The organism is Actinomycetota bacterium, assembly GCA_035697485.1.
Taxonomy (GTDB): domain Bacteria; phylum Actinomycetota; class UBA4738; order UBA4738; family HRBIN12; genus JAOUEA01.
The window spans coordinates 1-47,387 of sequence record DASSCU010000018.1; the positions used below are offsets into that span (position 1 = coordinate 1).

The 47,387-nt window shown below is 69.1% G+C and carries 48 protein-coding genes and 2 pseudogenes; 41 read left to right on the plus strand and 9 right to left on the minus strand.

Features of this window, described 5'->3' with window-relative positions:
• On the minus strand, nucleotides 1-467 hold a 467-nt coding region (locus tag VFI59_05325), incomplete at its 3' end, for a sigma-70 family RNA polymerase sigma factor (protein HET6713116.1).
• 50 nt (nucleotides 468-517) lie between these two features.
• Here VFI59_05325 and VFI59_05330 point away from each other — a divergent pair.
• Together VFI59_05330 and VFI59_05335 are read left to right on the plus strand one after the other, a co-directional pair.
• Nucleotides 518-754: a glutaredoxin family protein gene (locus VFI59_05330; protein HET6713117.1), complete on the plus strand. Its 237-nt coding sequence runs from the start codon at nucleotides 518-520 to the stop codon at nucleotides 752-754.
• Between the two features lie 44 nt (nucleotides 755-798).
• Entirely contained in the window at nucleotides 799-1,473 is a 675-nt protein-coding gene (locus VFI59_05335) for a redox-sensing transcriptional repressor Rex (GenBank protein HET6713118.1), read from the plus strand.
• A 136-nt stretch (nucleotides 1,474-1,609) separates the two neighbouring features.
• Here the strand turns inward: VFI59_05335 and VFI59_05340 are convergent, their stop codons facing one another.
• The 7 genes from VFI59_05340 to VFI59_05370 form a co-directional block, all read right to left on the minus strand.
• Nucleotides 1,610-2,353 carry a hypothetical protein gene (locus VFI59_05340; GenBank protein ID HET6713119.1) on the minus strand — a complete coding sequence of 248 codons (744 nt, stop codon included), beginning with the start codon at nucleotides 2,351-2,353 and terminating at the stop codon, nucleotides 1,610-1,612.
• Nucleotides 2,353-3,102 carry a cytochrome c gene (locus VFI59_05345; GenBank protein ID HET6713120.1) on the minus strand — a complete coding sequence of 250 codons (750 nt, stop codon included), beginning with the start codon at nucleotides 3,100-3,102 and terminating at the stop codon, nucleotides 2,353-2,355. Before VFI59_05345 ends, VFI59_05340 begins: the two co-directional genes overlap by 1 nt.
• Entirely contained in the window at nucleotides 3,102-3,833 is a 732-nt protein-coding gene (locus VFI59_05350) for a Rieske 2Fe-2S domain-containing protein (GenBank protein HET6713121.1), read from the minus strand. The genes VFI59_05345 and VFI59_05350 overlap by 1 nt, the downstream gene beginning before the upstream one ends.
• Nucleotides 3,830-4,690, minus strand: a complete 861-nt coding sequence (locus VFI59_05355; GenBank protein ID HET6713122.1) for a menaquinol-cytochrome c reductase cytochrome b subunit — start codon at nucleotides 4,688-4,690, stop codon at nucleotides 3,830-3,832. Before VFI59_05355 ends, VFI59_05350 begins: the two co-directional genes overlap by 4 nt.
• Before the next feature lie 18 nt (nucleotides 4,691-4,708).
• Nucleotides 4,709-5,479, minus strand: coding sequence for a cytochrome b N-terminal domain-containing protein (locus VFI59_05360; protein ID HET6713123.1), 771 nt, complete (start codon nucleotides 5,477-5,479; stop codon nucleotides 4,709-4,711).
• A 67-nt stretch (nucleotides 5,480-5,546) separates the two neighbouring features.
• On the minus strand, nucleotides 5,547-5,945 hold the full coding sequence (locus VFI59_05365; GenBank protein HET6713124.1) for a 4Fe-4S binding protein: 399 nt from the start codon (nucleotides 5,943-5,945) through the stop codon (nucleotides 5,547-5,549).
• A 15-nt stretch (nucleotides 5,946-5,960) separates the two neighbouring features.
• A complete protein-coding gene (locus tag VFI59_05370; protein ID HET6713125.1) occupies nucleotides 5,961-6,377 on the minus strand; it encodes a hypothetical protein in 417 nt (138 codons plus the stop codon).
• 173 nt (nucleotides 6,378-6,550) lie between these two features.
• Between VFI59_05370 and VFI59_05375 the strand changes: the two genes are divergently transcribed.
• The 10 genes from VFI59_05375 (at nucleotide 6,551) to VFI59_05420 (ending at nucleotide 16,799) form a co-directional block, all read left to right on the plus strand.
• Nucleotides 6,551-7,288, plus strand: coding sequence for a cytochrome c biogenesis protein CcdA (locus VFI59_05375; protein ID HET6713126.1), 738 nt, complete (start codon nucleotides 6,551-6,553; stop codon nucleotides 7,286-7,288).
• 30 nt (nucleotides 7,289-7,318) lie between these two features.
• A complete protein-coding gene (locus VFI59_05380) occupies nucleotides 7,319-8,923 on the plus strand; it encodes a cytochrome c biogenesis protein ResB (GenBank protein ID HET6713127.1) in 1,605 nt (534 codons plus the stop codon).
• On the plus strand, nucleotides 8,920-9,882 hold the full coding sequence (ccsB, locus tag VFI59_05385) for a c-type cytochrome biogenesis protein CcsB (GenBank protein HET6713128.1): 963 nt from the start codon (nucleotides 8,920-8,922) through the stop codon (nucleotides 9,880-9,882). Before VFI59_05380 ends, ccsB begins: the two co-directional genes overlap by 4 nt.
• 108 nt (nucleotides 9,883-9,990) lie before the next feature.
• A complete protein-coding gene (coxB, locus tag VFI59_05390) occupies nucleotides 9,991-11,079 on the plus strand; it encodes a cytochrome c oxidase subunit II (protein HET6713129.1) in 1,089 nt (362 codons plus the stop codon).
• A 19-nt stretch (nucleotides 11,080-11,098) separates the two neighbouring features.
• Nucleotides 11,099-12,979, plus strand: coding sequence for a cytochrome c oxidase subunit I (ctaD, locus tag VFI59_05395; protein ID HET6713130.1), 1,881 nt, complete (start codon nucleotides 11,099-11,101; stop codon nucleotides 12,977-12,979).
• A gap of 2 nt (nucleotides 12,980-12,981) precedes the next feature.
• On the plus strand, nucleotides 12,982-13,620 hold the full coding sequence (locus VFI59_05400; protein ID HET6713131.1) for a heme-copper oxidase subunit III: 639 nt from the start codon (nucleotides 12,982-12,984) through the stop codon (nucleotides 13,618-13,620).
• 7 nt (nucleotides 13,621-13,627) lie between these two features.
• The gene (locus VFI59_05405) at nucleotides 13,628-13,993 is read left to right on the plus strand and encodes a cytochrome C oxidase subunit IV family protein (GenBank protein ID HET6713132.1); all 366 of its coding nucleotides are present in this window, start codon (nucleotides 13,628-13,630) and stop codon (nucleotides 13,991-13,993) included.
• Nucleotides 13,994-14,000: 7 nt separating this feature from the next.
• On the plus strand, nucleotides 14,001-14,828 hold the full coding sequence (locus VFI59_05410) for a cytochrome c oxidase assembly protein (protein ID HET6713133.1): 828 nt from the start codon (nucleotides 14,001-14,003) through the stop codon (nucleotides 14,826-14,828).
• 49 nt (nucleotides 14,829-14,877) lie between these two features.
• Entirely contained in the window at nucleotides 14,878-16,200 is a 1,323-nt protein-coding gene (locus VFI59_05415; GenBank protein HET6713134.1) for a cupredoxin domain-containing protein, read from the plus strand.
• Nucleotides 16,155-16,799 (plus strand): TlpA disulfide reductase family protein, encoded by a 645-nt coding sequence (locus VFI59_05420; protein ID HET6713135.1) that lies wholly within the window; start codon nucleotides 16,155-16,157, stop codon nucleotides 16,797-16,799. Before VFI59_05415 ends, VFI59_05420 begins: the two co-directional genes overlap by 46 nt.
• On the opposite strand, the gene VFI59_05425 is transcribed toward VFI59_05420, so the two are convergent.
• A complete protein-coding gene (locus tag VFI59_05425; GenBank protein HET6713136.1) occupies nucleotides 16,796-18,613 on the minus strand; it encodes a heme o synthase in 1,818 nt (605 codons plus the stop codon). The genes VFI59_05420 and VFI59_05425 overlap by 4 nt on opposite strands.
• A 93-nt stretch (nucleotides 18,614-18,706) precedes the next feature.
• Here VFI59_05425 and VFI59_05430 point away from each other — a divergent pair, with 93 nt between their 5' ends.
• The 29 genes and pseudogenes from VFI59_05430 (at nucleotide 18,707) to VFI59_05570 (ending at nucleotide 47,066) form a co-directional block, all read left to right on the plus strand.
• Nucleotides 18,707-19,633: a polyprenyl synthetase family protein gene (locus tag VFI59_05430; GenBank protein ID HET6713137.1), complete on the plus strand. Its 927-nt coding sequence runs from the start codon at nucleotides 18,707-18,709 to the stop codon at nucleotides 19,631-19,633.
• On the plus strand, nucleotides 19,630-20,055 hold the full coding sequence (locus VFI59_05435) for a pyridoxamine 5'-phosphate oxidase family protein (protein ID HET6713138.1): 426 nt from the start codon (nucleotides 19,630-19,632) through the stop codon (nucleotides 20,053-20,055). Before VFI59_05430 ends, VFI59_05435 begins: the two co-directional genes overlap by 4 nt.
• A gap of 125 nt (nucleotides 20,056-20,180) precedes the next feature.
• A complete protein-coding gene (locus tag VFI59_05440) occupies nucleotides 20,181-21,431 on the plus strand; it encodes a geranylgeranyl reductase family protein (GenBank protein ID HET6713139.1) in 1,251 nt (416 codons plus the stop codon).
• 16 nt (nucleotides 21,432-21,447) lie between these two features.
• Nucleotides 21,448-21,801 (plus strand): annotated as a pseudogene (gene ndhC / locus VFI59_05445) (NADH-quinone oxidoreductase subunit A).
• Between the two features lie 154 nt (nucleotides 21,802-21,955).
• Nucleotides 21,956-22,399 (plus strand): annotated as a pseudogene (locus VFI59_05450) (NADH-quinone oxidoreductase subunit B family protein).
• A 20-nt stretch (nucleotides 22,400-22,419) separates the two neighbouring features.
• On the plus strand, nucleotides 22,420-22,920 hold the full coding sequence (locus VFI59_05455; GenBank protein HET6713140.1) for an NADH-quinone oxidoreductase subunit C: 501 nt from the start codon (nucleotides 22,420-22,422) through the stop codon (nucleotides 22,918-22,920).
• Between the two features lie 10 nt (nucleotides 22,921-22,930).
• Nucleotides 22,931-24,220, plus strand: coding sequence for an NADH dehydrogenase (quinone) subunit D (nuoD, locus tag VFI59_05460; GenBank protein HET6713141.1), 1,290 nt, complete (start codon nucleotides 22,931-22,933; stop codon nucleotides 24,218-24,220).
• Nucleotides 24,220-24,816, plus strand: coding sequence for an NADH-quinone oxidoreductase subunit NuoE (gene nuoE / locus VFI59_05465; GenBank protein ID HET6713142.1), 597 nt, complete (start codon nucleotides 24,220-24,222; stop codon nucleotides 24,814-24,816). The genes nuoD and nuoE overlap by 1 nt, the downstream gene beginning before the upstream one ends.
• Complete coding sequence (gene nuoF, locus VFI59_05470; GenBank protein HET6713143.1) at nucleotides 24,813-26,174, plus strand: NADH-quinone oxidoreductase subunit NuoF; 1,362 nt, start codon at nucleotides 24,813-24,815, stop codon at nucleotides 26,172-26,174. Before nuoE ends, nuoF begins: the two co-directional genes overlap by 4 nt.
• Complete coding sequence (nuoG, locus tag VFI59_05475) at nucleotides 26,171-28,705, plus strand: NADH-quinone oxidoreductase subunit NuoG (protein HET6713144.1); 2,535 nt, start codon at nucleotides 26,171-26,173, stop codon at nucleotides 28,703-28,705. Before nuoF ends, nuoG begins: the two co-directional genes overlap by 4 nt.
• Nucleotides 28,705-29,835: an NADH-quinone oxidoreductase subunit NuoH gene (gene nuoH / locus VFI59_05480; protein HET6713145.1), complete on the plus strand. Its 1,131-nt coding sequence runs from the start codon at nucleotides 28,705-28,707 to the stop codon at nucleotides 29,833-29,835. The genes nuoG and nuoH overlap by 1 nt, the downstream gene beginning before the upstream one ends.
• Complete coding sequence (gene nuoI / locus VFI59_05485) at nucleotides 29,832-30,410, plus strand: NADH-quinone oxidoreductase subunit NuoI (protein HET6713146.1); 579 nt, start codon at nucleotides 29,832-29,834, stop codon at nucleotides 30,408-30,410. Before nuoH ends, nuoI begins: the two co-directional genes overlap by 4 nt.
• Before the next feature lie 6 nt (nucleotides 30,411-30,416).
• The gene (locus VFI59_05490) at nucleotides 30,417-31,037 is read left to right on the plus strand and encodes an NADH-quinone oxidoreductase subunit J (protein ID HET6713147.1); all 621 of its coding nucleotides are present in this window, start codon (nucleotides 30,417-30,419) and stop codon (nucleotides 31,035-31,037) included.
• A complete protein-coding gene (gene nuoK / locus VFI59_05495; GenBank protein HET6713148.1) occupies nucleotides 31,034-31,339 on the plus strand; it encodes an NADH-quinone oxidoreductase subunit NuoK in 306 nt (101 codons plus the stop codon). The genes VFI59_05490 and nuoK (VFI59_05495) overlap by 4 nt, the downstream gene beginning before the upstream one ends.
• A complete protein-coding gene (gene nuoL / locus VFI59_05500; GenBank protein HET6713149.1) occupies nucleotides 31,336-33,216 on the plus strand; it encodes an NADH-quinone oxidoreductase subunit L in 1,881 nt (626 codons plus the stop codon). Before nuoK (VFI59_05495) ends, nuoL (VFI59_05500) begins: the two co-directional genes overlap by 4 nt.
• Complete coding sequence (locus VFI59_05505; protein HET6713150.1) at nucleotides 33,217-34,761, plus strand: NADH-quinone oxidoreductase subunit M; 1,545 nt, start codon at nucleotides 33,217-33,219, stop codon at nucleotides 34,759-34,761.
• Nucleotides 34,758-36,203, plus strand: coding sequence for an NADH-quinone oxidoreductase subunit N (locus tag VFI59_05510; protein HET6713151.1), 1,446 nt, complete (start codon nucleotides 34,758-34,760; stop codon nucleotides 36,201-36,203). The genes VFI59_05505 and VFI59_05510 overlap by 4 nt, the downstream gene beginning before the upstream one ends.
• 22 nt (nucleotides 36,204-36,225) lie before the next feature.
• Nucleotides 36,226-37,236, plus strand: coding sequence for a polyprenyl synthetase family protein (locus tag VFI59_05515; protein HET6713152.1), 1,011 nt, complete (start codon nucleotides 36,226-36,228; stop codon nucleotides 37,234-37,236).
• 73 nt (nucleotides 37,237-37,309) lie between these two features.
• The gene (locus VFI59_05520; GenBank protein ID HET6713153.1) at nucleotides 37,310-37,675 is read left to right on the plus strand and encodes an NADH-quinone oxidoreductase subunit A; all 366 of its coding nucleotides are present in this window, start codon (nucleotides 37,310-37,312) and stop codon (nucleotides 37,673-37,675) included.
• Nucleotides 37,645-38,175, plus strand: coding sequence for an NADH-quinone oxidoreductase subunit B family protein (locus tag VFI59_05525; protein ID HET6713154.1), 531 nt, complete (start codon nucleotides 37,645-37,647; stop codon nucleotides 38,173-38,175). The genes VFI59_05520 and VFI59_05525 overlap by 31 nt, the downstream gene beginning before the upstream one ends.
• On the plus strand, nucleotides 38,147-38,671 hold the full coding sequence (locus VFI59_05530; GenBank protein HET6713155.1) for an NADH-quinone oxidoreductase subunit C: 525 nt from the start codon (nucleotides 38,147-38,149) through the stop codon (nucleotides 38,669-38,671). Before VFI59_05525 ends, VFI59_05530 begins: the two co-directional genes overlap by 29 nt.
• 95 nt (nucleotides 38,672-38,766) lie before the next feature.
• Nucleotides 38,767-39,687, plus strand: a complete 921-nt coding sequence (locus VFI59_05535; GenBank protein HET6713156.1) for a complex I subunit 1 family protein — start codon at nucleotides 38,767-38,769, stop codon at nucleotides 39,685-39,687.
• 102 nt (nucleotides 39,688-39,789) lie between these two features.
• Nucleotides 39,790-40,257, plus strand: coding sequence for a 4Fe-4S binding protein (locus VFI59_05540; GenBank protein ID HET6713157.1), 468 nt, complete (start codon nucleotides 39,790-39,792; stop codon nucleotides 40,255-40,257).
• On the plus strand, nucleotides 40,254-40,757 hold the full coding sequence (locus tag VFI59_05545; GenBank protein HET6713158.1) for an NADH-quinone oxidoreductase subunit J: 504 nt from the start codon (nucleotides 40,254-40,256) through the stop codon (nucleotides 40,755-40,757). Before VFI59_05540 ends, VFI59_05545 begins: the two co-directional genes overlap by 4 nt.
• A gap of 20 nt (nucleotides 40,758-40,777) precedes the next feature.
• The gene (gene nuoK, locus VFI59_05550) at nucleotides 40,778-41,056 is read left to right on the plus strand and encodes an NADH-quinone oxidoreductase subunit NuoK (GenBank protein ID HET6713159.1); all 279 of its coding nucleotides are present in this window, start codon (nucleotides 40,778-40,780) and stop codon (nucleotides 41,054-41,056) included.
• On the plus strand, nucleotides 41,050-43,050 hold the full coding sequence (nuoL, locus tag VFI59_05555) for an NADH-quinone oxidoreductase subunit L (GenBank protein ID HET6713160.1): 2,001 nt from the start codon (nucleotides 41,050-41,052) through the stop codon (nucleotides 43,048-43,050). Before nuoK (VFI59_05550) ends, nuoL (VFI59_05555) begins: the two co-directional genes overlap by 7 nt.
• Nucleotides 43,051-43,069: 19 nt before the next feature.
• Nucleotides 43,070-44,605 (plus strand): NuoM family protein, encoded by a 1,536-nt coding sequence (locus VFI59_05560; GenBank protein ID HET6713161.1) that lies wholly within the window; start codon nucleotides 43,070-43,072, stop codon nucleotides 44,603-44,605.
• Nucleotides 44,606-44,614: 9 nt separating this feature from the next.
• The gene (locus tag VFI59_05565) at nucleotides 44,615-46,087 is read left to right on the plus strand and encodes an NADH-quinone oxidoreductase subunit N (protein ID HET6713162.1); all 1,473 of its coding nucleotides are present in this window, start codon (nucleotides 44,615-44,617) and stop codon (nucleotides 46,085-46,087) included.
• A gap of 91 nt (nucleotides 46,088-46,178) precedes the next feature.
• Entirely contained in the window at nucleotides 46,179-47,066 is an 888-nt protein-coding gene (locus VFI59_05570) for a zinc metalloprotease HtpX (GenBank protein HET6713163.1), read from the plus strand.
• Nucleotides 47,067-47,387: the final 321 nt, after the last annotated feature.

A 47,387-nucleotide genomic window follows, 5' to 3' on the forward strand; every position in this document is an offset into this window, starting at 1 on the left:
GCCTGCGTCTTGCCGTCGAGATACGCCATCTCGAGCACCTGTTGCTGCGCCGGAGGAAGGGTCGTGAGCGCGGCGCGAACCTCCTTGCGCCGAACGCGCAGGTACGCGTCCTCGACGACGTCCTCCGCAGGGTCTTCGCCGGTCGCGGGCTCGAGGTTCGCCGCCCGCTCGGTCCGTCTGCGCAGGCGTTCCTCGCGCCGGACCGCATCGACGGCGCGATGGTGGACCAGGGAGAGGAAGAACGACCGGAACGCGCCTCGCGTGGGGTCGAACGCCTCGGGCGCTCGCCACAGGGCTAGGAAGGCATCCTGGACGACCTCCTGGGCGATCAGGTCCTGCGAGGTGACGCGCAACGCCACCCCGTAGGCCGAGCGGGCGTACCGGCGGTAGAGCTCGTCGAAGGCCGATCGTTCGCGAGCGGAGACCAGCCGGTGGAGCTCGAGATCGTGCCGGTCGTCCTCTCCCACGGGCTGTTCCTACCACACGGCGACCACCGCTCCCTCGCTAGCATGCGACGGTGCCCGAGGTCCTGATGTACTCGCGACCCCGATGCGGCCTGTGTGACGAGGCCCGCGAGGTGATCATGGCGGAGCGGGCGAGGACGCCGTTCGACTACCGGGAGCTGGACGTCTCCGGGGACGACGAGCTCGAGCTCGAGTACGGGATCCGGATCCCCGTGGTGCTGGTCGACGGGCAGGAGCTGTTCGAGATCCGCGTGGACGCCGATCGCTTCGCGGAGGCGGTGGCGACCTAGTGCATTCGTGAATCGGATTCACGAATGCACTATTATCCCCGGGAGTGATCGAACGTTCGATCCCGGAGGCCACGGTGGGACGGCTGCCCGTGTACCTCCGAGCTCTGGTCGAGCTCGCGGAGTCGGGGACCCCGACGGTGTCCTCGGAGGAGCTCGCGGAGCTGACCGGCGTGAACTCGGCCAAGGTCCGCAAGGATCTGTCGCACCTGGGCTCCTACGGGACGCGAGGCGTCGGCTACGACGTCGCGTACCTCGTCCATCAGATCCGACGCGAGCTGGGGCTCACGCAGCACTGGTCGATCGTGATCGCCGGGATCGGCAACCTCGGGCACGCGCTCGCCAACTACCGTGGGTTCGCGGAGCGCGGGTTCCGGCCGGCGGCGCTCGTCGACAACGACCCGGAGAAGGTGGGGGAAGACGTCGGCGGTCTCCGGATCCGTCCGCTGGAGGACCTGCCGGTCATCGCTCGCGACCACGACGTGTTGATCGGGGTGATCTGCACGCCCGCGCCCGCCGCGCAGTCCGTCGCCGACGCGATGGTGGAAGCCGGCGTTCGTTCGATCCTGAACTTCGCGCCGGTGTCGCTGGTCGTCCCCGAGGGGGTGTCGGTCCGGAAGGTGGATCTGGCCGTCGAGCTCCAGATCCTCACCTACTACGAGCAACGCAAGGCCGCGCTCGCCGAGGTCAAGGGTCGGCGCAGGGCATCCGCGGACGCCTAGCCGGATCCGTGGGACTACTTCGCGATCGTGAACCAGAGCGCGATGAAGATCACGATCACGGTCACGCCGAACAGGATGAACTGGACGGCCCCCTGTTCGATCAACGGCGCGGCTTCCTGCGCGAGCATCGGTCCTCCTAAGCGGGTCCGTACCACGGCGGGGCCGTCCCGCCCGTCAGGATCTCCTTGCGTTTGCGCTCCGCCCGGTCCAGGAACGGGAGGTGGGCGCCGAACAAGAGCGTCGAGCCGATCAGGAACATCCAGGAGTAGCGGTCGACGCTGCCCGAGTCGTGGCGGAGGTAGACCGTGAGGATCGGCCCGCCGTCGGTGAAGAACGCGTGGGCGGCGGCGAGCGAGACCCCGTCCTCGGTCGCGAAGAACTCGATGTTCTGGACGGTGAAGTCCGTCGTCGTGAGCGCCCCGGGCTCGTGCTCGCCCTTGCCGAGCTCCTCGTTCGCCTGCTCCGCGAGGAAGCCCTGCGTCGCCGACGTCACCGACTGGACCGACGCCGTGTCCTCGTCGTTGTCGCCGGGCTCGCGCCATCCGTCGCCGGGGTACGCGGCGAACGCCTCGTAGACCGGCTCGGGATCGGTCCCGGCCGACTCGACCACCCACGCGGGCTCGGTGCCGCGCGGACCGAGGTTCACGGGCGTGTCGAGGCCCTGCGAGAAGAAGCCGAACGTCCACAGCGACGACAGGATGATCATCCAGCCGAAGAACGAGACGGCCAGGACCAGGTACCCCATGCGCCGGCCGAACACCGCCGCGAGCACGAGCAGGATGCTCCCGACGAACAGCACGAACGACATGATCACGGTGAGCCCGCCCTTGATCAGGGTCTCGCACCCGATCTCGAACCCGAGGCAGCCGGCGCCGATCATCAGAGCTGGATATTGGTCGTCGGGTTCGGCTTGTCGGCGAGGTTGCCGTTCAGGAACTCCTCGACCGCGGCGTCGACGGCCTCCGGGTTCGTGCACACGTTGTTCTCGAACGGGACCTGCTCCTCGTCCTGGATGCTCACGAGGTAGTTCACGATGTCGTTGATCTGCTGGTCGCCGAGCGCGCCGGCGTACCGGATGCTCCACGAGGGCATCAGCCCGCGGCCCTGATCGATCGTCGTGTAGATGTCCCTCAGCCCGTAGATGGCCGCGTGGCTGGTGAACGGCCCCCCGCACACCGTGGTGAGGTTCGGCGTCGGGACAACGTCGTTGGGGTCGTCGGGGGTGAGCGTGTTGAGGATGAGCGACCCCTCGAGTGTTGGCCCGTGGCACTGCACGCACCCGACGCCGCCCTGGTTCTCCTCGGTGAACAGCTGGACGGCGGCCGCGCCCCGTGCGATCGCATCGTCGGACAGGTCCTGCTCCTGATCGAGGTTCTGTTCGGGTTCGAGCAGCCAGACGGCCGGCATCCAGATGACGAAGAACAGGACGAGCACCACGCCCCAGCCCTGGAGCTTCTGCAGGAGGGGCGTCTCCAGGTCCGGGTCGGACGGTCCCGGGCGCATCGCGTTGGGGATGTCGGCCTCCTGACGAGCTCGCCCGCGAAGGACGAGGACGGCGCCGGCGATCGCCACGAAGATCGCCCCACCGACCGCCAGGACGATGCCCTGCGCCTGGGAGAGGCCGAGCATCACTGCACCGCCACGCAGAACGGGCCCGACGGCGGGTCCTTGATCGTGTCGGCACCCCGTGGAGGCCCGAGGATCACCTCGGCCGTGTCGACGAGGACGTCGCCGGTCTCGCTCACCGACACCTTGAAGCGGTCCAACCCGTGCGGCGCCGGGCCGAGCTTGTACTCGCCCGCGGTGTTGTACTTCGAGCCGTGGCAGGGGCACTCGAACCACTTCGACGAGCCGCAGTACGGCACCCGGCAGCCGAGGTGCACGCACCGCTGGTACAGGGGCATGATGCCCTCGGCCGTCACGCCTTCGGTCGCGTAGTCGATGTCGCCGGTCGGCGACCCCCTGTACTCGACGACGTAGAAGCGACCCGTGCCGTTGTAGGCCACGCCGGCGTCGTTGATCTCCGCCTTGATGTCGTCGATGTTGCCGGCGTCCACCAAGGATCCGAACCCGCCCTTCAGGTTCGGCCAGAGGAAGGCGATCGTCGCGCCGCCGAACTGTGCGCCGAAGATCACGAGCGAGGTCAACAGCGAGCGACGGAAGAAGTCACGGCGGGACAGCGACTTGACCGGCTTGCCGGCCACCTCGATCTGGCCGTCGGCCGTCTCGCGGGCGGCCCGGTTCGCCCGCACGAACGAGAGGCCGAAGACGATCGCGAAGATGTCGAGCACCACGAACGCCAGGATCGCGGCAACCAACGGCGTGGAGATGCCCAACAGACCGGGGAACAGCGTGCTCACAGTTCGAAGAACACCCCCTGCGCCCAGGGCCACACCCAGTTGTAGCCGGGACCGCGGAAGAACGAGCCGATGATCGTGAGCACGCCGCCGAACATGAAGAGGATCGTGAACATCGTGATCGCGATCTTGCGGTCGCCGGGCTTGTTGCTCGGGTTGCGGTCGACGTAAGGGATCGCCGCGAGCCCGACCAGGATGAACGTCGGGATCGTGATGCCTGCGACCATCGGGTGGAAGTAGCGCAGCAGCTCCTGCAGGCCGAGGAAGTACCACGGCGCCTTCGACGGGTTCGGCGTGAGGTTCGGGTTCGCGAGCTCGCGCAGCGGCGCGTTGATGAAGGTGGAGAACAGCGTCAGGCCGGCGAGCAGGATGAACATCGCCACGAACTCTTCGATCAACAGGTGCGGCCAGACGTTCACGCGATCGCCCTGTTCGCGCTCCACGCGCTGGATGCCCTCGGGGGGCACGAGCGCGAGCAGCCGGTGCTTGTCCTCGGCGCCCTTCTTCGGCGTGGGGACGTTGCCGGTCGGCAGCGGCGCCTCGCGCGTCGGGGTCGTGACGGCGGCGGCTGCGACGGCGACGGGGGCTCCCGCAGGAGCGGCGGCGGCCGGGGCGGCAGCTGCAGGGGCTGCGGCAGCTGCAGGGGTCGTGCCGCCCCCGCCGGCAGCGGCGGCAGCGGCGGGCTTGGCACCCGCGGCCTCGTGCTTCGCGGCTTCCTCAGGGTTGGCGGCGCGGTAGGCGCGCACCGCGGCCGAACGGGCCCGGCCTTCGGCCACGCGCCGGTCGGTGCCCTTGGCGAGCTCGGCCTCGAGCGCGGAGTCGAAGACTGCTTGGTCGAGCGGGGTGTCTTCCTTGGCCATGTCGTCCCCTGGTTCCCTCTAGAGCGGTCCCGAGATGCCGCCGTCCTTGCGGATACGCCAGAAGTGCACCGCGAGGAAGATCACCAACACGAACGGCAACCCGATCACGTGCAGCGTGTACCAGCGGAGCAAGGTCTCGGGGCCGACCACGACACCGCCGAGCAGCAGGAAGTTCGCCTGCTTCGCGATGAAGGGTGAGTACCCCGCGAGCGACGTGCCCACCGTGACCGCCCAGATCGCGAGCTGGTCCCACGGCAGCAGGTAGCCCGTGAACGACAGGCCGAGCGTGAGGAAGAGCAGGATCACGCCGACGACCCAGTTGAACTCGCGCGGCGGCTTGTACGCCCCGGTGTAGAAGACCCGCGCCATGTGCAGCGTCACGCTGAAGACCATGAGGTGCGCGCCCCACCGGTGCAGGTTGCGCACCAGGTCGCCGAAGAACACCGATGTCCGGATGTTCTGCATGTCGGCGAACGCCTGCGCGCCGCCGATGTCGGCCGTGGGGCGGTAGAAGAACATCAGGAAGATGCCGGTGATCGTCAGCAGGATGAACAGGAAGAACGAGAGTCCGCCCAAGCAGAACGTGTAGGTGAGCTTCAGCCCGTGCCGCTTCACCTTCACCGGGTGCAGGTGGTACAGGACGTTGTTCATCGTCGCGAGCGCGCGGTCGCGCGACGTGTCCTTGTAGCCCTTCCGGAAGATCGAGCCCGGCCGGAAGATCGACTTCCAGACCTCGGTCTCCCTGATCCGATCACCCAGATCGCCGGGTGACGGCGGCTTCAGCTTCACGTTCTCTCCCTTCGCGCTACCGCCTTCGGCTGCATGAGCGCGAGAACCGTCGGGACGCCGCGGGCGCTCATACGCCTTCTGCCTGCGACGCGGGGACCTCGGCCATCGTGCGCTGTCCGCCCTTGGAACCCTCGGGCAGTCGCGCATAGTACAGGGTGTCGGTGGGGCAGCGGTCGACGCACACGGAGCAGCGCGTGCACGCGTTGTCGTCGACCACGAAGACCGCCGTGGCGTTGTCCACCTCGTCGCCAACGGCGTGCTCGGCGGCGCCGGTGACGATGCCGGGCGACATCATGTAGATGCAGTTCCACGGGCAGACGTCCTCGCATGCCCGACAGAGGATGCAGTTGTCGGGGTCGAGCATCAGGTGCTTCGGTGACTTGACCCCCTGGGCGAGCCACGCCGGATCGACGGCCTCCACGGTGTAGTCCTCGTGGATGTCGACCTCGGTCTTGGTGTAGGGCATCGGAGGGCTCCGCTCCTACCGGTATCCGCCGGCCGGCCGGCTGTCGGACGCGCCGCGGAGCTTGCGACGCCAGTTCTGCAAGATCGCCGCCACCACCAGTACGAGGATGATCGGCACCGTGGACAGACCCATCGCGATCGCGTCGCGCACCTGCAGCAGCAGCTCTTGGTACTCCCCGGGATCACCCCCCGGGAGCAAGGTGGGGATCTCTTGGAGTGCGGCCTCGATGTCGGTCGGGCCCTGCCAGCCGAGCGTCTGCTCGGAGAAGTACAGCCAGAACGACGGGAGCACCGACGTCGAGATCAACAGGAAGAAGACGAGTCCCAATGAGAAGACGACGGCCGTGGTCCACGACCACTCGAACACCTTCAGGAACGCCTCGACGCGTTCTCTCCGGGTCTGGGTGGGCGTCGTGCTCTCGACCTGGCTCATACGCTCCTGGGTTCCTAGCGTCTCCGTGGGCGAGTCTCCCTGAGGCGGGGCGATTATAGACATGTGTCGCGCGCGCCCGACGACCGCCCGACCCTCGTGAATCGTTTCACAAGCGTCGCGACTACTATCGCTGCAGGTCCACGGTCCACGCAAGACAATCGCCCGGAGCTACCGTGATCGCCGACATCGTGCAGACCGGCCTCTCCTCGTGGTGGGCGCCCGCCTTGGCGTTCGCCGCGGGCCTCGTCTCCTGTCTCAGCCCGTGCGTGTGGCCGTTGTTGCCCGGCTACCTCTCGTTCATCACGGGCGAGCAGATCGTCGGCGAGGAGTCGGGCGTCGATCGCACGCCGCTGGCGCCGATGCTGCTGTTCATCCTGGGGTTCACGATCGTGTTCGTGTTGCTCGGGGCGTTCGCTTCGACGTTCGTGCGGGTGTTCAAGGGGACGACCGGGCAGCGGGTGGGCGGCGCGATCGTGATCACGTTCGGGGTGCTGATGATCGGGTACGCGCTGCGGCGCGGCTCGATGGCGCTGTACGCCGAGCGCCGCCCGTTCCTCGCCCGCGTGCGCCCGGGCGTCGGCGCGGTGCCGCTCGGCATGGCGTTCGCCGCGGGCTGGACCCCCTGCATCGGGCCCGTGCTCGGGTCGATCCTCGCGATCGCCGCGAGTGGGAGCACGGCGAGGGCGGTGGTGCTGCTTGTCTGTTACTCGGCAGGGCTCGGCCTGCCGTTCCTGCTCGTCGGTCTCGGGGTGACGAGGTTCATGGGCGCCTTCGACTGGGTGAAGCGCCGGTACACGCCGATCGGGATCGTCTCGGGGTCGCTCATGATCGCGGTCGGCGTGCTGCTGTTCACCGGGGAGTTCACGCGCATCGTCGCGCCACTCGCCGAGCGCTTCACCCTGGGCATCTGATGGCGCGCAGCTAGGATGGCCCCCGGTCCCATGTCCTCGTCCCAGCGCCTCACGCTGCGTCAGTCGGTCGCCCTCGTCTGGCGGACCCTGCGTTCGATGCGCACGGCGCTGATCCTGCTGCTGATGATCGCGCTGGCCTCGGTCGCGGGGTCGCTGCTGCCCCAATGGCCGAACACCCCCGACCGCGTGCTGGGCTACCGGGCCGACCACCCGTTCTGGGGAACGTTTTTCGACCGGGCCGGGCTGTTCGACGTCTTCGGGTCGTGGTGGTTCGTCCTGCTCGTGACGCTGCTGTTCGTCTCGCTCGTCGCGTGCCTCGTGCCGAGGACGAGGGCGCTCTGGCGGGCCGTGCGAACCCCGCCGATGCAGGCCCGCGAGATCGACGCCTTCCCGCACTACGCGGACGTGTCGGTCGCCGAGCCCCCCGACCGGGCGATCGAGGCGGCCCGCCGCACGCTGCGCCGGCGGAGGTTCCGCGTCGCGCGGGATCCTGATCGCGAGGCGCTCGCGGCGGACAAGGGCATCGCCCGCGAGGTCGGGAGCCTCGCCTTCCATTGGGCGTTCATCCTGCTGCTGGCCGGCGTGGTCTACGGCAAGGGCACCGGGTTCAGCGGGCTGATCGCCGTCGTCGAGGGACAGACGTGGGTCGACGCCGAGGCGAACTACGACGGCACGATCCGCGCCGGCCGTTTCTTCGACGACTTCACCGGCATCGGGCTGCGCCTGAACGACTTCCGGAGCGACTTCGCGAACACGGGCCAGCCGATGGACTTCGTCTCCGACGTCGACCTGCTCGCGCCCGACGGCTCGCCGGTGCGGGAGGAGGCCATCAGGGTGAACCACCCGGCCAAGATCGAAGGCCTCTGGATCTACCAGTCGAGCTTCGGGTGGGCGCCGGTGATCGAAGTCACCGACGACGGGGACGTGGCGTTCTCGGGGCCGGTGGTGACCGACCGCGATCCGGCTCCCGAGGGGGTCGTAGAGTTCGCGATGCCGTGGCGCGGCGTGGTCAAGCTTCCCGGTGCGGGCGCCGACGGCCTCGACCGCGCGATCGAGCTCGAGCTGTGGCCCGACAGCCGGGCGCTCACCGAGCTCGTGCGGGGCGGCGAACCGCGGGCGATGCTCGTCGCGTTCGACCCGATCATCCGGTTCACCGTCTGGGAGGGCGCGCTCGCCGACCTCGCGACGAACCGCCTCGACACGAGGGCGCTCGACGAGGTGTCGTCGGGCATCGTGGGGGCCGAGCGCACCGCCGACCTCGCCGACGGCGCCGCCCTGCCCGAGGGCGAGGACGGATCGGGTTCCACCATCTCGTTCCCAGAGCTCCGCCAGTACTCGGTCTTTCAGGTGGCGCGCGACCGCGGGGTGCCCCTGGTGCTGGCCGCCGCTATCCTCATCCTCGTGGGACTGCTGCCCGCGTTGTACGGCTCCCGTCGCAAGGTGTGGGTGCGCGCCGATCCCGACGGCGATGGAGCGGTCGTGCGGGTCGGCGGTTTCGCGCTGCAGCGCAAGCCGCAGTTCGAAGAGGAGTTCGCCCGCCTGGTCGACGCGCTCTCCTCGGCGGCCGGCGGCATCTCGGCGCCACGTCCCGAGCCGGACGATCGCGAGGATCGAGAGAAGGTGCAGACGCCGTGACCGACCTGCAGTGGGCCCGCATCTCGAACGACGCGTTCAACGTGGCCTTGTTCGCCTACCTCGCGGCGATGGTCGGATACTTCGTGTTCCTCGCGTTCAAGCGTGATGCGATCTGGCAGGTCGCTCGCGCTGTGGTGGTCGTCGGCATCGCGGCCAACCTCGTGTCGATCGTCGCGAGGGGCCTCGCGGCCGACCGGGTGCCGTGGGGCAACATGTACGAGTACTCCTCGCTGCTCGCCCTGCTCGTCGTCGTGGGCGCCCTCGTCGTCGTCGAAGGCGTGTACCACGTGCGGTCGCTGACCGGGTTCGCCCTGATGTTCAGCGTGCTGACGATGGCGGTGGCGGTGTCGTTCCTCTACGTGGGTCCCGGCCCGCTCGTGCCGGCGCTCGACTCGTACTGGATCAAGATCCACGTGCAGGCCGCGATCTGGGGCTCGTCGTTGTTCGCGCTCGGCGGAATCGCGACGATCGCCTACCTCGTGGTCGACCGCGTCGAGCGCCGGCGTCTCGAGGCGATGAGTGCGCAGGGCCCGCCGCCGATCATGGGTGGCGCGATCGATCTCGACGCCGACCCCGACGTGCCGGCCGATCTCGTGCCCGACTCGGCCGAGGACGCCGAGACCCGGCCCGCGAGGCGACGGCTGGTGCCGTCGGCCGCGGGGCTCGACCGTCTCGCCTACCGCATCATCGCGGTCGCGTTCCCGATCTGGACGTTCGCGGTGATCGCCGGAGCGATCTGGGCCCAGGAAGCGTGGGGCCGCTACTGGGGCTGGGACCCCAAGGAGACGTGGTCGTTCATCACCTGGGTGATCTTCGCCGGGTACCTGCACGCGAGGGCTACGAGCGGCTGGAAGGGACGCCGAGCGGCCGTGATCGCGCTCGTCGGCTTCGTCTCGTTGTTGATCACGTACTACGCCGTGAACCTCTGGATCGTCGGCCTCCACAGCTATGCGAAGTGATGCACCGACGGCGTCTGGTTGCGTAGACGTGGGTGATACAGTTCGCGCGTCCCGGTCGGGGGTGGGCCGGCACCCGGCCGCGGCGGCGTGCAAGGAGCGAGACTGATCGTGCGGAAGAAGGCGCTGTGGACCCTCGGCCTCGTCGCTGCGGGACTGCTGCTCTCGGCGTGCGCGCCCGACGCGAGCCAGGACACCCTGCAGCCCGTCGGTGACGTCGCCAAGGAGCAGAAGGCGCTGTTCGTGCCGGTGTTCTGGGTCGCCGTCGGCGTCTTCGTGATCGTGCAGGGCGGCATCCTCTACATCGCGATCCGCTATCGCCATCGCAAGGGCCACGACCGCATACCTCGGCAGACCCACGGCAACACCCGGCTCGAGATCGGCTGGACGATCGCGCCCGCCGTGGTGCTCGCCGTGGTCATGGTGCCGACGGTCTCGTTGATCTGGGAGCTCGCCCGCCCGGCGGAGGAAGGCGCGCTCAACATCACCGTCGAGGGCTACCAGTGGTGGTGGGGGTTCTCCTACCCCGACGAGGACATGGTCACCGACTGGGATCGCCCGATCACGATCGCCGACACGATGGTGATCCCGACCGGCCGCGACATCTACCTCTCGCTCGAGTCGCTGGGCGGGGGTGCCAAGGACAGCAACGGCGACCCGGACTTCCAGGTGATCCACTCGTTCTGGGTCCCGCAGCTCTTCGGCAAGCAGGACGTCGTCCCGAACCGGACGAACCACATCCAGTTCAGCGTCGACGAGGCCGGCACCTACACGGGGCAGTGCGCGGAGTTCTGCGGGCTGCAGCACGGCCGCATGAAGCTCGAGGTCGTGGCGCTCGATCCGGCGGACTGGGATGCCTGGGTGGAGAACCAGCAGACCCTGGCGCCGAGCCCGACCGACCCGCTCGCCCAGCAGGGCGAGGAGCTGTTCCTCAACCCCTTGAGCGACGGGCGGGGGGCCTGCACCGCGTGTCACGCCGTGGGCGACGCCGGCGGCGCCGCGGCGCCGAACCTGAGCCACTTCGCCGACCCGACGCACACGTGCTTCGCGGGCTGCAACTGGTCGACCGAGGACCGTGAGGCCCTCGCCGCCTGGCTCGCGAACCCCGGCGCGGAGAAGCTGGGGGCGAAGATGCCCGACTATCAGCTCACCGACGAGGAGATCGACGCCCTCGTCGCCTACCTGTACAGCCTGACGTGATGGAGGCGATCACCCACCCATGGCGAGCGTGACCGTTCCTGCGACCGGGGGTCGAGGGCTGCTGCGGCGGCCCACGGCGGTCACCGGCTTCTGGAGCTGGCTCACCACGGTGGACCACAAGAAGATCGGCATCATGTACGGGGTCGCCGCGTTCGTGTTCTTCATCATCGGTGGTCTCGAGGCCCTGCTGATCCGTGCGCAGCTCGCCCAGCCCGACGGCACCCTCGTGAACGCCGACCAGTACAACCAGATCTTCACGATGCACGGCATCACGATGATCTTCCTGTTCGTGATGCCGATGTCGTCTGCGCTGTTCAACTACCTGATCCCGCTGATGATCGGCGCCCGCGACGTCGCGTTCCCTCGCATCAACGCCTACAGCTTCTGGGCCTTCCTGTTCGGTGGCCTCTTCCTGTATTCCAGCTTCTTCCTCGGGGGCGCGCCGAACGGCGGCTGGTTCGGGTACGCGCCGAATTCCACGACCGACCCTTCGATCGGCATGACGTTCTACGCGCTCGGCCTGCTGATCACCGGCATCGCCTCGACCGCCGGAGCCGTGAACCTTGCCGTCACGGTGATCAACATGCGCGCGCCGGGCATGACCCTGTTCCGCATGCCCGTCTTCGTCTGGATGGGGCTGGTCGTGCAGTTCTTGCTGGTCTTCTCCCTGCCGATCATCACCGTGGCCCTCTTCCAACTGCTCTTCGACCGGCGGTGGGACACGGCGTTCTTCGACCCGACCCGAGGCGGCGACCCGATCCTGTGGCAGCACCTGTTCTGGCTGTTCGGGCACCCAGAGGTCTACATCTTGATCCTGCCTGCGTTCGGTGTCTTCAGCGAGGTGTTGCCCGTCTTCAGCCGCAAGCCGCTGTTCGGTTATCAGTTCGTGGTGTTCTCTGGCATCGCGATCGGGTTCATCGGGTTCGGCGTGTGGGCCCACCACATGTTCGCCGCCGGCCTCGGTCCGGTCGCGAACACGGCGTTCGGCATCTCGACGGCGATCATCGCGATCCCCACCGGCGTGAAGATCTTCAACTGGATGGGCACGATGTACGGGGGCGACATCCGCTTCACGTCGGCGATGCTGTTTTCCGTCGGCGGCGTGGCGATGTTCGTGATCGGCGGACTCTCGGGAGTGACGCACGCGATCGTGCCGAGCGACTACCAGCAGACCGACACGTACTACATCGTCGCCCACTTCCACTACGTGCTGTTCGGCGGGGCGATCTTCGGCATCTTCTCGGCCTTCTACTACTGGTGGCCGAAGGCCTTCGGGCGTCGCCTCGGAGAGGCCATGGGCAAGGTGCAGTTCTGGATCCTGATCGTGGGCTTCAACCTGGCGTTCGGCCCGATGCACATCCTCGGGCTGCAGGGCATGATCCGTCGTGAGTACACGTACCCCGAGTCCCTCGGCCTTACCCTCTGGAACCAGGTGTCCACCGTCGGCGCCTTCCTGATCGCGTTCGCCGTGGTGATGTTCATGGTGAACGTCGCCCGCACCCACCTGAAGCCCCGCGGCGAGGCGGTGGAGGATCCCTGGGACGCTCGCACGCTCGAGTGGATGACGACGAGCCCGCCGCCCGTACACAACTTCGACGAGATCCCCACCGTGCACGCGCTCGACGAATACTGGCACCGCAAGTACGTCGAGGACGAGCGTACGGGCACCCTGGTGCCGGCGCAGGCCGGGGCCTCAGACGACCACGACGCGGCGCACGCCGACGGTCACGGATCGATCCACCTGCCGAGCCCGTCGTTCTGGCCGCTCGTCGCGAGCATCGGCCTGCCGATCATGGGGTACGGGGTGCTCTACTCGTGGTGGCTGGTGGGACTCGGCGCGCTGGTGGCGCTGGTCGGCTTCTATGGGTGGGCCCTCGAGCCTTCGGTGGCGGAGGGATAGGCATGGCCGACCTCGCCATCACGCCCGGGCACGGCGCCGTCGAGGCGCACGACGAGCACGCGACCACCACGGGGCTGCCCAACACGAAGATCGCGATGTGGCTGTTCCTGGCCTCGGAGTGCCTGCTCTTCGGCGCTCTCATCACGACCTACGTGCTCTACCGGGGGGCGAGCGGGACCGGCCCCTATCCGGCCGACGTCTTCGACATCCCCTACACGTCGGTGTCATCGTTCGTGCTGCTGGCCTCATCGCTCACGATGGTGCTGGCCCTCGCGTCGGCGCAGAAGCGAGACGTGGCGCGCATGCGGCTGTGGCTGCTCGCGACCGCGATGCTGGGACTGACCTTCGTGGGCGGCCAGGTGTACGAGTTCACGACGTTCTACGACGAGGGGCTCGCGATCTCGACGAACCTGTTCGGGACCACCTTCTACGTGCTCACCGGGTTCCACGGGGTGCACGTCACGGTCGGCATCCTGATGCTGCTGTCGCTCGTCGGGTTCTCAACTGCCGACCGCCTTCCCGACGACGCGGCGTTCCCGGTCGAGATGGTGGGGCTGTACTGGCACTTCGTCGACATCGTGTGGATCATCATCTTCACCGTCGTGTACCTGATCCCGACCCCGGCGCCGGCGCCGGTCTGAGGAGGCGATGACGGTGTCCGAGACCGAGACCAAGTTCCAGGAGGAACTCGGCACGCGCGACATGCCCGACCCCCGCGAGGCCGCGGCGCCCCACCACGAGCACCCCAGCGCCAAGGAGTACATCCGCATCGGCATCATCTTGGGGGTGCTGACCGCGCTCGAGGTCGCGACCTACTACATCGACGTCGGCGGCGTGCTCGTGCCCACCCTGATCGGGCTCGCGATCGTCAAGTTCGCCCTCGTGGTGATGTGGTTCATGCACCTCAAGTTCGACAGCCCCACGTACGCGAGGTTCTTCCTGCTGGGGCTCGCGGGCGCGGCGACCCTGTACCTGATCGTGTTGATCTCGTTCGGCATCTTCCTCGTGGAGTGAGGCGACGGTGCTTCCCACCTGGCACGTGCATCCCGACGTCTGGTTGCTGTTCGGTTCGATCGTCGCGGCCTACCTGATCGCCGCTCGTCGCCACCTCGACGTGACCGGCGAGCACACCCCGCGCCGCACGAGGGTGCTGTTCCTCAGCGGCATGGGTGTGCTGTGGCTCGGTGCCGACTGGCCCGTGCACGATCTGGCCGAGGGCTACCTCTACCTGATGCACATGACGCAGCACCTGCTGTTCACGCTGGTCGCGGCGCCGCTGCTGATCGCCGGCATGCCAGCATGGATGCTCAGGGCCCTGCTCGCGCCCCCGCCGGTGCGACGGGTGTTCCGCTTCTTCACCAGGCCGCTGGTGGCCCTGATCGTCTTCAACGGCGTGCTGCTGTTCACGCACTGGCCCGAGGTGGTCGAGGCCTCGGTCGGCTCGGAGCCGGTCCACCTCGTGCTGCACGTGCTGATCGTGGCCTCGGCGCTCGTGATGTGGTGGCCGGTGATGTCGCCGCTGCCCGAGATGCCGGCGCTCGCCCCGCCCGGACAGATGGTCTACCTGTTCCTGCAGTCACTTGCCCCCACGATCCCGGCCTCGTTCCTGACGTTCGGGCACACGCCCCTGTACCCGGTCTACGCGGAGTTCCCGCGCATCTGGGGCATCTCGGCGCTCACCGATCAGCTGATCGCCGGCCTGATCATGAAGCTGGTCGGCGGGCTCCTGCTGTGGGGCGTGATCGCGGTCGTCTTCTTCCGCTGGTTCGATCAGGAGCAGCGCGACGGTCTCGATCGGTCCGCCCACCAGAACCTGCATCGAGAGATCGGCGCGGAGCTCGGCCGATGAGCGCCCGGCGACGATCCCGATCGAGGCACCGACGAGGAGCGACGCGAGCATGAGTGAAGGCAAGAACCGGCAGAGCCTGTTGCTGCCGATCCTGATGCCGATCGGGGCCCTGGTCGTGATCGGGCTCGTGCTGGTCGGCTTCTCGCGGGTGCTGCTGGCGATCTCGCACAGCGCCGCCACCGCGGTGGCGCTCGTGGCCGCCGCCAGCATCGTCGCGGTCGGCGCCTGGGTCGCCTCGAGGAAGCGTGTGACCGGGGCGACCTTGTTCTCGATGGTCGCGGCCGTCACCGGCATCGCGATGGTGGCGGGTGGGCTCGCCGTGGTCGCCGCGCCGCTGGAGCACGAAGGTGAGGGCGGGGGACCGGGCGGCGAGGTCGTCGTGGCCCTCACCGCCCCCGAGGGGGCGGCAACCACCGGCTTCTCGACCGACGCGCTGTCGGCGCCGAGCGACGTGCCGTTCACGCTCGCGTTCGAGAACGCGGACCCGGCCGTGCCGCACAACGTGGTGATCTACGACGGTCCCGACGCCGAGGCGCCGCAGCTGTTCCGCGGGGAACTGGTCACGGGTCCCGCGACCGTCGACTACGCCGTCGAGCCGCTCGCCGAGGGCGAGTTCTTCTTCAACTGCGAGGTGCACCCGACCACGATGACGGGCACGATGACAGCGGCGCCCGGCGGGGGAGAGGGTGGGGGCGGCGGCGGTGAGGGGATCACGGTCGTGGCCGCCGACATCGCGTTCGACACCGACACGATCGAACTGCCTGCCGACGCGCCCACCAAGATCACGCTGGACAACCAGGACGCGGGCACCCCTCACAACCTCGCGATCTACACCGACGACACGCTCGACGAGTCGCTGTTCGTCGGTGAGATCGCGACCGGGCCGGTGAGCGTGGTGTACGACATCCCACCGATCCCCGAGGGCGAGTACTACTTCCATTGCGACGTGCACCCGAACATGAGCGGGACCGTCGTGGTGGCCGGGGAAGGTGGGGCCGGAGGCGGTGGCTCGGGCGGAGGTGGCGGCTCGGGCGGGGGCGGCGGCGGTGAGGAACCGCCCGACGAAGGCGGCGGTAGGTCCGAGGGCACGGCGGCGGCATCGGTCGTCGCCGAAGGCACCGCGTTCGACCCGACGGCGCTCTCCTGGCCCGCCGACACCGAGGTGGCGCTCACGTTCGACAACCGAGATCCGGTCGACGTCGCGGGCCCGCACAACGTCTCGGTCTACGACGGCGATACCGCGCTCTTCCAGGGGGAGCTCATCGACGGGCCTGCGACGGTCGACTACTCCATCCCGCCGATGCCGGCAGGGACCTACGAGTTCCGATGCGACGTGCACCCGACGATGATCGGCTCCGTCGAGGTCACCTGACGACCCCCGTCGAGCCACCGGCGACCGCCCCGCGGGATGCGGACGAGGCGCCCGCGAGGCGTCGCCTGGGACGTGTCGCGGTCGTCGTCGCGGTGATCGTCGTCGTCGCCGGCCTCGTTGCGTTCGCCCTGCGACCCACGACCGATCCCCGCGAGGAGGGGGGCGTCGCCGAGCTCGACGAACCGTTCCCCGGTCTCGAGGGGGAGGCGGTCGTCGGGCCGCCGATCGACACGGGGTCGATGGAGTGGTCGGTGCTCGTCGTGAACGTCTGGGCGACGTGGTGCGAGCCGTGCCGACGTGAGCAGCCCGCCCTGCAGCAGGTGCAGGCCGACTACGAGGGGCTGGCCGTCGGGTTCGTCGGCATCGACTACCGCGACGACCGAGCCGCCGCCCAGCGGTGGATCGAGGACTTCGGTGTCACCTACCAGAGCCTGTTCGACCCCGAAGGGCGAACGGCCTCGACGCTGGGGTTCCCGTTCCTGCCCGACACGTACGTGGTCGATGCTTCGGGCACGATGCGGTACGCGGTGTACGGGGAGACGAGCGCCGCGGAGCTCTCCGGGCTGATCGACGAGGTGCTCGCCGAAGGCGGTGCCTAGACGACCGCGTCGAGCGCGACCGCCCCGAACAGCGCGGCGAGGTAGACGATCGAGTAGCTGAACAGGCGCCACGAACGGTCGGCGCTGGCCGAACGCCAGAGCGCGAGCGCGCGGTAGACGAACACGCCACCGAGCACCACGGCCGTGGCGAGGTAGATCGGCCCGAGGCCCGCGGCGGGCGCGAGCAGCAGCGTCGTGCCGAACAGCACGAGCGAGTACAGGAAGATCTGTCGCCGGGTCTCGTCGTCGCCCTTGACCACGGGCAGCATCGGCACGCCCGCCGCCGCGTAGTCGCCGCTGAACCGCAGGGCGAGCGCCCAGAAGTGCGGTGGGGTCCAGACGAACACGATCGCGAAGAGGATCCACGCCGGCAGGGCGAGCGAGCCGGTCACGGCGGCCCAGCCGATCAGGGCCGGGGCCGCCCCGGCCGCCCCGCCGATCACGATGTTCTGGGTCGTCGAGCGTTTGAGCCACATCGTGTAGACGACGACGTAGAAGGCGATCGCCGCGAGCGAGAGGGTGGCCGCGAGCACGTTCACGGTCACGCCCAGGAACAGGAACGAGAACGCCCCGAGCCAGAACCCGAACGCGAGGGCCCGCTCGGCCGGCACCTGGTGCGCGGGCAGGGGGCGGCTGCGCGTCCGCCGCATCACCTCGTCGATGTCGCGGTCCAGATACATGTTGATCGCGTTCGCCGCCCCGGCGGCGAGCGAGCCTCCCACGAGCGTCGCGAGCACGAGCCACGGCGAGGGGAACCCCCTCTCGGCGAGCACCATCGCAGGCACGGTCGTGATCAGCAGCAGCACGATGATGCGCGGCTTCGTGAGCCGGACGTAGGCCGTGACCGTGTCGCCGAGCGAGGCGGGCTCGGTGACCTCCGGCGCCCCGAGCTCGTCGGCGCCGACGAGCTCGGCCTTGACCGGTTCCCGACGAGCGACGACCGCGATCGCGACCACGGTGGCCCATATCGCCGCCGACATCGCCACGTGCAGGGCGCGGGACCAGGTCGAGAGCTCGGTCAGCACGTTGATGCCGCCGACCGCGATCTGGCCGACGAAGAGCAGGCCGGCAAGCGTGGAGAGCCGGACCAGGCGGTCGGAGCGCTCACGCATCGTGCGCGCGCGCACGGTCAGCCAGAGCACGAGGGCCGCCACGAGGATCGCGAGCACCCGATGGGCGAACATCTCCGCGGCGCCGCGGGTCCCGAACGGTGGCACCAGCCGCCCGTCCATCAGCGGCCAGTCCCGGAACGCGAGCCCGGCGCCCTCGGCGCGAACGTAGGTGCCGACGAGCAGCAGGGCGAACGTCGCCGTCGCGGCGACCACGGCGACCCGGGCGTACCCGCGGTCGCCGGCACGTTCGTCGCCCTCGAACGCCAGCGTGGTGGCCGCCACCAGCACCCCCAGCACGATCATCGCGAGCCCGAAGTGCAGCGTGACCACCGCCGGATCGAGCGCGCTGTTCACGACCGCCCCGCCGAGGGCCCCCTGCACGCCGAAGAGTGGCACGAGCGCGACCGCCATCCAGACCGCCCCGCGCGGGGCCGAGCTCGGTCGCCCGCGACGGGCGCGGACGAGCTCGACGACGCCGACGACGGCGAGGGCGACGGCGAGCAGCCCCGAGACCACCCCGAGCAACCGGTGCACGTACTCGATCAGCGTGTGGTACTCCCACCGCGGCACCCAGCTTCCGAAGCACGTCGGCCAGTCGGGACATCCGTCGCCGGATCCGGTCGTTCGCACCACGCCGCCCCACACGATCAGCGTGAGCGTCGTGACCGTCGTGGCGATTGCGAGCTTCTGGAACCGGGTCATCGAGTCCTCTGGGACGGGATCGGCGCGCGGCCGCGTGCGACGCCGACCATGATAGTGGCGGGCCGCCAGCCCCGGCTGCGAGATACTCGGCGGATGGCAGCCACCCCGGTCGTCGGCGACGAGGCGCTCGGCTCGGTCCGAGCCGCCGTCGACGAGGTGCTCGCGGCGTACCTGCGCGAGTGTGCGACCGATCTCGGCCGCATCGACGCGGCCGCGCCGATGCTCGTCGACGAGATCGCCCGGCTCGTGCTGGCCGGTGGGAAGCGGCTCCGTCCCGCGTTCTGCGTCTGGGGCTACCGGGCCGCGCCGGGTGCTCACGGGGCTTCCGCTCCCGGGCGGGCGGCGGCGGATGGGCCGTCGGCCGGGGAACCGATCGTGCGAGCGGCGTCGGCGTTGGAGCTGCTCCACACGATGGCGCTGATCCACGACGACCTGATGGACGGGGCGACCGAGCGCCGCGGGGTCGCGAGCTCGGCGCCCTTCCTGGCGTCGCAGGCGAGGGAACGGGGGATGCCTGGCGACCCCGAACGGTTCGGCCGCGCGGCCGCGCTGCTCGCGGGCGACCTCGCCGCGGTGCTCGCCGATCGGCTGCTGCTCACGAGCGGGTTCGACCCGGTCGCGCTCGCCCGGGCGCTCGCCGCGTACCACGAGATGCGGCTCGACATGGCCGCCGGTCAACTGCTCGACGTCGCGGGCCTGGCGTCCGATCCCGAGTCGGCCCTGCGTGCCGCCCGCCTCAAGGGCGGCAGCTACACGGTTGAGGGGCCGCTCGTCGTGGGCGCCGAGCTCGCGGGCGCCGGACGGGGGACCATCGACGGACTCCGTGCCTACGGGGTCCCGCTGGGGGTGGCGTTCCAGCTGCGCGACGACCTGCACGACCGCGAGGGGGCGCACGGCGCCACGTCGGCGACGGTCAACGAGCTCGTGCGGACGGCCCGGCGGGCGCTGCCCGACCCCCGGATCGATCCGGGGGCCGCGGCGGTGCTCGACTCGCTCGCGCAGGCGATGGCGATGCCATGAGCGACGACCTCGACGGTCTGCGGCGGGCCTTCGGCGACCTGCCGACGTGCCGGGTGGGCACGGTGCGGACCGACGGTGGCCCCCACGTGGCCGCGCGCTGGTTCGTCTGGCGCGACGACGGCCTGTGGGTGTCCACCCGGGTCGGCGACACGACGTGGGAGCACGCGGTGCGCGACCCCCGCCTGTCGGTGCTGATCGATCGTGGCCGCGACTGGCCCGAGCTCGCCGGCGTGCGCGTCGAGGGGGTCGCCGAGGCCTATCCGGCGGAGCACCCGGACCTGCGTGCCCCGATGTCCCAGTGGCACGAGAAGTACCGCCAGATGTTCGCCCGTGACGGCTTCGAGGCGTTCACGCGCGACGTGCCCGCCCTCGGGTTCCTGCGCGTCGTCCCCTCGCGGATCGATTCGTGGGACCACCGCTGACGCCGCGTTGCCCGCCTTCGAGGGGTCGGGGTAGCGTGGGTCGTGCGCGTTCGGACGCGCTGCGGTAGCCTGAGCTTTGTGAAGTTTTTCACAAGCTGCGCCCCAACCGCGCAGGGGGGAGCGACGTGATCGCACGACCAGTCGAGACCGACGTGCTCGTGGTCGGAGGCGGTCCGGGAGGCGCCGCGGCCGCGTACTACCTCGCCCGGCAGGGCCTCGACGTCACCGTCGTCGATCGGTCCTCGTTCCCTCGGGAGAAGGTCTGCGGAGACGGCCTGACACCGCGCAGCGTGGCCGCCCTGGAGCGGATGGGCATCGACACCGACGACCCGCGGTTCGAGCGGGTGAAGGGCCTTCGGGTGTATTCGCGCGGTGCGACGATCGAGCTGCCGTGGCCCGAGCTCTCGAGCTGGCCCACCTACGGCCTGGTGATGCCGCGCGCCGAGTTCGACCACCTGCTGATCCAGCGGGCGCAGAAGGCCGGCGCCCGCGTCCACGAGCGCACCGAGGCCGTGACGCCGACGTTCGAGACCGGGTGGGTCACCGGCGCCCGCGTGCGGCCCTCCGAGGACCGCGACGCCGAGCCGACCGAGATCCGCGCCCGGTTCACGATCGCGGCCGACGGCGCGGCGAGCCGGTTCGCGAAGCCCGCGGGGGTGCGCCGCGACGATTCCCGGCCGCTGGGCATCGCCGCCCGCCGCTACTACCGCACGCCGTACCACCCCGGGCCCTGGTTCGAGTCCTGGCTCGACCTGTGGGAGGGCGACCTGCTGCTGCCCGGCTACGGGTGGCTGTTTCCGGTCGCGGGAGGCCGGGTCAACCTGGGGGCAGGCCTGCTGAACACGTTCAAGGACTTCAAGCAGATCTCCGCCCAGCGGCTGTTCGACGCGTTCTCGACGATGCTGCCCGCCGCGTGGGAGATCTCGGAGGAGACGGCCGAGGGACGGGTGCTGTCGGGTCCGCTGCCGATGAGCCTGAACCGCGTGCCCCAGGTGGTGCCGGGCATGCTCCTGATCGGCGACGCGGCGGGCGCGGTCAACCCGTTCAACGGCGAGGGCATCGCCTACGCGATGGAGACGGGCGAGGTCGCCGCCGACCTGGTGCATGAGGCGCTCGTGAAGGACCGCCCGGGTATCGCGATGATGTATCCGACCGTGCTGCGTGAGCGCTACGGCGACTACTTCACGATCGGGCGGGGCTTCGCCAAGATCATCGGGCGCCCCGCGATCATGAGCCGTGCCACGCGGTACCTGCTGCCCAACCAGCGCGTGATGGGCTTCGCGATGCGGGTGATGGCCAATCTCACCGACGGCCCCGACGGCGACCGGCAGGACCGCCTCTTCCACCTGTTGCAGCGGCTCGCGAGGGCGGCATGACCGATAGGATTCGCCCGTGCTGACCGAGTACCTGCCGATCGTGGCGATGGCTGTGCTCGCGATCGTCTTCGGGGTCGCGTCGCTCGTGGTCTCACGCGCGTTCCGACCCCATCGACCGAACCCCGTGAAGCTCTCCGCCTACGAGTGCGGCAACGATCCCGTGCGGCTGCCTCGTGGGGAGAAGTTCAGCGTGAAGTTCTACGTGGTCGCGATGCTGTTCATCATCTTCGACATCGAGATCATCTTCCTGTTCCCGTGGGCGGTGCGGTTCCGCCAACTCGGGCTGTTCGGCCTCGTTGAGATGGCCTTCTTCATCGGTTTGGTGTTCGTCGCCTACGTCTACATCTGGCGCACCGGCGGGTTCGACTGGGCCGAGGACGTCGAGACCCCCGCCGAGACCGAGATGCCGGGCGACGTCATGGCCGGGGCCGAGGCCGATCTCGAGGCGTCGATGCGCGACCCGGAGGTCGCCGGTGCCCGTTGAGCGCCTGGAAGGTGTGCACCTCGGGAAGACCCCCGAGGAGATCGAGGAAGAGGTCCGCCGCGGCGTGCTGCTGACCTCCCTCGACCGCGCGGTCGGGTGGGCTCGGAAGCAGTCGATGTGGCCGGCCACGTTCGGCTTGGCGTGCTGCGCGATCGAGATGATGTCAACCGGCGCCGGCAAGTACGACCTGTCCCGCTGGGGGATGGAGCTGTTCCGCGCGTCCCCCCGCCAGGCCGACCTGATGATCGTCGCCGGACGGGTCTCGCAGAAGATGGCACCGGTGCTGCGGCGCATCTACGACCAGATGCCCGAGCCGCGGTGGGTGATCTCGATGGGCGTGTGCGCGAGCGCCGGCGGCATGTTCACGAACTACGCGATCGTGCAGGGGGTCGACACGATCGTGCCGGTCGACGTGTACGTGCCCGGGTGCCCGCCCAAGCCGGAGATGCTGATGTACGGCATCCTCAAGCTGCAGGAGAAGGTCCGCACGACGGAGCCGTTCAAGTGACGCCTGCCGAGATCGCCGAGCGTGTGCGGGCTCGATGCCCCGATACCGTCGTGGCGCGCGGTGAGGTGACCGTGATCGTCGACCGCGAGGACCTGCTCGAGACCCTCGTCTGGCTGCGCGAGGACGACGCGCTCGGGCTGGGCTTCTGTTCCAGCATCACCGCAACGGACTGGCCCGGTTCCGACCCGAGGTTCTGGGTGGTCTACGAGATGCTGTCGATCGAGCACCACCACCGTCTGCGGGTGAAGCTCGGGCTCGCGGAGGACGACGCGCACGTGCCCACGGTGACCCCACTGTTCCCCACGGCGAACTGGCTCGAGCGCGAGACCCACGATTTCTACGGCATCGTGTTCGACGGTCATCCCGACCCCCGGCCGCTGCTGCTGCCCGAGGGCTGGGACGGCTTCCCGCTGCAGAAGACCGAGGAGCTCGGCGGCGTGAACACCCGCTTCCACGGTGCCTTCATCCCGCCGGTCGACACCCGCACGACCACCTGAGGTTCCGCGAATGTCCGACGCTCCCACGACGCCGATCACGACCCACGCTCCCGCCGCGGTCGACGCCCGCACCGGCGAGATCCGCCAGGAGACGATGATCATCAACATGGGTCCGCAGCACCCCTCGACCCACGGGGTGTTACGCCTGCTGCTGGAGCTCGACGGCGAGACCGTGCTCAAGTGCACGCCGATCATCGGCTACCTGCACACCGGCATCGAGAAGAACACCGAGTACCGCACGTGGATGCAGGGCGTGACCTTCGTCACGCGCGCCGACTACCTCTCACCGTTCTTCAACGAGCTCGGGTACTGCCTCGCGGTCGAGCGGCTGCTCGGCGTCGAGGCGCCCCCGCGCGCCCAGGTGATCCGGGTGCTGATGAACGAGCTGAATCGCATCTCGTCGCACCTCGTGTGGCTCGCCACTGGGGGCATGGAGCTCGGCGCGGTGAGCGTCATGCTCTACGGGTTCCGCGAGCGCGAGGTGCTCCTCGACATCTTCGAGGAGGTCACGGGGCTGAGGATGAACCACGCGTACATCCGGATCGGCGGCGTGATCATGGACGTGCCCGACGAGGGCGTCGCCAAGATCGAGCGGTTCCTCGAGGAGATGCCTCCGCGTATCGACGACTACGAGCGGCTGCTCGACGAGAACCCGATCTGGCTCGAGCGCAACGTCGGGGTCGGCCGGCTGTCGGCCGACGACGCCCTCGCGCTGGGAGTGACCGGCCCCGTGCTGCGGTCGGCGGGCATCGCGACCGATGTGCGCAAGGACGCGCCCTACTGCGGCTACGAGACCTACGACTTCGACGTGCCGGTGCGCACCGAGGGCGACGCCTACGCCCGGTACCGGTTGCGCATCGAGGAGATGCGCGAGTCGATGAAGATCGTCCGCCAGTGCCTCCAGCGTCTCGAAGAGCCGGGCCCGGTGATGATCGAGGACCCGAAGGTGGCCTGGCCGGCAAAGCTCACCGTCGGCCCCGACGGCATCGGCAACGACCCGGCCTACATCACGCACATCATGGAGGAGTCGATGGAGGCCCTGATCCATCACTTCAAGATGGTCACCGAGGGCGTGGAGGTGCCGCCCGGCGAGGTCTACCAGGCCGTCGAGTCGCCCCGCGGCGAGCTTGGGTTCTACGTCGTCTCCACCGGTGAACACCGCCCGTACCGCGTCAAGATCCGCGACCCGTCGTTCGTGAACCTGCAGGCGATCCCGACGATGGTCGAGGGCTTCCTCGTCGCGGACGCGATCGCGGCGATCGCGTCGCTCGATCCCGTGATGGGCGGGGTGGACCGCTGATGGCGATCTTCGAGGGCGAATGGCTCGAGGAGGCTCGGGCGATCATCGCACGGTACCCGGAAGGACGAGAGCGTTCCGCGGTCATGCCCCTGCTCTACCTCGCTCAGTCCGTCGACGGGCACGTCACGCGTGGCGCGCTGCAGGAGGTCGCCTCCCTGATCGGCGTGCGGACCGCCGAGGTCGAGGCGGTCGCGAGCTTCTACACGATGCTGCGGCTGCGCCCGACCGGCACCCATCTGATCGCGGTCTGCACGAACCTGTCCTGCGCGTTGCGGGGGGCGAGCGAGGTGTACGAGGCCGCGCACCGGGCGACCGGCATCCCGCACGGCGGGGAGGTGAGCGACGACGGCGACTTCACCGTGCACGAGGAGGAGTGCCTCGGCGTGTGCGAGCACGCGCCCGTCGTGCAGGTGAACGTCGCGAACCACGACCGCGTCACGCCGGAGCGCGTGACCGAGATCGTGGCGGCGTTGCGGGGCGGCGAGGTGCCCGAGCCCGCCCGGGGGCCCGCGGTCGACAGCTTCAAGACCGCCTCGAGGATCCTCGCGGGGCTCGAGCCGCTCGACGAAACGCTCGCCGAGGGGGCGAACGCGTGAGCGAGCCGCGGCGCGTGCTCACCGCCCACTGGGACGACCCGAGCGTGATCCCGCTCGCGGGGTACGAGGCCGCCGGAGGGTACCGGGCCTTGCGCACCGCGCTGGGCATGAGCGCGGACGAGCTGATCCAGCTCGTGAAGGACTCGGGGCTGCGCGGGCGTGGCGGGGCGGGGTTCCCCACGGGCATGAAGTGGTCGTTCGTGCCTCGGAACACCGGCAAGCCCACGTACGTCACGGTGAACTTCGACGAGTCCGAGCCCGGCACTTGCAACAACCGCGAGCTCGTCGAACGCGAACCCCACGCGCTGATCGAGGGCGCCGCGATCGCAGCGAGGGCGATCGACTGCCACCTCGCCTACATCTACATCCGCGGGGAGTACCTCTGGCAGGGCCAGGTGCTGCAGCGGGCGCTCGACGAGGCGTACGCGGTCGGCTACCTCGGCCGGGACATCATGGGCGGCGACTACGACCTCGACATCGTGCTGCACCGGGGCGCCGGCGCCTACATCTGCGGCGAGGAGACGGCGCTGCTCTCGAGCCTCGAGGGGTTCCGGGGCCAGCCCCGCCTGCGGCCGCCGTTCCCGGCGGTGGAGGGTCTCTACGAGTCCCCGACGGTGATCAACAACGTCGAGACCCTGATGAACGTGCCGCACATCGTGAACAACGGGGCCGAGTGGTTCAAGGCGGTCGGCACCGAGAAGGCGCCTGGCACGAAGATGTTCACGATCAGCGGCAAGGTCGAGCGCCCCGGCAACTACGAGCTGCCGATGGGCACGCCGTTCCGGGTGCTGCTCGAGGAGCACGGAGGCGGGGTGCTCGGCGGCAAGGCGATCAAGGCATGGACGCCGGGCGGGTCCTCCACGCCGTTCCTCACGGCCGACCACCTCGAGGTCGGGCTCGACTTCGAGTCCGTGATGGAAGCCGGCTCGCTGCTCGGCACCGGCGCGATCATGGTGCTCGACGAGTCCGATTGCATGGTGGAAGCCGCCCGCCGTCTCGTCGAGTTCTACGCCCACGAATCGTGCGGCAAGTGCACGCCGTGCCGCGAGGGAACGTGGTGGGCGACGCGCGTGCTCGGGCGCATCGAGGGCGGGTACGGCCGCGACGAGGACCTGCCGCTCATGGCCGACGTGGGCGAGAACATCCTGTTCCGCGCGTTCTGCGCCCTCGCCGACGGCGCCGTCTCGCCGATCCAGTCGACGCTGCAGCACTTCATGGACGAGTACGAGGCGCACATCCGCGAGGGGCGGTGCCCCGTGACGGGGAAGGGGCCCGGCCACCACGATGCCGAGCCCGCGCCGGACGCCGTCACGTTCGCGACGACCGGTCCCTTCGAGATCCAGGGAGCGCCCACATGACGGGGGAGGCCGTCACCCTCACGATCGACGGGAAGGAGGTCACCGTGCCTTCGGGCACGCTGATCATCCGCGCCGCGGAGCAGATCGGCGTCGAGATCCCGAGGTTCTGCGACCACCCCCTGCTGGATCCGGTCGGCGCGTGCCGACAGTGCTACGTCGAGGTCGAGGGTCAGCGGAAGCTGTTCACGTCGTGCACGACGACCGTGTCCGAGGGCATGATCGTGAAGACGCAGAACACCAGTGACGTCGTGCACGACGCGCAGGTTGCGAACCTGGAGTTCCTGCTGCTGAACCATCCGCTCGACTGCCCGATCTGCGACCGCGGGGGCGAGTGCCCGCTGCAGGACCAGGCGCTCGCGTTCGGGCCCGGGGAGAGCCGCTACCGCGAGGCCAAGCGCGTCTACCCCAAGCCGCTGCCGCTGTCTCCGCTCGTGAACCTCGACCGCGAGCGCTGCGTGCTGTGCGCGCGCTGCACGCGCTTCTGCGACCAGATCTCGGGCGACCGGTTCATCGAGCTGTTCGCGCGCGGCGCGGCCGAGCAGGTCTCGATCGCGCCCGGCGAGGACTTCCGTTCGCCGTTCAGCGGCAACACGGTGCAGATCTGTCCGGTCGGTGCGCTCACGTCGACCCCGTACCGCTTCGTCGCCCGGCCGTTCGACCTCACCACGGTCGACACGGTCTGTCCCCACTGCAGCGCGGGCTGCAACATCAAGCTCGACATGCGCCGGGGCGAGGTCGTGCGCCAGCTCGCGCGAGACAACTACGACGTGAACGACGCCTGGCTCTGCGACAAGGGGCGATACGCGTTCCGGTTCCCCGACTCGCCGGATCGCGTCGCGACGCCGCTGATCCGCGACCGCGGCCTCGAGCCCGCGTCGTTCGGCGAGGTCCTGACCCGGGTGGCTGCCTGGACCGAGGGGAAGCGCGTCGCGATGCTCACCGGCGGCCGGCTCATGGACGAGGACTACTTCGCGCTGTCGAAGCTCGCCCGCACGGTGTTCCGTACGAACGACGTCGACCACCGGCGGGCGGGGGAGACGGGCGCAGCCGCCGCCGAGCGGCACGCCGCCGCGAGCCCGATGGCGGTCAGCTACAAGGACGTGGAACGGGCGGGCGCGATCCTCGTGGTCGGGCTCGACGCGGAGCAGGAGGTGCCGATCCTGCACCTTCGCCTGCGGAAGGCCGCGAGGCGCGGGGCGAGGATCTGGGTCGTGCATCCGCGGCGCACCCGCCTGCACGATGTGGCGACCCACGTGCTGTGCGCGCCGGGAGACGAGGCGCGTCTGCTGGCCGGCGGTGCCGACGCGACCGTCGACGAGGCCTTGGCGGCGATCCGGGATCTGGGCGACGAGGCGGTCGTGCTCGCGGGCGAGCGGCCCGGTGCCGCCGACGCCGCGAAGGCCTCGGCCGACGCGGCCGGCGCGCGGTTCCAGTACGTGACCCGGCGGGCGAACGACCGCGGGGCGCTGCTCGCAGGGGTCCACCCGTCACTGCTGCCCGGGGGGCGCTCGATGCAGCAGGTCGACGACGTCGAACGGGTATGGGGCCCGCTGATGAACCGCGAGCCGGGTCGAGACACGATGGGCATCCTGCGTGCGTGCGCCGACCGGGAGGTCGACGTGCTGTTCCTGATCGGCGTCGACCTGCTCCGCGACGTGCCCGACGCGGGCCTCGTGCGACGCGCGCTCGACAACGTGCCGGTCAAGGTCGTGCAGTCGCTCGAGCTCGGCTCGCTCGAGCGCTTCGCCGACGCGTTCCTGCCGGCCAGCGCGTTCCTCGAGAAGGACGGGCACGTCTCCACCTGGGAGGGGCGCGGTCAGCGGCTGCGGGCGATCCGGGGACGCGACGGGATCAGCCTGGCGGACTGGGAGATCTTCTCGAGCATGGCGCTCGCGTGCGGCGGTGACCTGGGCTTCGAGACGCTCGACGAGATCCACGAGGAGATGGGCCGGCTGCTGGGGGCGCGCGCGGGAAGCGTGCGCGACGAGGAGGTCGGCGCGCCCGTCGCCGAGGGCCAGCCCAGCGGCTCGGTCGAGGGCCTCGACGCCCAGCCCGACTGGGAGCGCGTGCGGGGTGACGAGGGGGCCACGGCCGAGGTGGACCGCTCGCGCGGAGGCCTCGGCGAGACGCACGACGCGGGCACGGCCGAGGGTGACGACGGCCTCGTTCTCTTCACCTATCCGCTGCTCGTCGACGAGGGGCGGCTGTCCGAGCACGCCGACGAGCTGAAGGCGGCGCTCGAGGACGAGGCGTTCGTGGAGCTGCACCCGGCCGACGCCGCCGCGATCGGCGTCGTCGACGGTGCCCTGGCGACCGTGCGCACCGAGGCCGGCGAGGCCGAGCTCCCGGTGGTCGTGACGGAGCACGTCGCCCGGGGGTCGGCGTTCGTGCCCTTCAACCAGCCCGGCCTCGCGGCGAACGCCCTGCTGTCGGGGCAGATGCTTGTGCGCGCGAGTATCTCGACGATCGGCGGCACGACGGGGGACCAGGCTGCCGAGCCGGCCGCCGCCGCGGTGGGGGGTGACGCCTGATGGATTGGGTCGATTGGGCGATCCTCGTCGTGCAGGTCGTGATCGTGTTCTTCGGCCTGCTGATCGCCGTGATGCTCTACATCTGGATGGAGCGCAAGGTGATCGCCGACATGCAGACCCGGGTCGGCCCGATGCGCGCCGGGCCCCGCGGCGTGCTGATCACCCTGGCCGACGGCATCAAGCTCTTCTTCAAGGAAGGCATCACCCCCACCTCCGCCGATCGTGCCGTCTACGCGATCGCGCCGATCCTGGCGATGTTCCCCGGCTTCCTCGCGTTCTGCGTGATCCCGTTCGGCACCGAGGTCACGCTGTTCGGGCGCGAGATCCCGTTCCAGCTCGCCGACCTGAACATCGGCATCCTGTGGATCCTCGCGATGACCTCGCTGGCTGTCTACGGCGTCGTGCTCGCCGGGTGGTCGAGCGGTTCGAACTACCCGCTGCTCGGCGCGGTGCGCTCGAGCGCGCAGATGATCTCCTACGAGGTGGGCATGGGACTCGCGCTCGTGGCGGTGCTCATGTACAGCGGCACGCTGCAGATGAGCGAGATCGTGGCCTCGCAGGACACCGTCTGGAACGTGATCCCGCAGTTCCCGGCGTTCATGGTCTTCCTGATCGGGGCGATCGCCGAGACGAACCGGCCGCCGTTCGACCTGGCCGAGGCGGAGTCGGAGCTCGTGGCCGGGTTCCACACCGAGTACTCCGGCATCAAGTTCGCGATGTTCTACCTCGGCGAGTACGTGAGCACGGTGACGATCGCGGCCGTCGGCGTGACGCTGTTCCTCGGCGGGTGGCGCGGGTACTGGCCGTTCGAGGGTGCGCTCGCGTGGGTCGGCCCCCTGCTGTGGTTCATCCTGAAGGTCACCGCCGTGATCTACGTGTTGATCCTCGTGCGCGCCACGATGCCCCGCATGCGCTACGACCGCCTCATGAACTTCGGGTGGAAGATCCTGATCCCGTTCGGCCTCGTCTGGGTGCTGATCACCGGCCTCGTGGTCGTGCTGCCCCAGGAGTACGGCAATCGCGGTCGGTTCATCGCCGCCGCGGTGATCGTCGGAGTGGCGGCGCTCGCGACCCTGGTCGCCCCGTTGGTGACCCGCCGTTCGGCCGAGAGCGAGGAGGCGCGCGCATGAGCGACCGCCGATCAGAGGAGCCGGTCGTGACCGACGAGCCCGACGTGACCGACGAGCCCGCGGTGCGCGATGAGCCCGTCGTCGGCCCGCAGCCGGGCGAGCAAGGCGCCTGGGAGGCCGCGCTCGCGATCGGCAAGGGCATGGCGACCGTCTTCAAGCAGACGTTCCGGCCCGACAACACCGAGCGATACCCGAAGGAGATCGCCACGATCCCCGAGCGGTCCCACATCGGCCGGCACCGGCTCAACCGGCACGAGGACGGACTCGAGAAATGCATCGGCTGCGAGCTCTGCGCGTTCGCCTGTCCGGCCGACGCGATCTGGGTGGAAGGGGCCGACAACGATCCCGAGCACCCGACGAGCCCGGGGGAGCGGTACGCGAAGGACTACCAGATCAACTACCTGCGCTGCATCATGTGCGGCCTCTGCGTCGAGGCGTGTCCGACCCGTGCGCTCACCCTGACCGACTATTTCGAGCTGTCGTTCACGAGCCGCGAGGAAGCCGTCTGGTCGAAGGAGCAGCTGCTCGAGGCGCCGCCGCCCCTCGGCTCGGACCCGGTGGATCGAGAGGGCTAGCCCGCCGTGCCGCTCGACAACCTCGTCTTCTGGGTCTTCGCCCCGCTCTCGGTCGCGACGGCGATCGGCATGATCGTGGTGCGCAACGCGGTGCACGCCGCGCTGTTCCTCGTCGTGAACTTCTTCACGATCGCCGTGATGTACCTGCTCCTCGACGCGCCGTTCCTGTTCGCCGTGCAGATCGTCGTGTACGCGGGCGCGATCATGGTGCTGTTCCTCTTCGTGATCATGCTCCTCGGGGTCGACCGCGGCGCCGAGCCGGCCGAGCGGCTGTTCGGGCAGCGCACGACCGCGGTGCTCCTCGCGGTCGCGATCGTCGCGGAGCTCGCGACCGCGATCCGCGCGGGCATCGGGTTCGCGACCCGGGCCCCCGCGGGCTTCGAGGCGGCGAACCCGAGCGGGAATCCGTCGGCACTCGCCGACGTGCTGTTCCGCGACTACTTCTTCCCGTTCGAGGTGACGTCGGTGCTGCTGATCGTCGCCGCGGTCGCCGCCATGGTGCTGGCGCTGCGGCGCTCGAAGGCCCTCACCCAACGCGAGATCGAGGCGCACGCGGGCGACGACCTCGAGGCCTACGCCATGGCGCCGCCCGGCGGTCCCGGGCCGGTGCGGGAGCCGGGCCGATGAGGACGCCGATCGCCTACTTCCTGCTGCTCTCGGCGATCCTGTTCGCCCTCGGCTCCGCCTCGGTGCTTCTGCGCCGCAACGCGCTCCGCATCTTCATGGGGGTCGAGCTGCAGCTGAACGCCGTCAACCTCACGCTCGTCGCGTTCTCGCGGATGCACCTCGAGCTCGACGGGCAGATCCTCGCGTTCTTCTCGATGGTCGTGGCCGCGGCGGAGGTGGTCGTCGGCCTCGCGATCATCGTGGCCGTGTTCCGACGAACGGCGACGACCGACGTCGACCGAGCGAGCGTGTTGCGAGGATGATCGACCTGATCGGCCTCGCGATCGCGATCCCGCTGCTCGCCGCGGCGGTGAACATGCTGTTCGGCGCGCGGCTCGGCCGGTGGGCCGGGTGGTTCGCGACCGCGGCGATGGCCGCGTCGTTCGCGATCGTGCTCGGTGCGCTGCTCGACCTGATGTCGCTGGCCGCCGAGGATCGCACCCAGATCGTCACCGTCGCCGAGTGGATCCGCGCCGGGGCCGCCAGCGTCGCCATCGACCTGCGGGTCGACCCGCTCTCGATCACGATGGCGATGGTCGTGACGGGGGTCGGGTCGCTGATCCATCTCTACGCGATCGGGTACATGGACCACGACCCGCGGCCAGGCCGCTTCTTCGGCTACATGAACCTGTTCTGCGCGTTCATGCTCGTGCTCGTCCTCGCGAACGACTTCCTGCTGCTCTATTTGGGCTGGGAGGGCGTCGGGCTCTGCTCGTACCTGCTGATCGGGTTCTGGTCGGACCGTCCGGAGGCGGCCCGGGCCGCGAAGAAGGCGTTCATCACCACACGCGTCGGCGACGTGCTGCTGATGCTCGGTCTCTTCGTGATGTGGCTGCACTTCGGCTCGTTCGACTTCGACACCGTGCTCGGGCACGAGGGCTCGTTGCCCGAGATCGCTACGGGGACCGCCACCGCGATCTCGCTGCTGCTGCTCGGGGGCGCGGTCGGCAAGTCGGCGCAGCTGCCGCTGCACGTGTGGTTGCCCGACGCGATGGCGGGTCCGACCCCCGTCTCCGCCCTGATCCACGCTGCCACGATGGTGACCGCCGGCGTCTACCTGGTGGTGCGCTCGCACGTGCTGTTCGAGGTCTCGGAGGTCGCGCTGACCGTCGTGGCGGTCGTCGGACTCGCCGGCGCGCTCTACGCAGGGTTCTCCTCGCTCGGGCAGTACGACATGAAGCGGGCGCTCGCGTACTCGACGATGTCGCAGCTCGGGTTCATGTTCCTGGCGGCCGGGCTCGGCTTCTCCGCGGTCGCGATCTCGCTGCTCGTGGCGCACGCGTTCTACAAGGCCCTGCTGTTCCTGACGTCGGGCAACGTGATGCACGGTCTCCACGACGAGATCGACGTGCGCCGCCTCGGCGGCCTGCGGCGCGACATGCCGTGGACGGCCGCGTTGTTCGGCGCCGGCGCCCTCGCCCTGTCGGGCCTGCCGCCCTTCAGCGGCTTCTTCACGAAGGACGCGATCCTCGAGCTCGCGAGCCACGCCGGCGACGTCTGGGCGTACGTGCTGGGCTCGCTCGGGGCGCTCGTCTCGGCCTGGTACATCGCGCGGCTCTACTTCACGGCGTTCATGGGTGACCAGCGATACGAGGGGCGTGCCCACGAGGCCTCGCCGCTGATGCGGGCGCCGCTCGTCGTGCTCGCGATCGGCGCGCTGTTCGCCGGCGCCTGGCTCACGTTCACCCCCGAGGGGCGCCTCGCGACGTTCCTCGAACCGGTGGTCGGCGTCGTCGAGGAAGGGCACGCGGGGCCGACGACGCAGGCGCTGATCGCGATCTCGATCGTGCTGACCCTGGCGGGCATCGCGATCGCCTGGCGCCTGTACCGGCCGAGGAACGCCGAGCGCTGGATCTCGTTCCCCGATCGCGAACCCGGCATGGCCGGGGTGCTCGGTCACGCCTTCTACATCGACGACCTCTACGCCTGGGTCGTGGGCACCGTGGGACTGCGCGGAGCGGCGGGCCTCGCCTGGTTCGACCGCACGGTGGTCGACGGGGCTGTGAACGGCGTCGGGCGGCTCGCCGTCTGGGCGGCCGGGTTCGCGCCGATCTGGCAGTCGGGGAAGGTGCGCCGCTACGCCCTGTCGTTCCTGGCCGGGGGCGCGGCGCTGCTCCTGTACGCGGCGGTGAGGGTCTAGATGGACACGATGCCCTGGCTCACGCTCGCGATCGCGGCCCCCCTCGTGGGCCTGCCGGTGCTGCTGGTGTGGCGCTCGATCACCGACGACGCCGCACGGTGGGTCGGGCTCGCCGCCACGCTCGCGGCCTTCGCGGTCTCGATCGGCATGCTCGCGAACTTCGAGACGGGCGAGGCCGGGTTCCAGATGGTCTCGAAGCACCCGTGGGTGGAATCGGTCGGCCTGAACTGGTTCGTCGGCGTCGACGGCTTCTCGATCTGGCTCGTGATGGTCACGACGTTCATGTTCCCGATCGCGATCGCCGCGTCGTGGAAGGTGGAGCACCAGGTGCGCCGCTACATGGCGATGGCGCTGTTCCTCGAGACGGTGATCATCGGGGCGTTCCTCTCGCTGGACCTTCTGCTGTTCTTCGTCTTCTTCGAGGCCCTGCTGTTCCCGATGTACTACATCATCGGGGTGTGGGGCTCGAAGCGGCGCATCTACGCCGCGACGAAGTTCCTGCTGTACACGATGTTCGGCTCCGCGTTCCTGCTCGTGGGCATCCTGTGGCTGTACGTCGAGTCCGGGAAGCAGCTCGGTGCGGCGACGTTCGATCTCACACAGCTCGAGCAGCTGCAGCTTCCGACGGGTGTCGCGCGATGGCTGTTCCTCGCGTTCTTCGTCGGCTTCGCCGTGAAGGTGCCCGTCTGGCCCCTGCACACCTGGCTGCCCGACGCCCACACCGAGGCGCCGACGAAGGGTTCGGTCGTGCTGGCGGCGATCCTGCTGAAGACGGGCCCCTACGGCATGCTGCGATTCAACCTCGATCTGTTCCCCGAGGCCTCGCGGTACTTCGCCACCGCGATCATGGTGCTGGCAGTCGTCGGCATCATCTACGGCGCGATCGTCGCGATGATGCAGACCGACATCAAGCGTCTGATCGCCTACTCGTCGGTCAGCCACATGGGGCTGATCGTGCTCGGCATCTTCGCGTTCTCGGCCGAGTCGATGGACGGCGCCGTGCTGCAGATGGTGAACCACGGGTTGTCGACCGGCATGCTCTTCCTCGTCTTCGGCATGCTCTACGAGCGCACGCACACCCGCGAGATCGCCGACCTCGGCGGCATCGTCCAGGTGACGCCGTGGCTCGCCGGCGCCTACGTCGTCGCGATGCTGTCGTCGATCGGACTGCCGGGGCTCAACAACTTCGTGGGCGAGTTCCTCGTGCTGCTCGGCACGTTCTCGGTCGACCGAGTGCTCGCGTCGATCGCGATCGTCGGGGTGATCCTCAGCGCGGTGTACATGCTCTGGTCGTACCAGCGCACGTTCCAGGGGTCGCTGAAGGAGCGATGGGGGTCGCTGCCCGACCTGTCGTGGCGGGAAGGCGCGATCGTCGTGCCGATCGTCGCCGTGATGCTCTGGATCGGCCTGCACCCGGCCCCGGTGCTCGAGCGACTGCGTCCAACCTCGGAGGAGGTCTCCGAGCGCGTGCGCGCGGTGCAGGTCGGCGAGCCGGTGGAGCCGCTCGTCGAGGCGAGCGCCCCGACGGGGGAGCAGGCGCCGTGATCGACCCGCCCCGCGTGGAGCTGTGGGCGATCCTGCCGGTGCTGATCCTGTTCGGCGGGGCGCTGATCGCGCTGCTCGGCGCCGCCTTCGCCCGCCGGGCCGCCCAGGCGCCCTTCGTGCTCTTCACGCTGGCCGTGCTCGCGGCCGCCGCCGCCTCGGCGCTCTGGTTGTGGGACCGCGAGCCGGTCACCGTGCTCGGCGGCATGGCGAGCGTCGACCGTCTGGCGGTCGTCGCGACGCTCGTGCTCTGCGGGATCGGCGCCCTCGGCGCCTACCTCGGATTCCACTACTTCGAAGAGGACGAGTTCCGGCGCAACGAGTTCTACGCGCTGCTGCTGTTCGCGCTCGGCGGCATGGCGCTGTTGGTGGCCGCCGCCGACCTGATCATCGTCTTCCTCGCGATCGAGGTGCTCTCGCTCTCGCTCTACGTGCTCACGGCGCTCACGTTCCGCCGCGGGCCGACCGAGGCAGCGATGAAGTATTTCCTGATGGGCGCGTTCGCCTCAGCGTTCCTGCTGTACGGGGTCGCGATGAGCTACGGCGCGGCCGCCACCACGAGCATCCAGGGCCTCGCCCGAGCGCTCACCGGCACGACCGGCAGCCAGCCGCTCGCGGTGATCGCGGCGCTGCTGCTCGTGGTCGGGCTCGGGTTCAAGGTCTCGCTCGTGCCGTTCCACATGTGGACGCCCGACGTCTACCAGGGCGCCCCGAGCCCCGTGACGGCGTTCATGTCAGCCGCCACGAAGGCCGCCGTCTTCGTGGCGCTCGTGCGCGTGCTCGACGTCGCCTTCGTCGCGCAGCAGTGGGATCTCGCGCCGGCGATCGCAGCGCTCTCGGCCGTCTCGATGGTGGTCGGCAGCGTGCTCGCGATCGCCCAGCGCGACGTGAAGCGCATGCTCGCGTACTCGAGCGTGGCGCAGGCGGGGTTCATCCTGTCGGCCTTCGTCCAGCCGGGCCGCGACGGCATCGCCGCCGCGCTGTTCTACGTGATCACCTACGGCGCGGCGGTGCTCGGCGCGTTCGGCGTCGTGATGCTGATCTCCGGCGGGATCCGCGAGCAGACCGGGTTCGACCGCTTCCGCGGCCTGATCCGCACCCAGCCCGTGCTCGCCGTGCTGCTGACGATCTTCCTGCTCTCGCTCGCGGGCATCCCCCCGACGGCCGGGTTCGTCGCGAAGGTGCTGGTGTTCGGGGCGGCCACCAGCGCCGGCTACTGGCCGCTCGTGCTGATCGGCGCGCTCGCGAGCGTGGCCGGCGCCTTCTTCTACCTGCGCATCGTGGCGCTGATGGCGATGCGGGACCCCCAGGGCGAGGATGCCGCCGATCGCGCGCCGCTGCCTCGGCTGGTGCTCGCCGTGCCGGCCGCGATGATCGTGGTGCTGGGTATCGTGCCCGGCGTGATCGTGCCGTTGCTGCAGGAAGCCGGGGTGCTCACGTGGTGATCGAGAGCGAGGGGGACGAGCGATGAGTCGGCGGGTGATCCCGGGGCTCGAGCCGCCGGACGCGACCCTCGAGTCCGAGGTGCGCACGAGGCTCGACCAGGTCGAGGAGGCGCTCGAGAAGTCGGTGCAGATCGAGGCCTCGGGCATGCTCACCGAGACGTCGTCCTACCTGATCGCCGCGGGCGGGAAGCGGTTCCGCGCGATGCTCGTGCTGCTGGCCGGGTACTTCGGCGACCCCGCCGACCCACGCCTCGTGCCGGGCTCCGTCTCGATCGAGCTCGTGCACCTCGCCACGCTCTACCACGACGACGTGATCGACGAGGCCGACGCCCGCCGCGGCGCACCGAGCGCGAACGTCCGCTGGGACAACACGGTCGCGATCCTCACCGGCGACTACCTCTTCGCGCGTGCCTCGGAGATCTCGACCGATCTCGGCACCGACGTCTGTCGGCTGCTCGCGCGCACGATCGCGGTGCTGTGCGACGGGCAGATCCGCGAGGTGTCGAACTCGGCGAAGGTCGAGCAGGAGGTCTCGAACTACCTCGAGATCATCCACCGCAAGACCGCCTCGCTGATCGCGACCTCGTGCCGGCTCGGCGGCATGCTCTCCGACGCCCACCCCGATCACGTCGACGTGCTGGAGGAGTTCGGCGACGCCCTCGGCATGGCCTACCAGCTCTCCGACGACATCATGGACATCACGTCCTCGCAGATCGAGCTCGGGAAGGAGCCGGGCCAGGACCTGCGCGAGGGCGTCTTCACGCTCCCGGTGCTGCACGCCCTGGCCGAGGACGAGCACCGGGAGGAGCTCGCCCGCATCCTGTCGCACGGCTCACCCGACGGCGAGATGCTCGACCGGGTGCTCGAGATCGTGCGATCGGGGGGTTCGGTCGACACCGCGCGGGTCGCCGTCACCGACGAGGTCAAGCGGGCCACCCGGCTCGCCGAACGCTTGCCGGACAGACACGCGCGGCACGCGCTGATCCAGCTCGCGAAGTTCCTGGCGGTCCGCTGCGGAGCGGCGGCCGCATGAGGGGCGCCGAACCCATGCGAGGCCGCGAGAAGGCGCTGCTAGGATACGGGCGCCCGAGGAGCCTTCCACTGTCATGAGCGATTACTACGCGTCATACGGAGTCGTGCTGGCGGTCCTGGTCGCAGGCGCGCTGTTGGTCGCCGTGGCGTTCACGACGGCGTGGTTGGTCGGCCCCAGCAAGCCCAACCGCGAGAAGCTGCTGACGTACGAGTGCGGCATCGATCCCGTGGGACAGGGCTGGTCCCAGAGCCACGTGCGCTATTACGTCTACGGGTTCCTGTTCGTGATCTTCGACGTCGAGAGCGTGTTCCTCTTCCCGTGGGCTCGGGTGCTCGAGGACATCGGCTATGCGGCGGTGGTCGAGATGGCCATCTTCATCGGGATCTTGGCCGTCGGACTCCTGTACGCGTGGCGCAAGGGGGTCCTGCGGTGGGCCTGATCACCGAGAGGACCCCACTGCCCAGGATCCAGCCCGTCAAGTTCATCCTCAACTGGGGACGCCGCTACTCCCTGTGGGTCATGAACTTCGGCCTCGCCTGTTGCGCGATCGAGTTCATCGCCGCATCGACCGCCAAGAACGACTTCATCCGGCTCGGCGTGATCCCCACGGCCCATGGACCTCGGCAGGCCGACCTGCTCGTCGTGGCCGGCACGCTCACCGACAAGATGGCCCCGGCGCTCAAGCGGGTGTACGAGCAGATGCCCGATCCGAAGTACGTGATCTCGTTCGGCTCGTGCTCGAACTGCGGCGGCCCGTACTGGGACAGCTACTCCGTGACGAAGGGCGTCGACCAGATCGTGCCGATCGACGTGTACGTGCCCGGGTGCCCGCCACGGCCCGAGGCCCTGCTGCACGGCATCATCGAGCTGCAGCACAAGATCAAGGACGAGGACATCGGGGAGAAGTTCGGTGGAACGGTCCAGCCCGCTGTCTCCTGACGAGGCCGCCTCCCGGCTGCGGGCGAGGTTCGGCACCGACGTGCTCGATGTCGCCGACCAGCACGGGCAGACGGTCGCGACCGTGACCCGCGAGCGCTACCACGACGTGTGCCGCTTCGTCCGAGACGAGCCCGAGTTCGCGTGCGACTACGCGGACTTCACCTCAGGCGTCGACTGGGGCGAGGAGCGGGGGTTCGAGGTCGTGACGCAGCTGTTCTCCACGACGCACCACCACAACGTGCGGGTGAAGGTCGGCGTGCCTCACGACGACGCGGTGCTCGCGACCGTGAGCGACCTGTGGGCGACGTGCGACTGGCACGAACGCGAGACCGCCGAGATGTTCGGCATCCGCTTCCAGGGCCACCCGCAACCCGTCAAGCTGCTGTTGTCGGAGCCGTTCGAGGGCCATCCCCTCCGCAAGGACTTCGCCCTGATGACGCGTGAGGCCAAACCGTGGCCCGGCGCGGTCGAGGGTGAAGAGGAGGAGGAAGAGTGATCGTGATCGACCTCCTCGCGCAGGCGGGCACGTCGTTCATCGACGACCTCTCGTCGAACTTCTGGGTGGCGCTGATCCTGAAGACGGTGCTCGTGATGGCGTTCTTCCTGATCGTGCCCCTCGTGGTCGGCTACGCCGAACACAAGGTGTTGGCCCACATGCAGGCGCGTCTCGGGCCGATGGAGGCCGGCGCGTTCCACGGGTGGGCGCAGCTGATCGCCGACGGCGTGAAGTTCATCCAGAAGGAGAACGTCGTGCCGGAGGCGGCCGACCGCACGATCTTCACTCTGGCGCCGGCCGTGGCCATGGTGCCCTACATCGCGATCCTGGTCGTGATCCCGTTCAGCGACTCGCTGTTCGCGCTCGACCTCGACGTGGGCATCTTCTTCGTGATGGCGATGTCGAGCGTCTCGGTGATCGGTGTGCTGATGGCCGGGTGGTCGAGCGCGAACAAGTTCTCGCTGATCGGGGCGCTGCGCGCCGCCGCCCAGCTGATCGCCTACGAGCTGCCGCTCGTGCTCGCCGCCGCCGGCGTCGTGATGCTCTCGGGGGTCACCTCGATGGTCGGCATCGTCGAGGCGCAGGAGTCGCTGTGGTACGCGATCCCGCTCTTCCCGCTCTTCCTCATCTTCATGCTCGCCTCGCTCGCTGAGCTCAGCCGCACCCCGTTCGACATGCCGATCGCCGACTCCGAGATCATCTACGGCGCATACACGGAGTACGGCGGTCTGAAGTTCGCGTTCTTCCTGCTCGCCGAGTACGCGGGCATCGTGGCCCTGTCAGGCATCGCGGCCGTGCTGTTCCTCGGTGGGTACCAGGGGCTGCCGGGCATCCCGCTTCCCGATCCGATCTGGATGGCGGCGAAGATCGGCATCCTGTCGTTCGTCGTGATCTGGTTGCGGGCGACGTACCCGAGGCTGCGCGAGGACCAGCTGCAGCGGTTCGCGTGGCTCACGCTGATGCCGATCTCGCTCGTGTGGATCCTGGGCGCGGCCGTCTTCAAGGTCGCGTTCTGACGGACAAGGACGACTGACACCGTGGCCATCGACACGACCAAGCACGAGGAGCAGCCGGAGTCCGGCGTCGGCCAGGGCCTGCTCAAGGGCCTCACGGTCACGATGAAGACGATGCTGCGGCCGGCCGTCACGGTGCAGTACCCGCACGTGAAGCCCGACCTGCCGGCACGCACGCGCGGCGTGATCGCCCTGAAGCAGGGGAACTGCACGGTGTGCTACAAGTGCGCGCGCGAGTGTCCCGACTGGTGCATCTACATCGACGCCCACAAGGAGACGCACGAGCCCGCCGGCGGCGGACGCGGCCGCTCGATGAAGGTGCTCGACCGGTTCGCGATCGACTACGCGCTGTGCATGTACTGCGGCATCTGCGTCGAGGTCTGCCCGTTCGACGCGCTCTTCTGGAGCCCGGAGTTCGAGTACGCCGAGTACGAGATCGATCCGCTCACGCACGAGAAGGAGCGGCTCGAGGAGTGGACCTACACGGTGTTGCCGCCCCCTGCCCTCGAGGAGGGAGCGGTCCCTGACACGGACGAGGCCGGCCCTCAGGCGGCCGCAGGCGGTAGCGCGTGAGTGCGCAGGAGTACGCGTTCCTCGTGCTCGCCGTGGTCGGCGGCCTGTCGGCGATCGCGGTCGTCACCGCCACCAACGTCGTGCACGCCGCCCTCTACCTCGTCGTCTCGCTGCTCTCGGTGGCGGGTGTCTACCTGCTGCTCGGCGCCGAGTTCGTCGCCTGGGTCCAGATCCTGATCTACGTGGGCGCGATCGTGATCCTGTTCCTGTTCGGGCTGATGCTCACGAAGGCGCCGATCGGACGCGACACGCTCGACAACCAGCAGCGGGGCATCGGCGCGCTCGTCGGGGTCGGGGTCTTCGCGGGCCTCGTCTTCCTGATCCAGGAGGCCTTCCCTGTCCAGGACGCCGTGGCGTTCGAAACCACGCAGGGCAGCACCGACGTGGTCGGTGAGGCGATCTTCCGCAACTACGTGCTGCCGTTCGAGGCGGTCTCGTTCCTGCTGCTCGCGGCGCTGATCGGGGCCATCGTGCTCGCGAGGAAGGACGACGCCTCGTGATCAGGCTGCCACTGGTGCTGATGTTCTCGGCCCTGCTGTTCTCCGCGGGCGTCTACGGCGTGCTGGCCCGCCGCAACGCCGTGATGGTGCTGATGGCGATCGAGCTGATGCTGAATGCCGTCAACGTGAACCTGGTGGCCTTCGCGTCGGCGCTGCAGCAGATGACCGGACAGGTCTTCGCGCTGTTCGTGATCGCCGTGGCCGCCGCCGAGGTGGGCATCGGGCTCGCGATCGTGATCCTGCTGTTCCGCACGCGTGAGTCGATCAACGTGGACGAGGTGAACCTGCTCAAGTGGTGAACGCGCTCGCCTCCGAGGGTGAGGTGGTCTACGAGGCCACCACGAACGGGCTCTGGTTCGTCGAGCACGCGTGGGTCGTCGTGGTGCTGCCCCTGATCTCGGCGGCGCTGATCCTGTTCTTCGGCAAGCGCACCCCCGGCAAGGGCGCCGTCTACGGCATCGTGGCGGTGGGTGCGGCGTTCCTGTTCTCGCTCGGGGTCCTGTGGCACTTCGTGGAGGGCGGCGGACCGTTCGGGGGAAGCATCGACTGGTTCACGATCGGGCCGCTGCACCTTGAGCTCGGCATCCTCGTCGACGGGCTCACCGGCATCATGCTGGTGGTCGTCACGTCGATCTCGCTCTGCGTGCACATCTACTCGCTCGGGTACATGCACGGCGACGAGCGCTTCACGTGGTTCTACGTCGTGCTGTCGCTGTTCACCGCCGCGATGCTCACGGTGGTCGTCTCGAACAACGTGATCCAGCTGCTCGTCGGGTGGGAGATCATGGGCGTCTGCTCCTACCTGCTGATCGGCCACTGGTGGGAGGTCAAGGAGAACTCCAACGCCGCGATCAAGGCGTTCATCACGACCCGGGTCGGCGACATCCCGTTCACGTTCGGCATCATCATGCTGATCGCCCTCACCGGGTTCACCACCACGAACATCACCGAGATCTCTCACGAGCTCGGCCTCGGCGAGACCTCACCGCTGTTCATCTCGATCGCCGCGATCCTGCTGTTCGGCGGCACCGTCGGGAAGTCGGCGCAGTTCCCGCTGCACGTGTGGCTGCCCGACGCGATGGCCGGCCCCACGCCCGTCTCGGCGCTGATCCACGCGGCCACGATGGTGGCCGCCGGCGTCTACCTGATCGGCCGGCTCTTCGAGGTCTTCCTCGAGGCGGACCAGTGGGTGCTCACGACCGTCAGCGTCGTCGCGGCGATCACCGCGCTCGGCGCCGCGCTGCTCGCGATCGTGCAGGACGACATCAAGCGCGTGCTCGCCTACTCGACGCTCTCGCAGCTCGCGTACATGGTGGCCGGCCTCTCGCTCGGTGAGCTCGGGCTCACGGCCGGGTTCTTCCACCTGTTCACGCACGCGTTCTTCAAGGCGCTGTTGTTCCTGGGGGCCGGCTCGGTGATCCACGCGGTGCACTCGAACAACATGAGCGACATGGGTGGCCTTCGGAAGTCGATGCCGGTCACGTTCTGGACGATGCTGATCGGCTCGCTCGCCCTCGCCGGGATCTTCCCGCTGGCCGGCTTCTGGTCCAAGGACGAGCTGCTCGTCGTCGCCGAGGAGGAGCACGTCTACTGGCTGTTCGTCGTGTTCCTGATCACCGCCGTGATCACCGCCTTCTACACGATGCGCATGGTCTTGCTCACGTTCTTCGGGGAGTACAAGGGCCACGCGCACCCGCACGAGTCGCCGGCGACGATGACCGGCCCGCTCGTCGCACTCGCCGCGGCCACGCTCGGCGTCGGCCTGCTCGGGTCGCCACAGCTCGGTGCCGTGTTCGGCCAGTGGGTCTTCTACGAGGCGGTCCACGAGGCCGTGTTCGTGCCGTGGATCGCGCTGCTGTCGACGGCCGGGGCGCTGCTCGGGCTGTTCGCCGGGTACGCGCTCTACAAGGAGCGGAAGGCGCAGGACCCGTTGCAGGCGCCGATGGGTCCCCTCTGGAACGTGTTCCAGAACCGCTACTACATCGACGCCTTCTACATGCGCGCGATCGTCTATCCGGTGCGCGACACCTGGTCGTCGGGCGTCAACTGGTTCAACCAGGTCGTGCTCGACGGCATCGTGAACGGCGCGGCGTCGGTCACCAGGGCATTCGCCCAGGTGATCGCGTGGTTCGACCGAGCCGTGATCGACGGCATCGTCAACGGTGCCGGCGAAGGGGCCAGCAAGACCGGCAACGTCCTGAGGTACCTGCAGACGGGCAACGTGCAGTGGTACGCCGTGGGGCTGTTCGTGGGCGTGATCGCGTTGGCCGTCGTGTTCATCCGAGTCGTCTGAGAGGAAGCGTGGAGGCCACATGACCTGGGAGAACTCGGCCATCACGATCACGACGTTCCTGCCCGTGCTCGGGGCGATCGTGATCGTGCTGATGCCGAAGGACAAGGATCGCGCGATCCGAGGGCTCGGCATCGCGATCACGGGGGCGGCGCTCGCGCTCTCGCTCGCGATCGCCGTGGGCTTCGACTACGCCGTCGACGGTCTCCAGTACGTGCTCGACGTCAGCTGGATCCGCGCGATCGGCGTTCGGTACCACGTCGGGATCGACGGCATCTCGATGCCGCTGTACGTGCTCACGTTCCTGCTCTCGTTCCTCTGCGCGATCTACACGTGGCGCTACGTGCCCGACCCCGGTCGCACGAGGGCGTTCCTCGCCTTGATGCTGTTGCTGCAGACCGGCATGGCCGGCACGTTCATCGCCTTCGACCTCATCCTGTTCTTCGTGTTCTGGGAGCTGGTCCTGGTGCCCATGTACTTCCTGATCGCCGTGTGGGGATCGGCGAACCGCGAGTACGCCTCGATCAAGTTCTTCCTGTACACGCTGTTCGGGTCGATCTTCATGCTGCTGGGGTTCCTCGCGATGTACTTCCAGGGGCCCGACCCGCACACGTTCGACATGGTCGTGCTCCGCGACTACGGCCTGGCCGGGGGATTCAGCCAGACGTTCCAGCTGGTCGTGTTCGGCGCCGTCGCGCTCGGCTTCGCGGTGAAGGTGCCGATGTGGCCGTTCCACACGTGGCTCCCCGATGCGCACACCGAGGCGCCCACGATCGGGTCGGTGCTGCTGGCCGGCATCATGCTGAAGATGGGCACCTACGGGTTCATCCGGATCGCGATCCCGTTCATGCCCTACGGCGCCCAGAAGTACGCGCCGTGGATCGGTGCCCTCGCCGCGATCGCGATCGTGTACGCGGCCCTGGCCTGTCTGGCGCAGAAGGACCTGAAGCGGCTGATCGCGTTCTCATCGGTGGGGCACATGGGCTTCGTGATGCTCGGCATCGCGACGCTGACGGAGATCGGCATCCAGGCGGCGATCTTCGGCATGGTGGCCCACGGCGTGATCACCGGCATGCTCTTCTTCTGCGTCGGGTCGATCTACGACCGCTACCACACCCGCGAGATCGCGAAGATCGGCGGCGGCATGCTGCAGACGATGCCGAAGCTCGGCGGCGTGTTCGCTTTCGTCGCGATCGCCTCGCTGGGGCTGCCGGGGCTGGCCGGCTTCTGGGGCGAGGTGATGGCGCTGCTGAGCTCCTTCAATCCGAACGAGTTCGTGCTCGCCGACCAGGTCGGTCTGTTCCGGGTGTTCATGGTGATGGGCGGCATCGGCACGGTGCTCACGGCCGGCTATTTCCTGTGGATGTTGCAGCGGGTGAACATGGGCACCCTGCCCGATCAGTGGCGGGAAGCCGGTCTGCGCGACGTGCTCGTGGTCGAGTGGGTCTCGTGGCTGCCGTTGCTGATCCTGATCCTGGTGCTCGGCCTCTACCCCAGGCTGGTCTTCGGCGTGACCGACGAGGCCGTGACCGGGCTCATGAGCCTGTTGGGGAGCTAGGTCCTCTCGATGGACGTCGACTACCACGCGCTGCTGCCGGAGTTCATCCTCGCCGGCACGATCCTGCTCGTGCTCGTGGTCGACGTCTTCCTGCCCGAGCGCCTGAAGTGGTTCGCGATGCCGATCGGCCTGGTCGGCGTCGTGGGGTCCCTGGCCGCGGTGCTCACGCTGATCGGCGCCGACGACCGCGTGAGCTTCGGCGGCACCTACGTGGTCGACGAGTTCGCCCTGCTGTTCAAGGCGTTCTTCCTCGTGACCGCGATGCTCGTGCTCGGGCTCTCGCTCCGGTACTTCCGCGAGGGCGGGTTCTACCAGGGGGAGTACTACTTCCTGCTGCTGACGTCGTTCCTCGGCTGCGTGATGATGCCGAGCTCGCGCGACTTGCTGCTGCTGTTCATCGCCCTCGAGCTGGTCTCGGCGCCCGGCTTCCTCATGGCCGCGTTCCGCAAGGGCGACGTGAAGTCCAACGAGGCAGGGGTGAAGTTCTTCATCATCGGCGTGCTGTCGACCGCCGTGATGCTGTTCGGCATGAGCCTGATCTACGGCGTCACGGGCGGGAAGACGCAACTCGCGGAGATCGGCGTCGCCCTCGGCGGGCTCTCGGGTGACCTGGAGACGCTCGCGTTCGCCGCGATCCTGTTCGTGGTCGTGGGCTTCGCGTTCAAGGTCTCGGCCTTCCCGTTCCAGTTCTGGGCGCCCGACACGTACGAAGGCTCGCCGGTGCCCGTGGCGGCGTTCCTCGCCGTCGCGTCGAGCGTGGCCGGTTTCGCCGGCCTGCTGCAGCTGATGTTCGTCGCGTTCGCGGACCAGTACGAGTTTTGGGTGCCCATCTTCGCGTTCCTGTCGATCGCGACGATGTTCGTGGGCAACCTCGTGGCGCTGCAGCAGGTCCAGGTCGTGCGACTGCTCGCCTACTCGGGCATCGCCCAGTCGGGCTACATCCTGCTGACGTTCGCGCTCGTGACCGATGATGCTGCCACGAACCGCACCGCGTTCGCCGCGGCCGTCGCCTACATCCTGATCTACGGCATCATGAACATCGGCGCGTTCGCCGCGACGGTGGCGGTCTCGCGTCGGCACCCCACGCTGCGCATCGCCGACTTCGCCGGCCTGCGCGAGACGGCCCCGTTCATCGCGGTCGGCATGGCCGTGTTCATGATCTCGCTGGCCGGCGTGCCCCCGACCGGTGGGTTCTGGGGGAAGCTGCTGATCTTCCAGGCCGCGATCGAACGCGGCGGCACGCTCGGACCGGTGCTCGCCGTCGTGATGCTCGTGAACTCGGTCGTGAGCGTCTTCTACTACCTGGCCGTGCCGCGGGAGATGTTCCTGCGCGACGCGGCCGACCGGTCGCGGCTACGGGTGCCGGTGCTCGTGACCGCCGTGGTCGCGGTATCGATGGTCGCGATCGTGGCGATCTTCGTGCTGCCGGGCGCGATCGCCCGCCTCGCCGAGTTGTCGACCCTCGTCGGCCTCGGCTCCTGAGTCCTGTGCGCCCGCCGACACCGGGGAACCGCCGGGCCCTTCGTATCGAACGGCCTATGGGACGATCGGTATCGAACGATCACGGGGAGTGATGACGGTGACACCTGGTATCAATCGGGCCAAGACGTGGATCCTGCTCGCCGCCCTGATGGGGCTGTTCCTGGCGGTGGGCGCGCTGCTCGGCGGGCGTGCAGGCATGACGATCGCGCTCGTGATGGGGCTCGGGTTCAACTTCGCGATGTACTGGTGGTCGGGATCGATCGCGATCCGGTCGACGCGATCCCACGAGGTGGGGGAGGCTGAGTACCCGCAGCTGTACCGCATCGTGCGGGAGCTGACGCAGGCCAACGACATGCCGATGCCGGGGGTCTACGTCTCCGACATGCAGCAGCCCAACGCGTTCGCGACCGGGCGCAACCCGCAGAACGCCAAGGTCGCGGTGACGAAGGGCATCCTGCAGCTCCTCGACGAGCGTGAGCTCCGAGGCGTGCTGGCCCACGAGCTCAGCCACGTGGCGAACCGCGACATCCTGGTCGGCTCGATCGCGGCCGCGATCGGCACCGCGATCAGCTACCTCGCGTGGATGGCGCTGTGGTTCGGCGGCGACGACGAGGGCGGGAACCCGATCGTGGCGCTCGTCGCCTGGCTCCTCGCGCCGATCGCCGCCGGCCTGATCCAGATGGCGGTGTCGCGCTCCCGGGAGTTCCAGGCCGACGAGTCGGGGGCGTTCCTCTCGAGCGACCCGCGGGCACTCGCGAGTGCGCTGCAGAAGCTCGAGCAGACCAGCAGGCGCGTGCCGCCGCCGCACTCGCTGCAGCCCGGCGAGGCCCACATGTTCATCGTGAACCCGCTGGCGGCGCTGAAGGGCCGCGGCCTGACGAGCCTGTTCTCGACCCACCCGCCCACCGAGGAACGGGTGGCGCGCCTGATGGCGATGCAGGACGAGGCATACCGCCGGCAAGGACCGATCGGGAACTAGCGGACTCGGTCGGCTCCTCGAGACGTGATTGCGAGGGGTTCAACCCGGGCGAGCTCGGCAGGGACCTCCCTCTTCCGACGCAGGCGGTACTACGGAGGTGCCTGCCGAGCCGACGCGAGGGGGCGTGCCACCGTGAGGTCCGCCCGCCCCCAGGGCGCCCGCTACGACGTCATCGTGCCCAGCACCGCGCGCACGTGGTCGATCGTGGTGCGGGGATTCACGAAGCACAGCCGCGCGAGCTTCTCGCCCTGCCACGTCGTCGGTTGCACGAACGCGATCTGCGCCTCGAGCAGCCGGCGCCACCACGATTCGTAGTCGGCG

Coding starts and splice junctions, on each gene's coding strand:
- VFI59_05420 (HET6713135.1), top strand. CDS start 16,155: ATGCGACGTGCACCCGACGATGATCGGCTCCGTCGAGGTCACCTGACG.
- VFI59_05380 (HET6713127.1), top strand. CDS start 7,319: ATGTCCTCGTCCCAGCGCCTCACGCTGCGTCAGTCGGTCGCCCTCGTC.
- VFI59_05415 (HET6713134.1), top strand. CDS start 14,878: ATGAGTGAAGGCAAGAACCGGCAGAGCCTGTTGCTGCCGATCCTGATG.
- VFI59_05560 (HET6713161.1), top strand. CDS start 43,070: ATGACCTGGGAGAACTCGGCCATCACGATCACGACGTTCCTGCCCGTG.
- VFI59_05565 (HET6713162.1), top strand. CDS start 44,615: ATGGACGTCGACTACCACGCGCTGCTGCCGGAGTTCATCCTCGCCGGC.
- VFI59_05345 (HET6713120.1), bottom strand. CDS start 3,102: ATGCTCGGCCTCTCCCAGGCGCAGGGCATCGTCCTGGCGGTCGGTGGG.
- nuoE (HET6713142.1), top strand. CDS start 24,220: ATGGCGATCTTCGAGGGCGAATGGCTCGAGGAGGCTCGGGCGATCATC.
- nuoH (HET6713145.1), top strand. CDS start 28,705: ATGGATTGGGTCGATTGGGCGATCCTCGTCGTGCAGGTCGTGATCGTG.
- VFI59_05505 (HET6713150.1), top strand. CDS start 33,217: ATGGACACGATGCCCTGGCTCACGCTCGCGATCGCGGCCCCCCTCGTG.
- nuoK (HET6713148.1), top strand. CDS start 31,034: ATGAGGACGCCGATCGCCTACTTCCTGCTGCTCTCGGCGATCCTGTTC.
- nuoI (HET6713146.1), top strand. CDS start 29,832: ATGAGCGACCGCCGATCAGAGGAGCCGGTCGTGACCGACGAGCCCGAC.
- VFI59_05430 (HET6713137.1), top strand. CDS start 18,707: ATGGCAGCCACCCCGGTCGTCGGCGACGAGGCGCTCGGCTCGGTCCGA.
- VFI59_05340 (HET6713119.1), bottom strand. CDS start 2,353: ATGATCGGCGCCGGCTGCCTCGGGTTCGAGATCGGGTGCGAGACCCTG.
- VFI59_05435 (HET6713138.1), top strand. CDS start 19,630: ATGAGCGACGACCTCGACGGTCTGCGGCGGGCCTTCGGCGACCTGCCG.
- VFI59_05400 (HET6713131.1), top strand. CDS start 12,982: ATGGCCGACCTCGCCATCACGCCCGGGCACGGCGCCGTCGAGGCGCAC.
- VFI59_05515 (HET6713152.1), top strand. CDS start 36,226: ATGAGTCGGCGGGTGATCCCGGGGCTCGAGCCGCCGGACGCGACCCTC.
- VFI59_05425 (HET6713136.1), bottom strand. CDS start 18,613: ATGACCCGGTTCCAGAAGCTCGCAATCGCCACGACGGTCACGACGCTC.
- ctaD (HET6713130.1), top strand. CDS start 11,099: ATGGCGAGCGTGACCGTTCCTGCGACCGGGGGTCGAGGGCTGCTGCGG.
- nuoD (HET6713141.1), top strand. CDS start 22,931: ATGTCCGACGCTCCCACGACGCCGATCACGACCCACGCTCCCGCCGCG.
- nuoL (HET6713149.1), top strand. CDS start 31,336: ATGATCGACCTGATCGGCCTCGCGATCGCGATCCCGCTGCTCGCCGCG.
- VFI59_05540 (HET6713157.1), top strand. CDS start 39,790: ATGAAGACGATGCTGCGGCCGGCCGTCACGGTGCAGTACCCGCACGTG.
- VFI59_05570 (HET6713163.1), top strand. CDS start 46,179: ATGACGGTGACACCTGGTATCAATCGGGCCAAGACGTGGATCCTGCTC.
- nuoG (HET6713144.1), top strand. CDS start 26,171: ATGACGGGGGAGGCCGTCACCCTCACGATCGACGGGAAGGAGGTCACC.
- VFI59_05365 (HET6713124.1), bottom strand. CDS start 5,945: ATGCCCTACACCAAGACCGAGGTCGACATCCACGAGGACTACACCGTG.
- VFI59_05520 (HET6713153.1), top strand. CDS start 37,310: ATGAGCGATTACTACGCGTCATACGGAGTCGTGCTGGCGGTCCTGGTC.
- VFI59_05535 (HET6713156.1), top strand. CDS start 38,767: ATGGCGTTCTTCCTGATCGTGCCCCTCGTGGTCGGCTACGCCGAACAC.
- nuoK (HET6713159.1), top strand. CDS start 40,778: ATGTTCTCGGCCCTGCTGTTCTCCGCGGGCGTCTACGGCGTGCTGGCC.
- VFI59_05370 (HET6713125.1), bottom strand. CDS start 6,377: ATGAGCCAGGTCGAGAGCACGACGCCCACCCAGACCCGGAGAGAACGC.
- VFI59_05405 (HET6713132.1), top strand. CDS start 13,628: ATGACGGTGTCCGAGACCGAGACCAAGTTCCAGGAGGAACTCGGCACG.
- VFI59_05355 (HET6713122.1), bottom strand. CDS start 4,690: ATGGCCAAGGAAGACACCCCGCTCGACCAAGCAGTCTTCGACTCCGCG.